This is a genomic window from Pseudomonas sp. GG8 (genome assembly GCF_052976945.1).
Map to the genome: position 1 here is coordinate 1,416,178 of NZ_JBRIIP010000001.1, position 57,671 is coordinate 1,473,848.

A 57,671-nucleotide genomic window follows, 5' to 3' on the forward strand; every position below is an offset into this window, starting at 1 on the left:
AGGTCGTTTGAGGTTGCAAGCCGCGCGGCGGTTTCGGCACCAAGGCCTTCAAGATTCAGCCGCAGTGTGCGGATTTCCAGATAGGCCGCACTGTCGAGCACCGGTACTCGGATGTCTTTGGGGGTCTTGAGCACCAGAGCTTTCTCTTTCGCCAGTTGCAGAATGGCGTCTCGCACGGGTGTGACGCTTGTTCCCAACTGACTGGCCAGCTCCCGGATGCGTAGTCGATCGTCAGGCTTGAGGCCGCCTGTGATCAGCGCGTTGCGCAGTTTGGAGTAAACGTTGCTGCCCAGATAAGTGTGAGTGATAGCGTCGAAGGGGTAAGACATGAATCACCGAATGCATGGAGCTGTTTGGCCAAAGACTATACAACATGATGCATTAAGCCTTTTGCGGAAATTGGCGTAGCGATAACGGTGCGCAACTGGCTGGGTAACATCGACTCGATTTCGTCCTTGGTCACCCACGCGATCGATTCAGACCCACAGAACGCGAAGCCCCCTGAACCGTCCGAAAAGATACTGTGGGCTATTTCTTTTGGCGCGCGACGTCTCTGTAGGTTTTGGGCAACTCCCCGGTCCATTGCCGAAACGCTCGGGTGAACGCGGACGGCTCAGAAAAACCCAGCATTTGGGAGATGAGGCTGATCGACATCGACGTCTGGCTCAAGTAGTGGATCGCCATGTCGCGACGCACTCCGTCCTTGAGTCGTTGAAATTGGCTGCCTTCGGCTGCGAGTTTTCGCCTCAGCGTTCTCTCCGTGAGGTGCAACTCAAGGGCGGCACTCTGAGTGGTTGCCTCAGCCAGGTCTTCGGAACGCTCCAGATGATCCAACACCCGCCGTGTATAAACCGGGTAGTAGGCCGGGCGAGTGAACCAGTCGACCGGTGCCCGTTTCAAGTGATGGCCGAGGGTCTCGGGCGTTTGCACCAACGGTGCCGTGAGTATCGCGGCATCGAATACCAGGCAGGTCACGGCCTGGTCGAACATTGCCGGACAAGGAAACATCAAGCGGTATTCGGTCAGGTGTTTGGGCGCAGGATGGTCAAACGCGACATATTTCAGGGGAATCCGCTGGCCAACCAACCAGCTGGGAAACCGATGCCACAGCAGCAACAGGAAACCTCTCAACAAGTAATCCGGGTCTTTAGCCGGGTCCTTGAGCGCCATCGAAAAAATCGCCTCATCGCCGACGATGTCGAGCGACAGATGCAGGGAGTCATTGACCACGTTGTAGAAGTGGCTGAGCTTGTAATACACCGAATGCAGGTTGTGCGAATGAACGACCTGCTTGGCCATGATGGCAAAGACACCCTGTGGACAGCGTTGCGAGCCCATGCCAAGAAACTCGTCGTCGGCCAGGCGCCAGACGGCCCGCATCAGGCGGCTGAATTGGTCAGGCGTGATCCGCAGATGGGCATTTTCCAGCATGCGCCGGTTAAGGCCCGCCTCCTTGAGCAGCACCGCTTCGTCGAGGTGAAGACGGTGGCCGGCATTCATCAACATTCGGGCGAAATGGATAGAGATTGAATAGCGTTCGATGCCCATCGGAGGCAGATTCCTGCAGCATGTGCGGTCAGTTTATCGCCTAAGCGCTGTCCGTTAATGTCTATTTTTAGACTGGTTTCGTTATTGTCGCCAAGGGGCCTCCCGATAGAAGCTAGCCGCCACCTGCAGACGCTTGTCTGACCCGGCCAGAACGCTGTTATTGCCTGACTCTCCAAGGAAGCCCGTCCGTGCACGTGCAAGTAGCAGACGCGGTTACCGTCCACCAGAACGTGACGGCACCCGGAACAGGCGCATCCCGCCTGAAAAACCGCACGCTAAACGAATGGGCGCGCCACCGTTGTAGGGCGTACGTACGCCCGCACGACGCACAGCCTTCCCGATACGCGCCAACCGCCGCACCGGTTCCCGGGCAAGTCCGGCACCGATGAGCGCAATTGCACCTGCGACGCAGTGGTCATTGCCAGCGCCACCTAGTGCGTAACGGTTGAAGCAAGAGGTCCGCGAATATGGCCAATTTAGTCGATTACCGGGTGCTGTTAGCCAAGGCCTGACGTGACTCAGGCCGATACCGAACATCGCCCGTTATGCCCCCCTGTGGCTGACACAGGCGGCCTGCCTAACGCATCGTTTTAGAGAGGAAACATAATGAGTGATTACGCCCACCCCTACCGCGACACCACGTTCGTCCTCAAAGAACTGGTCGAATTTGAAGCCTTGTGCGCGTCGGCTCATCTGGACGATATCAACGATGAGCTGGTGTCCGCGATTCTGGCCGAAGCCGGTCGTCTGGGCTCCGGGGTATTGGCACCACTCAATCGGATTGGCGACACCCAAGGCGCGCGCCTGAATGAGCAAGGCGTGCAGGAAGCTCCAGGGTTCGCCGACGCCTACCGCCAATTCCAGGCTGGCGGCTGGCCTTCATTGACTGCAGCCGAAGCCTGGGGCGGCCAAAACCTCCCCAACGTGATAGGCACCGCCGTCAGTGAAATCTGGCACTCGGCCAATATGGCCTTCGCCCTCTGTCCGATGCTGACCCAAGGCTCGATTGAAGCGATCGCGCACCATGGCTCGCCCGCCCTACGCGAGGCTTACCTGTCCAAACTGGTCAGCGGCGAATGGACCGGCACCATGAACCTCACCGAACCCGATGCAGGTTCGGATTTGGCCGCCATCAAGAGCCGAGCCATCCCTCAGGGTGATCACTACCTCATCAGCGGGCAAAAAATCTTTATCACCTGGGGCGACCACCAGATGACGGACAACGTTGTCCATCTGGTACTGGCCCGGCTGCCGGATGCACCGGCCGGTGTCAAAGGGATTTCCCTGTTCGTGGTGCCTAAATTCCTGCTGGATGCTCAAGGCAAGCCCGGCGCACGCAACGATGCCCGCTGCATTTCCCTGGAACATAAACTGGGCATCCACGGCAGCCCGACCTGCGTCATGAGCTTTGGCGACAACGGCGGGGCCATCGGTTATCTGGTGGGCGAACCGCACCAAGGGCTGGCCTGCATGTTCACCATGATGAACCACGCCCGGCAAAGCGTTGGCCTGCAAGGGCTGGCCATCTCGGAACGGGCTTACCAGCAGGCGCGTCAGTACGCAAAAGATCGCCTGCAAGGGACGCGTAAGGACGGCAGCCGCTTCTCGATCATCCATTTTCCCGATGTCCGTCGCATGTTGCTTCAGATGAAATCGTCCATCGAGGCGATGCGGGCCCTGGCGTTGGTGGCCGCTGCCGAAGTGGACCGCACTGCCCACGCGCATGACGCCGACGCCGCGCAGGTTCATCAAGGTCGCGTCGACCTGCTCACACCCATCGTTAAGGGGTGGCTGACAGAAATGGCGCAAGAGGTGACCTCGCTCGGTGTGCAAATTCACGGCGGCATGGGGTTTATCGAAGAAACCGGCGCAGCCCAGCACTACCGTGACGCCCGTATCCTGACCATTTATGAAGGCACCACTGGCATCCAGGCACTGGACCTGGTTGGGCGCAAAACTCTGCTCAATCAGGGCGAACTGCTCACCCGTTTGCTGGACGAAATCGGTGAAACCGTCGCCCTGCTGCAAGGCTCGGCCACTCTGGCCCACCAGGCCGAGGCACTGGACGATGCCTTGTGCGCTGGCCGCGCCGCTCTGCGCGTGCTCCTCGACAATGCCAAAAACGACGCCCACCTGGCGGGCAGCATCAGCGTCAATTTCATGATGCTGTTCGGCTACCTATGCGGGGGCTGGTTGATGGCCCGCTCGGCACTCAGAGCCCAAGCCCTGCTGGACTCGGGCAACGGCGACCCGCAGTTCCTGGACGCCAAGCGGATCACTGCCGACTTCTATGCCGAGCAACTGCTGCCTCGCGTGCACGCCCTGCTGGCGGCGATTAGCAGTGGCAGCAAAAGCATCATGGCGCTGGACGATGAGCAGTTTTGAGCCTGCGCGGGCCTGATTGACCCACGTGATGGCCCGCACCATGAGCCGTGGCGACAACGTTTAAACGTCGTCGTCCGCCTTGATCGTCTCGGCCTCTGCTTGTGCCCAGACTAACGAACAATCCGACGAGCAGTGCTTCTCAGAGGCCCTGCCCGGTATGGGCGCGAGTACCGGTTGAACGGCAGATGTCCGGTGCCCCGCCTGCTATTCCCTACATTCGAGGTTTTTTCCATGCACGCTGCGCGTATCCGGCTGGCTTCCTTGCACGACAAAATCATGAGTGCAACACAGGCCGCCCTGCTCATTAAAGACGGCATGACCATCGGCATCAGTGGTTTTGGCGGTGCCGGAGACGCCAAGGCAGTCCCCCTGGCCTTGATCGAGCAGGCCAGGCACGACCCGCTGAAAATCAACCTGATCACCGGCGCCAGCCTTGGCCGTGGTCTGGACGGGATGATGGCCGAAGCGGGTCTGTTGGCCCGACGCATGCCGTTTCAGGGCGACGCTGTGCTGCGCAAGGCCATCAACGAAGGCAAGGTGATGTTTATCGACCAGCACCTCTCGGAAGTGGTCGAGCAGTTGCGCGATGGCTACCTGCCGACCCCGGATATCGCAGTTATCGAGGCGGTGTGCATCACCGAACAGGGGCATATCGTGCCCACCTCGTCAGTGGGCAACTCGGCCACCCTGGCACTGGCCGCCAAACAGATCATCATCGAACTCAACCTGGCGAGCAGCCCTCATTTCGAAGGGCTGCATGATATCTACCAACCCCAGAATCGCCCTCACCGTGGCCCGATCCCCGTCCTCCAATCAAACAACCGCATTGGCAGCCATGCCATCGAGATCGACCCGTCACGCATCGCCGCCATCGTCATCTGCAACACACCCGAGGCGGCCGTTCCCATGTTGCCGCCTGACAACGACACACAGGCCATTGCCAATCATTTGGTGCGGTTTTTCGAGATCGAGGTGGAAATGGGGCGTCTGACGAGAAACCTGGCACCGCTGCAAGTGGGGGTGGGTTCCATCGCCAACGCGGTGATGTGCGGCTTGATCGACGCCCCGTTCAACGACCTGGTGCAGTACTCCGAGGTGTTGCAGGATTCCACCTTTGACCTGCTGGATGCCGGCAAGCTGAAATTCGCCTCGGGGTGCTCCATCACCCTCTCTGGCGCCTGTGGCGAGCGGGTCTTCAAGAACCTGGAAAAATACGCCGAGCGCCTGGTCTTGCGCCCACAGGAAATCACCAACCACCCGGAAGTAATCCGGCGCCTGGGGATCATTGCAATCAACACCGCGCTGGAGTTCGACCTGTATGGCAACGTCAACTCCACCCACGTCGGCGGTACACACATGATGAACGGTATTGGCGGCTCGGGGGATTTTGCCCGCAACGCCCACCTATCGATATTCGTGACTAAATCAATTGCCAAGGACGGGAACATCTCGCGCGTAGTGCCCATGGTCAGCCACGTCGACCACACAGAGCATGACATCGACATTCTTGTAACCGAACAAGGGCTAGCTGACTTACGGGGCCTTGCGCCTCGGGAGCGAGCGCGAATCATCATCGATCACTGTGTACACCCGGACTACCGCGAGGCACTCAATGATTACTTCACCGCCGCCTGTCGTCTAGGCGGGCATACCCCTCACGACCTCAATCAAGCATTGAGCTGGCATATCCGCTTGAACGAAACGGGCAGCATGCTGGCGGCCCACTAGCGAGCCGAAGTCTGCGTCTCGAACAACCACCCGCTCAAGGTCCTCGCCGGCCCCTGAGCGAGTGGTTTTTGAGCATGGTTTGGATCTGCTGAGCCGACTCCCAAGTGCGCATCGCCAGGTTGCGCACTTCGTCGGTCACCACGGAAAATTCATGTCCCTGCTCGCCGCGCACGTCTTCGGGTGGATAGGCATTGGCGCCGTCCACGCAACACGAACCTGCCCTGGACACCAAATCTTTCAGGCACTCAAGCCTTCAGGCCGTGCATCTCGCAATACTCCGCCCACTCCATGCCCGCCATCTCGGCAACTTCCTTGTGCACCTCAATCCGTTGCGCCTCAAATTCCTCAGGGGACGCCGCCGTCAATTGCAGGGTCAGTTCCCAGGCAAAGAAGCCCAAGCGCTCAGCCTCGGCCTCAAACGCCTGGTGCAGTCGCTCATCGCGGTATTGTGCCAACGGCACGCCGGAGGCCTGGGCCTCGAGCGGATTCAGGTTGTCCAACTCTTCGCGGAGGGCAGGGTGCTCCGCAAGAAATTTATCCAGTGCTATTTGGTGCGGCTGTTCAGTTTGGATCATGCAAAGTCCTTAAACGGCTGTGGGTATCGTTGTGGTCGATCAACTCATCCTCTATGCCGCCCTGGTCTGGTCGGGCGGCATGTCTTGCGTTGCCGTGTTGAATGCCATGAAGACCTTTAATCGTCCGATCTTCGTCCGAGCCTTCCGGTTTTTAAACTGTCCGTGTACCTGCGAAGCATGCATTCATCTTCTTGAAGCGACAGAATTACTTTCCCGATCAACTGAGAGGCTTGTTCATTGCCGCCTTCGATCAGCTGCGTTGAACAATCTGAAAGCTGACTCATCGTCTGCTTTAGATTGTCAGCTACATCACCAAGATCGCTTTCCATCGAGCTATTTTTTTGTAGTTTTCTCATAAAGCCGCCTTGGCAAAAAAGTGTGTTGTAACCATTGGCCATCATCTGTTTTGAAGTGCTCGGCCCCCTTGATTTTAGTCGCTGCTTTTCCTTGCCGTGGTTTTCCGTTATCAAATCAGTGCGCTAGCCGGCTGCATGAAGAGCGTAAGGGCCGCTGGCTATTTGTTCGAGAGCAGCACCCGGATGGGGAGGAGTACTGGCAGGCCATGGTCGATGGTTGTTTGCGTACGCTGAACTTCAGGGGCCCGTCTTCCTGCGCGGATGCTGGTAGCACTGCAGTCGTGTCAGGCACTCGCGCGCATCGAGTCACCTTCGAAACAAGCGACTTGGTTGCGTCCACGCGCTTTTGCTTCGTACAGTGCCAAATCCGCTTGTTTGAACCATTCATTGAACAACATTGGATTGTCGAATGCGGTTAGACCGATGCTTAAGGTCGCAATGGCCGTCTGTTTTTGACCGAACACAGCGTCAGCGATCTCTACCCTCACCCTGTCAAGCACCTGAAAGGCGGTCGCCCTGTCGGTATCAGGCAGGAACACACAAAACTCATCCCCACCGAATCTCGCGACAATATCAGTTGAACGCAGGTTAGACCTGAGCGCGGAAGCTACGTGTCGCAGGACTTCATCCCCAACAAGGTGGCCATGCGTGTCGTTAATCTGCTTGAAATGATCCAGGTCTACGAGTGCTAGACAGCCATTCGAGACGCCATATCCGCAGCGTTTATATTCGTTTTCGAGCAGCGCGTTCCAGTAACGACGGTTATAGAGACCTGTCAGGCTGTCGGTCTCACTCAGCTCACGCAACACTTTACGGTTCTGCCCTAGCCGAAGCGCCAGCCGGTATAACGTCCAACCGATGACCAGTGGCTGGATGATGATCATCGGCATCGACGAATAGACCACTAAGGGACTGCTATAAAGTGAAAAACTTAAGCCGAACATTGCGACGGAGACAGCGATTCCCGCCATTTTGGCCAGCCAGCCGCGTAATACAAAGGCCATTCCGCCTGTAGCGACGTTGTTCATTGCCAGCATCGAGAGCATCACCACGCTGGGGAGCAAGTTGAACCCTATGGCGGCGACCCAAAACGCGGAAAAAGCTGAGTCAAGCAGGACACTGCGCCGTTCGATATCCGCGGGATGCTCGGCGGATCGTGCCAGTACGAAGGCTATCCACGGCCAAACGAAGCAAAAAGTGATGAGCAGTGCCCATATGAAAGGCGGACGACCTTGCTCCCAAAAGACCCCGGCGACGCAGAAAAAACCAGCGGCCAGCCCTATCGCACGAGGCATCAATGCGCGTTTTGCGAAGGCCTGGCTCCTGTTCCTTGCTCCGAATGAACTCGTCATTACTGTATCCATACATCGAGATTATGCAGCTACGACCTCGCTCAAGCGCTGGCCAAATCGAGCATGAAAATTTATGCACGTTCGATAACTTAACAGACTTGTCGAGTTGTATATCAAAATGCCATTGTTTGCGGCGGGAATGCTTCTGGTGGCCCATAAGCTGTACGGATTACAGCCTACGGGTTGTAAACTCCAAAACAGGCCCGAAACAGCACCTCAAGCACTGACAGGTTGCCCTTGACGCTGCTGATCTTTGTCGGTACTTCGCCTTTTGGATAGCGCCTGACGGTCGGTAGCTCGACACAGCGATAACCCAGTTTCGGTGCGCGGTAGGAGAGGTAAGCGAGTAGTTCGTAGGTCATGAACACATCGCGGAATATCGCCACCTTCGGGTCCAACAGCAGTTTGCGGCTGTAGGCACGGAAACCCTGGGTGGTGTCTGTCCATTTAAAACCGGAAGACAGACTCAGCATTGGCGCATGGATAAAGCGGATCGCGAAGTCTCGCGATTTAGGGGTGTTCTCTGCGACGCCTCCCGAGACAAAACGGGACGCCTGGACGAAGTCCACGCCTTGCTTGAGCGCGTCGATGAAGCGAGGTATGGCTTCAGGATCGTCCTTGTCGTTACCGTCAATCGTGACGATGCCCTCATAGCCCTGATCGAGTGCAAAGGCGTAAGCGCAACGCAGTTGAGCGCTTAACTTTCCCGGAGCGGTTTTGAGCAGCAGCCCTCGCACCCCTACCTGCTGTAGCGCGTGCAGCTCAAGCGAGCCATCTGTGGTTCCGCCATCAACGATTATGATGTCGGCAGTGTCTTGAATGTTGAGGGCCGCCATCCTGGCCAACAGGCTCTTGATCCGTTCACCTTCATTGATGACCGGAATCACCACGCACCAAGGGTGCTGGCGGCCGAGCCATAGCGGGGTTTGAAAGGAGGGCACTTGCCAGGTCTTACGCCCGTCAGGCGTTATATCGGTTGGCATCATTGTGTTTACCATCAAGCAACGCGCGCTGTAATCAGCGCTACGCCAGCAATTACCAGTACGATCCCAGCCCCTGTCGTCCAGTGGAAGGGTTCACGAAAAATCAGCACCGAAGACAACGCCACGGTCGCTACTGCCCCAGCGGTCAGCACCGGGTGCGCCACATTTAAAGGGAGGCGGGCCAACGCTGCGGCATACAGTAAAAAGGCGCCGCCATACAGCCCGAGACCTAGCCAGAATGGCCAATTACTCAGCGCGCCCAGAGGGTCGCCGAGGGACGGAAACTTGCGCGGCGGCATCATGGCCATCTTCACCAGAACACTGGCGGAAGCATTGGAGAGAATCCCGACAAGCAGGATGAGCCACTTCATACGCGGCCCTCCACGCGATGTTTGCGGTAATGCTGGATCGCCACGTTCAGTGCTCGCTCAATCGACACAGCATGCGGTTCATCCTTGGTCGCGAGCATCTCGATGGTCACAACAGGGTTGGGCAGATAGCGCTCCAGGGCCCTCACCATCAGCCCATGATCAGTGCTGCCATCCCCCAGAGGTAGCAGATCGGGCTCGCTGGCATGCACATGCCCGATAAGAGATGCGCAGTTTTGCAGCACCAGACAAGGATCTTCGCCATTGATGGCCAGCGCGCCGGTGTCCAGTTGCATCTTGATGGTGGGATGATCGACCTGCGTCACCACCAAGGCCGTTTCAGCGCTGGTGGTCATGAAGTTGGCGCCATAACAGGTGGGATTGGGTTCAAGGCAGATTGTTACACCATAGGCCTGAGCGATGTCCCCCAGTTGTCTGAAGAACGGCACCGCCACATCCAGTGTTTCCTGGTCATCGAGCCCGGTGCGATCACGATTCTTTGGTGAGCCAAAAACCAGCCGTGTGGCGCCCAGACCCGAGCCGATGCGGCACACGGCGGCCAAGTGTTTCAACAGTGCGGACTGGCTTTGGGCTGACCCAAATACATTGAGCCCCGTAGTACCGAACAACAGCGCCTGCATCCCGGTGATGTCGATGCCACGCTCGGCCCACCAGCCTTTGACCTGAGTAATCTGCTCATCCGTAGCGTTGGCGGGAACAGGAAAATACTTGCCGGGTGCAACATCGATCGCATCAATAGCAAAGCGCTGAAGGAGCGTGGCGATGGCTTCATCTTCCGCGGCATCCCAAGCAATATTGGAAATAGCCAACCTCATATTTTCGCTCCCTCATCGATTTTTATAGTGAGCGGCTCGGACTGAGCGTAGGCCCTGACCGCCTGTACCGTTTCACGGGCGCTGTACTGATAGCGCCCGGCTGCTCCAAATACATGAGCGTGTTTGGTCTGCATGTCGTAGGCCGCTGCCGGGTTAGCCAAGGCATTCGAGAACGACCTGCCGAAACCCAGTTGCGAAACATCCGCTACGCTGATCGGCTCTGCAGTGAGGTGAACCAACCTCAAGCGGGCGTTCAGTGCGGTTTGGATGTCATACCAGAGGTTGACCATTGGGTAAAACTGGAAGACACCGCGACTATCGATGGCCTGAAGATTGTTGTCATTCAAAAAATCGAAGATGACATTCTTGCGTAAGCCGGGTCCAACTAGCCCAGGCAGACGGACGATTAAATGATTGGGGAAGTGGCTTTCGACAAACGTCTCCAGCAGCCGGCGATGCAGGCCATAGGCGTGCAGGCCTGACTCATCGACAGGGGTATCCTCATCGACACCCATGACGGTACTGAAGACATCGACCGTGCTGATCAAAATGAAGGTGTTGCACTGAATGGTTTTCAGGTGGGCGATCAGCCCCTCGATTTTCTGCCGATCCGCTTCAGGTTCACGGTTGGCAATCCACTTTTGAGCGGGGGCGCCTGCGCAGACAACGGTATTAAACGAGTGGCCTTCAATGTGACCTATAGTGGTTGATCGATAAACTGACTCAAAGGCAGTCTGCTTTGCAATCGTAGACCCTACAAACCCACTAAACCCAATCAAACAATTATTCATGTTATTCATGATCCACCCGGCAATGCATACGGAGCAACTCGGCATTGTGAACATGCAGAACTGAGGTGTACTGACAGTCAAATTTTTTGATTTCAGTTTCAATCACTGCGGTAATTCCCTTGTCGTCGTCCTGGCGATCAAGGTGCGACAGTAATAAGTAAAACTCACCGGCGGGCCTGAGTTCAAATAACGTCCGGATCATTGAGAAGAACGTTGGCATTTCCATGGCCGGGTCTCGGGTCTGAGTCGTTTCATCCAGTACACGGGTATAGTGGTGTTTTTTTAGCCGGTCATTCAACTGTAAATAATATTCAAGAGACGGTTGAGCATCCGGGTAAACTAGAATATTGCTGGGCTCCATTTTCGCAAGGTACTCGTACAGGCTATTGTTGGCCGTGTATTCATAATTCTCCCCTGTGAGATTCTTGTAACACGCTTTGCCTGCCTGGAGTGCCAGGACAACGAACAGAATCCAACCCAATACTTTGAAAGTTTTGGCTTGGCTTGATGTGAACTCAAGAATCGCGCAGCTGGAAATAACCAGACTAAAGGGGACCAGCCAAATCACATGTCGGGGGTAGGTGGCGGGATAAAAACCAAAAACTCTGCCTGCCACGACAACACACACCAGCGCAAAAAAAAATAAATTCAACCTGAAAATAAACCCTCTGTTATTGAAGGCGAACAGTGCGATGCTCGACAGGCAGGACGTGATTAACAGGGCTTTTCCGTAGGCCCCCAGTATCGCGCCACCCAACGATTTCATTGACACTAAAAGAGATTTACCTCCCCCGTACTCAGCGTAGTTACTCAACTGATAGATGGTAAGGTGTTTCATGTAGAGGTATGAGAAAGCCACGCACGCGGCCGCGCACAAAAAGGCAACTATTGTTGCGCTGCGTCGGGGGAATTCTCTGTTCGCCAGGCACCAGAGAAACGCATAGCCTAGCAGTCCCCCTGAAACGATAAGCGTGGAAAACCCGATGAGGCTGATGATTGCCGCAATTAAGAGAGTCCAAAAAATATTTTTATTTTCTTCAGCCTCCCATATCGCAAAGATGGCCAGAAAACTCCCGCTGACTTCAAGGAAGTAATATTTTAGCTCTGTCACGTGAAAGCCGGAAGAAAACGTATTTCCGATGATCGCCACCAGGAAAACAAAAAGACCCCACTTATATTTCTTGAACAGGAGACAGACGGGCAAGATCATTAATACCGACGCGGCCAGTACCGACAGCCTGAGGGGTTTGATGTCATAGTGGAAAATTGCCATCGCCGCCTTAAAGAAAAATGAAGCCGGTACCGGTTCTGCTTGATCGTAATAGGGCAGTGGTGTAATAAAGCCACTCAGTGTATTGACCTCTATGATGTTCTTCAGAAGCATGGCTTCATCAATCCATACCGAGCGGGACGCTAACGATAAAAATATGCTCACCAAAAAAAGTAAGGCAATGCCCGTGCACAGTGTGGGTAGATCAAAATACTTCTTCATTCATCTTCTCCAGCACATCATAAATATTGTCAATCTTTCCCCCCAGCACGGAATAACAGCCGGGCAACGCGGCGTGCTTCTCAAAAAGAATGGGTCTCCCGTCATCGCCTTCATTTTTCACAAGCACCGTTTTGACTTCGAACAATGAGTCGACATGCTTAGCCTTGAGTACAGCTGGGACATACCGGCCCACGTCCCTGACCATACGATCCACACGAGTTGCACGTTCGTGGTGCTCGAGTTTTTTGTAGGGATCGATCCCTTGCTGATCGGTCCAGTGCAGGTGCGGGGTGAAGCGGACGTGGGAGAGCGTATGCAGCCCGCGGGCGGGAAATGGCATCATCGAAAAGAAAGGGCCGTCCATCACGGTAATCCCCAAACCATCGAGAGGTGCAGGCATCTGCATCAGGGCCATTTCGGTGATCTCTTGTTTCAGACCCGTTTGCACTCCTGGGAAATCACCCCTGAATTGATTGGTGCCGCTGTAGGTGCAATTGAATACATAACGGCAGGAGATTGAAGCTTGGGCGCTGTCCTCGGTTTCTGTGATGACTTGCAGTGTTGCATCTGGTCCTTTCGAAATCTCCGTTGCTCGGGTCTTGTAGCAGATCTGCACACCGCACTCTGCTAGCTCGCGTTCAGCCCAACGTGCCAGTTTGGTGGAGTTGAAAGCGTACTCTTCGACCAGGAACACATTTTCAATGAGGCGTGGTTCAAACAAGGCTCGCAACGCAGGGGCTGCCGGCTGAACCTTGGCTCCAATGTCACGGCAAAATCGCTCAAACTGTTTTGCCGTGACCTTCGAGTTGTGGCGGGCAATGGCGTAGAGTTTGGTGAAATCCTGTGTTACCGCTTCGGGCCAGTCGCGTACGAACTTGGGCAGGTTTATCCGGCTGCGATACGCTGTCGTGAAACAGCGAGGGTAGTGATAGCCATTGTGCACGCGGGCCTGATTGTTATACGAGGCGCGCATCATTAGCGCGGGCTCACGCTCTATCAGCATGATGCGCTTGAGGCCTCGCTGCTTCGCTAGGTAGACCGCGATGGCCGAGCCATAAAACCCACCGCCAATAATAACCGCATCGTAGTTAGGGTCGACACTTGGCATCAGGACATTTCCCCCCGGGCCAAGTTTGTCGTATTGGCGGGGGGTGACGACACCTCTTCGATATTCAGTTTGTCGAGTCGCGTCATGCGAGCGCTGGTGAACTCTTGGGCCACATGGTAGAGCGGACCTTCATTCGAGAAGCTGGCCATGTTCAGGATGTATTCGCCGAGCACCAGAAGCACGAGTGATATCAGAAAGAACATGCCCGACTGTTGCAGCGAAAGGCTGATCCAGCCAGGCGCGACGTCGGTTTTAAAAAAACCGATGCCGACCACATAGCCGCAGTAAATAAGGTTGACGATAGCGCCAAACAAGGAGAGTGCTGTCACAAGGCGCATCGGCGCGCGCGTGGTCGACACCAGCAGGCGTATGCCACGGTCGATACTGTCTCCCAGACGTTTGCGGCGCTGGAATGTGGGTGACGCGCTATAGCTGTAGCTGAGGTGTGCGCGCGCAAACCCACCCGTAGCGGGCAGATGGCGATAGGTCATCGCTGGCTTGGGATGCTGAAGAATGAAGTTGATCACTCTTTTGCTAAGGATGCGGTACTGCGGCGCTTCTTTGGCGAGATGGATGCCATTGAACCAGTGGTAGAGCATGTGGAATACGGCAAAAGCAACCCGATAGGCAAGGCTTTGCACAGGCTTTTGCTCGTTACTGACAAAAACCACATCAGCGCCGCCAATGGCTTTTTTGAGCATTTGCGGTAAAAAATTGATGTCGTCTATCATCGGATCAATGACGGCTACAAAGTCACCCAGTGCATTCTCCAGCCCGACCCATGAAGCGGTGTCGACATCCACCTCCTTGGTCAGTGCATAGACCTGCAGATTGGCAAATCCATCTTCGCCCGTCAGGCGCTTCATGACGGAAATGCTGTCATCGTTCGACGCATTGTCAACAATGATCAACTCATAATCACTGACGATGGAGGCAATCACCGAGGTTGCCTCAAACAGAATGCTTTCAATGCGCTCAGACTCGTTGCGGACAACGAAAACCACCGACAAAAAACAGGGGAAAAATGCCATTTTAAATCCCCTTTAAAACGTCAAGAACCCTTGAGCGCTGCTTGAAACGACGTACGCAGCACTTAAACGGGATCGAATCAATGTCGTTGGGCGGGGCACTCTCTATGCCGGCACATTGGCCAGTCTTGAAAGTTAGAGTTACCGCAAGGGCTGACGGCAGACGAAGGTTATGCCAGATGTCTGGAATGAGTCGAAGCACAGCAGGAGATTGTCGAGATGAAGTGCTTAATATGAAGGGGGGCCGGAAGGTCAAAATAGTCATAAAAAAGTACCCCTGACTGCTTGCTAGATGTTGTCCAATCCAGAAAACAAAAAGGTACCAACGCGTGAGCGCTGCACTTTTTCATGGCGTTATGCTACTGAGGCAGGCTAGACCAGAGACCGGCACTTCGCTAGGCGAACGCTGAAAAAAGGCTTGAAATGTTGAAACCAGGCTCGCGTGGCGGTGGGTAGGCGGCAATGGCACAATTACCCTCTCGCTGAGCCGCGACTGACGGTTTTTTGTGTATACATTTTGCCAGTTTTACCTCCGGGCTCTCTGTCCGGGGCCGCAGCCAAACCCGCATAATGTCCCTTCAGTTTGGGCCCGACCTGCCGATAATCAGGTCAGTCCAGGATTCAGGAGCGGAAACCGTGAATTTGTATATCAACCAGCTTCAGAAGAAGAATGATTTCAGGAACGCGATCTATGCAGGCGATATTTTCCTGAATACTGATCTGAATGCTCCTAAGGACCTCTGCGCGTTTGCCCGGGAAAGTATCACTGCGGCGTTCGACGGCGAGACCCGTCACCAAGCGTTGCACACGATGATGCCGGTGCAAGAGTTCATCGGGTTGGTGACGAAGCTCAAGGGCCAGTTCACTAACTGTATTGAAGTTAAAGAAATGATCCGCAATTTCGTCCTGGAAATTGGTGCAAACCCTGGTGAGTTTCTTTTTGACGTTCCGCGAATTCGGGTCGTCCCTCACTATGACTATCTGCATGCTGGCGTCAGTTATGCCTACAAACCGCATCGTGATAAGTGGTATGGCAGTGTCGACTGTCAGATCAATACCTGGATGCCGGTTTACACGATTCAACCGGACCAGACGATGATGATCAATCCAGCCTATTTTTCAGTGCCGGTGAAAAACTCCTCTGCGGACTGGAGTCTGTCTGACTGGATCAACGTGCAGCGTCCTTTGGCTCAGGAAAACGTGATTGAAGAGTTACGCGTTCACCCCGTTCCGCTTGAAGATATTTCAACGGCTTCGGAAATCCGGATTGCCGCCAATGCTGGCGAGATTCTGACTTTTTCGGGATCGCACCTGCACGGCACGGTGCCTAACTATACTGAACAGACCCGTTTCAGCATTGATTTTCGCCTGGTGCACATCGCTGATCTTCTTAGTCAGCGTGGTGCTGTCAACGTCGACAGCGGTGTCGCAGACACAGAAGCCGGGTATAAAGATTTTTTCCATGTCAGCGACTTTTCGCATTTCCAAGGAACCAACCAATGACCAAGCGTCGCCTTACCGCAGCTGAAACCGAGTACAACGAAAAACGCGCGGGCGTACTCAACCGTGTTGACGCCAAATACGTCGCTGATGCGCCATTCGTGTTTGCTGATCGGATTACGGTCACGGCAGCGTTGTCACGCATCGAGTTGTTCAAAATGGTTCAGGATGTGCCCGGCGCCATTATCGAATGCGGTGTCTACAAGGGTAATTCCTTGATGCTGTACATGCAGTTGTCGATGATTCTCGAACCTTATGCGATCAACCGCTCGATCATCGGCTTCGATACGTTCTCTGGCTTCACCGGTATCGACGCTAAAGAAGATCCCACTGATATCAACGATGCTATGTTCTCGGATACTGACGAGACCCTGATTCAGGACATGATCGATGCCAACGATCTGGTGCGTCCGGTCAATCGGATTCCGCGTTGCGAGATTGTCAAAGGTGACATCCTTGACACCGTGCCCGCTTTCGTCAAAACACGCCCGGATCTGGTGGTGGCGATGCTGATTCTTGATACCGATCTCTATTCGTCGACCAAAGTCGCGCTGCAAACCTTTTTGCCTTACATGCCTAAAGGCGCGATCGTCGTTCTGGATGAAGTTGCATACCGCAACTTCCCTGGTGAAACCAGCGCGTTGCGTGAGTGCGTGGACCTGAACAAAATTGAACTCAAGCGCTTGCCGTTCGATTCGACGGTAGGTTATTTCCGCGTCTGACCGGCGTCAACACTGCGAGTGAACTCGCGTCATCGGTGATTCTGTACGTTATAGGGGCATGATGAAACTACGAACCATGGCGTTAGCCACCCAATACTGTGTAGGCACTGGCGTCGAGTTGGGGGCAGCATCACATAACCCTTTCGATCTGCCAGACTGCCTGAAGGTGGCTCCCTGCGATGGCAGGTTGTTTTTGTATCCTCAGGATATGGACGATTTCAATGCCTATCATCACGAGCAGATGCGTACATCCGGCGAAGTGGAGAGCGTTGATCTATTGGGCGATTTTCAGTCGATAGCCGCTGGTGATGGGACCTTTGACTACCTCATCAGTTCTCATGTCATTGAGCATGTTCCTAACGTCTTTGCGGCTTATATAGAGTCCTCGCGGGTTTTAAAGAACGGCGGTGTTTTTTTCTGCATTTTTCCTAAGCGTACGGCAACCCTTTACGACTCAACGAGGCCATTGATAACGGTCGAGCAGATGGTCGATGACTACGAGAAGGGGCTCGACATGGCGATCATGCCAAAGGAGAACTGGCGAGGGCATTACCAGGTTTTTTCCTTGCAGAGCATGATTCGGGCGATCAATTTCCTGAACAGGAATGAATTAGGAAGCTGGCTCATCGAATGTGTCGAGGAGACAGACTCGAAGGTCGGTAACGGGCACACGGTTGTGCTGAGAAAGTTCGACGGACTTATCGGTGCGGTGTGGCAAGACGGCGCAGCCTTCAGTGAGTCATTTAATCAGTTGGTGAATGAAGGCAAACTGGCCGATGCACTCCGCGCGATCAAGGTTTCGTTGTCCTTCAATTTTTTTGATTCGGAAAAGCTCTATCTGGCTTCGCTTCTAAGCTGCGAGTTGGGTTACACCCATGAGGGCATCGAGTTTTTGCGTCAGGCCCTGACGTTGGATCCGGAAAACGAGGGTTACAGGAAAGACTTCCTGTCGCTGACCAAAGCGCCGTACGTCAATACGGTGCTCTGATTGCGTCTGCACGCGCTGCGGTTTCTAACGATTTTGATGGGAAAAGGATTTTTGTCGTCGCGCTTGAAATTTTGAACGGGTGATGCGTATTTTGTACAGGTTGCCGGTGGACGGCTTGTACAACAATAAAGGATTTAGAATCATGACAATTAATGACCACCGTTCCCTTGCGGAGCGATTGACGGGCATTGATGAGATTGAGTGCGTAACGCCGGATTTGAAAGGTGTGTCACGTGGCAGGGTGATGACCGCTGAGGGTTTCCTCGAAGGGCGGCGTTTGCAGCTTGCGCGTGGCGTGTTGTTGCAATGCATCATAGGCGGCTATCCGCCGGCGCGATTCTACGGTAGCGATGACGGCGATCTGGCGCTGATTGCCGATCCGACCCAGATTCACCGTTTGCCCTGAAGTGAGCACCCGCGTGCGCTGACAATTTGCGATGCGGATGAGCTGGCGGGGGAGGGTTTTCGTCTCTCGATGCGTGGTTAGCTCAAGGCGATCATCGCCCAATAATGCCTGCTGGTCTTACGACAACCGCGCTGCTGGCTTGCGTATTCCGGCGAGTGCGCCGGTCGCCAGAAGGGTGGAGAATCGGCTGCCTGGTGCGGACGCCAACCCTTATCTTGCCATCGCCGCGAGCCTTGCCACCGGTCTTTATGGTATTGAACATGAGTTGGAGCCACCGGCGCCGATTCAGGGTGAGATTCAAGTGCCGGATGAATTGTCATTGCCGTGTACCTTGCATGCCGCTCTGGAGCGTCTGAGGCGTAGCCAATTGGCGAAGGAGCTGTTTGGTAAAGAGTTCATCGAAGGCTACATCGCTTCGAAGAGTATGGAACTGACCAGCTTTTTTTGATGAAATTACTCCCTGGGAAAGGCGCGTGCTGGCTGCTCAGGCTTAGAAACGTTGGTTTTGGACTCTTCCGTCTGGATGACTCCATTCTTTTGCTCTTCTTCTTTTATGTGGAAAGCCTGGAACGTCGATGCGTCAAATCTGGAAGTCCTTTCGAGCGCTTTATTTTGCCTCGCTGATGATGCTCATCGGCTCGGGTCTGTTAAGTACCTATCTTGCTTTGCGCCTGGCGGCCGACCAAGTCGATAGTCTGTGGGTCGGCGCTTTAATGGCGGCCAACTACTTCGGTCTGGTACTGGGCGGCAAGATCGGTCACCGGCTGATTAGCAGGGTCGGGCACATTCGCGCCTACGCCACGTGCGCAGGTATTGTTGGTGCTGCGGTGTTGGGGCACGGTCTGGTCGACTGGTTGCCTGCGTGGCTGTTCCTGCGGGTCATCGTGGGCCTGGGGATGATGTGTCAGTACATGGTCATCGAAAGCTGGCTGAACGAGCAGGCACACGCCAAGCAACGCGGCATTGTGTTTAGCGGTTACATGATCGCGTCTTACCTTGGCTTGGTGCTGGGTCAGCTGATTCTGGTTATTCACCCGTCTTTGGGCCCCGAGTTGCTGATGCTGGTCGCGCTGTGCTTTGCCCTTTGCCTTGTGCCGGTGGCGATGACCCGCAGTATTCACCCGGCGCCCATGCACCCGGCGCCGCTGGAACCCCGTTTTTTCCTTAAGCGGGTGCCGCAATCGTTGAGCACCGTATTGGGGGCAGGGCTGATCATCGGCTCGTTCTATGGTCTGGCGCCGCTGTATGCCTCCCAGCAGGGTTTGTCTACCGAGGCGGTGGGTTTGTTCATGGGTAGCTGCATTCTTGCGGGGCTGTTAGTGCAATGGCCGCTCGGCGCCTTATCGGATCGCTATGACCGTGCCTTGTTGATTCGGATTTTTGCCGGCGCGCTGGCCTTGTTGGCTTTTCCCTTGGCGGTCATGCCGCAGGTGCCTGTGGAAGTGTTGTTCGGGGTCGGCTTCTTCGCATCTTTGATGCAGTTTTGTCTTTATCCGTTGGCCGTGGCCTTTTCCAATGACCACGTTGAAGGTGAGCGCCGTGTGTCGCTGACCGCCATGTTGCTGATGACCTACGGTATTGGTGCCAGCATCGGCCCGTTGGCTGCGGGCATACTGATGAAGATGTTCGGCAGCAACATGCTCTACGCTTTCGTCTGTTTTGCTGCCGTGATTCTGGTCTGGCGCATCCGGCCTAAGGCGGTGACCAATCTGCACCAGGTCGAGGACGCGCCGTTGCAACACGTTGCGATGCCGGACAGCATGTCCAGCTCACCGTTGGTGGTCGCGTTGGACCCACGTGTCGATGAACAGGTGGTTCAGGAGCAGATGCAGACAGCAGTCGAACCGCAAGAAGGGGCTGAAACCGAAGGCGAGCGGCAAGCGGAATCGCAGTCGACGGCTTCTACAGAAGAGAGCGCTGACAAGCCTGTTTGATAGCGGAGATTGCGCAATTGAGTGATTGAGCTGCGGGGGGAGAAGCGGTATTCGGATAGCGCGATTGCGGCGGTTATTCACCGCAATCGCTGATACTGCAAATACTGATCAGAAGTCGTCGTCTTTATCGAAGCGCCGCGCTTCTCGCTGCAGCTGGTAAACGAATCGCTCAACCTGGCGCTGTACCAGGCCGCTCATGTTGTGGAAGCGCACACCGGCGAACGTGATGTTGATTCTTTCTTCGAAATGCAGGTAACGCAACTCGACAGGCGTGCTCATGTTGCCAAAAGGCAGGCCTGCAACAAAGCGTTCGTACACTTGGCCCAGTTGCAGTTGCTCGGAAATATCACCTTCAAACCGCAATTTGCAGCCCGTGGCAGAGATATCCAGGAGCTTGCCGTTCAGCGCCGACTTGATTTTGTCGCCATTGATTTCAACGTTGACCAGTTGAGCCAATTTCAGTGCTGCGCGAAAGGCGTTGCGGCGCTGGTGATAAACCACTTCCGTCGGCATGGAGCCACGATAGCAGCGATGACCGTCATGATCGTCAATGGTCAGCGTCTCTTCGCATTCCCACGCAATCCGAACACCGTCATGAAAGCCTTCGATGCGAAACGGTTCGCCGCTGGTCAAGAAACGCTCGCCGTCGCGAGGGATCATTTCGTCGAGGGCAATCCCATTGCCGTCGCGATTGACCTCGATCAGGTAGCTTTGAAAGCGCTGACTGCGCTCATGAAAGGTAATGATCAGGGGGTCATGGCTGTCTAGCAGTAACCGCAGATTTGCGGCAATTTCCAAAGGTGTGGTGAGTACCTTTGGTGGCTGCGGATCATCTTCCGCGCTTAAGGCATTGAACACGGTTCATCCATCTCCAGGCAAAATACGACAGCACGTAATCGAGGGGCATTTTGCCAGCATGTTGGGTGCCTTGATACAGTAAAATTACGCTTGGCTCAGCGGGCGTGGCTTATGGACGCTGGATGTCGACCCACGGCTGTCATATAACATTGGCGTTTCACCGCCGGTAATAATTCTCATCTGATGGGCCGTGGAGGCCTGCTGAAGCTTGATCGAGTGACCATTGAGCTCGTTGCTGGCCCGACAGTCGCTCATCAGGGCGCTGAGTACGTCACCTTGGCTGAGCAACTCTTCACCGATCGATGAATGACTCGCCAGTTCCTCAAGGCCTTGACGATCGGGCCTCAGATTCAGGCTGGCAAGAATCTGGCTGCGTTTGCGGCCATGCTGCTCAAGCATGATTACCAGCGACTGTTTCTGCGCAAGAATATTTTCGAGTAAGAACATATCCCGACCATGCAGCGCCAAGGATTCGGCTTGCAATAGTTCCAACAGCTGTTGGGCCGGTGCAATATCGTCGGTAATCAGTTGCAATAGAGTCGTATCGTGCATTGCATGCTCTGGGTTTTAGGCGTCCAAAAGCCCTGGCGCAGGCCTTCGGCTAGCGCTGGGCTTCGAAATTAAGCAGCTTGCTGGCTACGCGACCGCTGTCGACCGTATAGCTGCCATCGGCAACGGCCTGTTTCAACTCGGCCACACGGGCACTGTTGACAACGGGCTGACCGCGCAGCTTGTCGCTAATAGTCTGCAACTGTTGAGCCTCGTTACTAAGATGCACGGCTTCCCCACTCGACGTGGTGACCGCTTCGGTGGTGGCTTTCGCGCTGGCGGAGGTTGCGGCATTGCCGGTCTCCTTGACATTGCCGGTACGCGAACTCGTCGACACGGAGGGGGAGCTGTTTAAACGACTAAAGTCGATGACCATGGTTGAGAACCTCTAGGTGTTTGGACGCTTGCCATGTTTTCGGCCAAACACAAGAAAACTTTAGGTGCGTTATTGAAGTCGATAAAAACGCTCACTGACACAGACTGTCAGTTTAGGAAACTCCGCGCCATCCCGCCAGCGATCACAAGGTCACTTCAACTTGCCCAGGTGCTGTTACACGCGCTTTGATCACCCGTTTCGAGTTCAGGTTCCGTACCCTGATCTGTTCACCCAAGCCTCCATCGGACAATGCCTCGCCAGGCATGCGGACCAGCAGTGTACCGCTCTTGGCAATGATCACAACTTGATCGCCCTTGCGTATCACTTCTGCCTGTTCCATCTGCAGCGGGGTAATGATCTGCCCATTGACCATTTGTCGGGTCATTTTCTGCCCGATCGCCTCGTCAAGCGACGTGATATATCCCTGAGGCATCTGGCTGATATCGCGCTCGCTCAGGGATACGTCGTCTTCGCCTATGATGCCGCCACGCTTGAGCGGGCGTTTGACGATCACGACTTGACGAAATAAATGTACCTGGGCCGGTACGTATACCGTCCAGGGTAATGATCCTTCGCAACGAACCTTGACGGTCACACGTCCTAGAGGCTGAGCAGGACTTTCGAGGCTCGCTGTCAATTCCTTGTCGCACTGTGTCAGTGTCATGCGCGGATCGAGCTGGTTGACCTGAATTTGGTAGCGGCCTTCGGTTTGGGTCGTTGCCAGATAATCCTCTATGGAGAATTCAAGAAACCCTTGGGTCACGCCGATAAGTTGATCAGAAAGGCTCAAAGGCTCGCTCTGTGCGAATTGGCCGCCACTAAAAAGCCACAAAACGGCCACAGTGCAGCGTAAGCTGCCGTAGCCAGATGCCATGCGTCGGGAAAATGTCGTTTTTGCATTCATAACAGTTAAAAAGCAAGGCCCGTGCCGCTTAGTCATTTTGGCAATTATGGGTTCGAAGCTTTGATTCAGGAGTAAGGGCATGGCTGGAGTAATGGATTCGGTGAACCAGCGCACGCAGCTGGTGGGGCAGAACCGTCTTGAGTTGTTGTTGTTCCGTCTCAACGGCCAGCAGCTCTACGGGATTAATGTGTTCAAGGTCAGGGAGGTGCTGCAATGCCCTAAACTGACCGTGATGCCCAAGTCCAACCCAGTGGTGCGTGGCGTTGCAAATATTCGTGGGGCGACCATTCCGATCATCGATCTGGGGATGGCAACAGGCGCGAAGGCATTGGAGCGGGGTGTGAATGACACCTTCGTTATCATTACCGAGTACAACACCAAAATTCAGGGTTTTCTGGTGCATTCGGTGGAGCGCATCGTCAACATGAACTGGGAGGAGATCCATCCGCCGCCCAAGGGAACGGGACGCGATCATTATCTGACCGCAGTGACCCGAGTCGATAACCAGTTGGTCGAAATCATTGATGTGGAGAAAATCCTCGCGGAAGTAGCGCCGACTTCGGAAAGTATTTCGGTCGGTGTTGTCGATGAAGAAACACAGGCCAAAGCGCTGACCCTTCGAGTGCTGACCGTCGACGATTCGTCGGTTGCGCGTAAGCAGGTGACACGCTGTCTGCAGACAGTCGGGGTCGAGGTGGTAGCCTTGAATGACGGTCGTCAGGCGCTGGATTACCTGCTACGCATGGTCGAAGAGGGCAAGAAGCCTGAAGAGGAATTTTTGATGATGATTTCAGACATCGAAATGCCCGAGATGGATGGGTATACCTTGACTTCGGCAATCCGCAACGATCCGCGCATGCAAAAAATACACATCATCCTGCATACTTCCTTGTCGGGAGTGTTCAACCAGGCGATGGTCAAGAAAGTCGGTGCCGATGATTTTCTTGCCAAGTTCCGGCCTGATGAGCTTGCCGCTCGGGTAGTTGATCGGATCAACGCGGTGAAATAATCGCCAAAGGGCGCCGCCCTTTGGCTGGACGCAAGATTGTAAGAGGCGGTTTCTTTGTCTACAGGTAATTTGGATTTCGAACAGTTCCGGGTCTTCCTGGAAAAAGCCTGTGGCATTTTGCTCGGAGAGAATAAACAGTATCTGGTCTCAAGCCGTCTCAACAAACTCATGGACCAGCAAGGCATCAAGTCGCTGGGGGAGTTGATTCAGCGAATCCAGGCTCAGCCTCGCAGTGGTCTGCGCGAGCAGGTCGTGGATGCAATGACCACCAACGAAACGCTCTGGTTTCGCGACACCTATCCGTTCGAAGTCATGAAGAACAAAGTGCTTCCAGAGGCGATCAAGGCCAGCCCGAACCAGCGCCTGCGTATCTGGTCGGCGGCGTGTTCTTCAGGCCAGGAACCGTACTCGTTATCGATGACGATCGACGAGTTCGAGCGTAGCAACCTCGGTCAGCTAAAACAGGGCGTGCAGATCATCGCTACCGATCTTTCGGGGTTGATGTTGAACAACTGCAAGACGGGCGAATACGACAGTCTGGCGTTGGGTCGAGGGCTATCCCAAGAGCGTCTGCAGCGTTTTTTCGATCCCAAAGAAGCGGGGCGTTGGGCAATCAAGGCGCCCATCAAGAGCCGGGTCGAGTTTCGCTCTTTCAACCTGCTCGACAGTTATGCAAGCCTGGGGAAATTCGACATCGTTTTTTGCCGCAACGTGCTGATCTATTTCTCGGCGGAGGTGAAGAAGGACATTCTGTTGCGTATCCACAGTACGCTTAAGCCCGGTGGCTACCTGTTTCTCGGGGCATCGGAAGCGCTGAATGGTTTGCCTGAGCATTATCAGATGGTTCAGTGCAGTCCTGGGATCATTTACCAGGCGAAGTGATCGCTGCGCTAAAAAAGAGACCTTAGGGTCTCTTTTTTTACATCAGCTAAACCGTTGCGGCTCTTCTGGGAGGAAGCGGCAATGGCAAGAAAACGGCGCTGTGCTTGCCGCTTTATCCCTTTATAGCGGAAATGCCTTGCCGCTTTTCTGTCGTTGCCGCCCCAGGATAGCTCGCAAACCCTTGATTTATGGCGCTGGCGAAGCTGGCACGCTGATTGCTTTGTGACTGATACGAAATTCAGGTCAGCCGCTAAAGGTTTCCCGACATGAGCATCAGCTTCGATAAAGCGCTAGGCATCCATGAGCAAGCCCTTGGCTTTCGCGCTCAGCGTGCAGAGGTCTTGGCCAACAACATCGCCAACGCCGACACGCCGAACTATAAGGCGCGAGATCTTGAGTTCTCGGCCGTGCTCGCAGCGCAAAGCGATAAAACCAAGAATGGCGCGTTTGGCCTTAAAACGACCAACAGTCGGCACATCGACGCCGAGGGTCTGAGCGGTGGCGACGGCGCGCTGCTGTATCGCACACCTAGCCAACCTTCGCTTGACCAGAATACCGTCGATACGCAGGTTGAACAGGCCAGCTACGCACAGAACGCCGTAGGCTTCCAGGCCAGTTTCACCCTGCTCAACAGCAAATTCAAAGGGCTGGTGTCAGCCCTTCGTGGAGAGTAATTCATGTCCCTTGCAAGTGTTTTTAACATTGCCGGCAGTGGCATGAGTGCTCAGACCACGCGCCTGAACACCGTGGCCAGTAACATTGCCAACGCCGAAACAGTCTCGTCGAGCATGGATCAAACCTACCGCACCCGTCACCCCGTGTTTGCGACCGTGCTTCAGGGGCAGGGCAGCGGCGACAGTGGTTCGCTGTTCGGCAGTCAGGACGAAGCGGGTCAGGGTGTTCAGGTCAGCGGGATCATCGAAGATCCGAGCAACCTCGAGGCACGTTATGAGCCAACGCATCCGTCGGCTGACAAGAACGGTTATGTCTACTACCCCAACGTCAATGTTGTTTCGGAGATGGCCGACATGATCTCGGCCAGCCGCTCGTTTCAGACCAATGCGGACATTATGAATACCGCCAAAACCATGATGCAGAAGGTCCTGACCCTGGGTCAGTGATAAGAGGCGCAGTCGATGACAACTACTAGCAGCGTCGGTCAGTCGGTTCTGGATCAGCTTCAGAAAACGGCAAGCTCAAGCAACACAGGCACCACCAACAAAACGGGGACTGCCTCACTGGGCAAAGATGCATTCCTGCAACTGCTGGTTACGCAGATGAAGAACCAAGACCCTCTCAGTCCGCAGGACAACACGCAGTTCGTTTCTCAGTTGGCTCAGTTCAGCAGCCTTGAGAGCATGCAGAACCTGAGCAGTACGGTTGATACGATTGCCAGTACTTATCAGTCGTCCCAAGCCTTGCAGGCGTCCTCTCTGGTTGGGCGTTCGGTGATCGTCAGCAGCGGTTCGGCAGTGGTCGATACCACGAAGGGCCTGACCGGTTCAGTGGTCGTCCCGGCGTCGAACTCGTCGACCACGGTCAAAATCTCCGACGCGAGTGGGAACCTGGTCGACACCATCGATCTTGGTGCGCAGGCGGCGGGTACTACCAGCTTTACCTGGAACGGTCAGAACAGCGATGGCACGACTGCGGCGTCAGGTACTTACAGCGTCGTCGCCACAGGTACTGCCAATGGTACGGCCACTGCCTTGAGCACCTATCTGCCAGCCACCGTCAACAGTGTGACGATGGGTGTCAGTGGTGCGGAAATGACGCTCAACCTGGCAGGCGGCAGCAGTGTTGGTTTGTCCAAAGTGCAAACAATCGGAATATAGAGCCGACTAGACGGCAAAGGAGTTGAGCATGTCATTCAATATCGGCCTCAGTGGGCTCTATGCGGCAAACAAAAGTCTCGACGTTACCGGCAACAACATTGCCAACGTTGCGACCACGGGTTTTAAATCGTCCCGTACCGAGTTCCAGGACCAGTACGCTGCTTCGATTCGCGGTACTTCCGGTGGTACCACTGCGGGTAGCGGTGTCACCACGGCCGCCGTGTCCCAGCAATTCACGCAAGGTACTTTGACCACCGGCACCGGCCGCAGCCTTGATTTGGCTATTAACGGCAACGGCTTCTTCATGGTCAGCAATCACGGCGAAAAACTCTATACCCGTGCCGGTGCGTTCTACCCGGACAAGAGTGGTAATGTCGTCGACGCTTCCGGCAACAAGCTGCAGGGCTACGGTGTTAATGCGGCAGGCAATGTCGTGAACGGTGTATTGACCGATCTTAAAATCGACTCGTCGAATCTGGCACCTAGCCCGACAGGTACCGTCACCATTGCGTCCAATCTGAATTCTTCATCGAAACTTCCGACTGTCACGCCGTTCGACCCAAATGACGTGAACAGCTACACCAACACGTTCAGTACGCCGCTCTACGACAGTCAGGGCAACGAGCACTCCATGAGTCAGTACTTCGCCAAGACGGGTACCAATGCCTGGACGATGTACACGCTGGTCGACGGTCGCAATGCATCGAGCCCGGCGACCACGCCGGTAGTGGCTGACTCGATGAACCTGACCTTCAAATCTGACGGCTCGCTGGATACTACTGCGCTGGCTACAACGGGTAACCTGGCTGTCAATGCTGACGGCACTTTTACCCTGAACAACTGGGTGCCGGCTGCGCAAGTGGGTACCACAGGCGTCTGGGCAGGCAACGGCGCTTCGGCCAAGACTGGCGGTGTCAAGCTGGACATGCTCGCGACCACTCAGACCAACTCGGTCTCGGGCGCGATCACCAAGACTCAGGACGGCTATGCAACCGGTCAGTTGTCGGCCATGTCGGTAGACCCTACCGGCAACCTGTTCGCCACCTACACCAACGGTCAGTCCAAGGTCATTGGACAAGTGTCGTTGACCAACTTCGCCAACGTTCAGGGTTTGTCTCCGGCAGGCGGTACTAGCTGGCGTGAAACCTATGCGTCTGGGGTTCCGGTCACGGGAGTGCCGGAGTCAGGCACACTTGGCAGTCTCACGGGTGAAGCGCTGGAAGACTCTAACGTCAATCTGACCAGTGAATTGGTCGACTTGATCAAGGCGCAAAGCAACTATCAGGCAAACGCGAAAACCATTTCGACTCAAAGCACCATCATGCAGACCATCATCCAGATGGCGTGATAAATATGCAGTGATGCAGTGTCGAACGAAGCCCCTTCTTGAAGGGGCTTTTTGTTGGGCGCGATTTGGTATTTCTGTCATTGGTTATCCAGAAGATATAGAAGTTTGCCGTCACGCCTTGAGCGCGATTCAAGTAGATAGTTGCGCCAAGGTTAAGAAGTAAAAGTTATAGCTGATTCCTACTGCATATGTAGAAAATTCCTACTTTCGATAATGCGAGAATAAAAACGCAGAAAGAAACGGGTGGTACTGAAGTTTAAGTGTTGCAAAGTTTTACTGCGAAAAAATGCATTAACGAGAGCGTCGTTCAATACGGCACAGGAGTGTTTATGTCATTCAATGTTTCCCTGAGTGGGCTGCACGCTGCCCATAAAAGACTTGAGGTCGCCGGCAACAACATCGCTAACGTTGGGACTCATGGTTTCAAATCATTCCGTGCGGAATTTGCGGCACTGTATTTGAGCGCGCAACTGGGTAATGGTCACAACGCAGTCGGTGACGGTGTTCGTCTGGCTAATGTCTCGCAAAATTTCAGTCAGGGTGGTGTTGATGCCAGTTCGGGCGGGGTTCTGGACATGCGTATACAGGGTAAAGGCTTTTTCGTGGTAAGCGATAACGGAGCGCTGAGCTATACCCGCGCTGGCGCGTTCAAAATGGACAAGAACGATTATATCGTTGATAACGAAGGCAGCCGCTTGCAAGGCTATGGTGTAAACGCTAAAGGTGATGCCGTTAATGGGGGGCGGACCGACCTGAAGATCGATACCTCTAATATGGTGCCCAAGGCCACCACTGAAGTTCTCGAAACAATGAACCTGGACTCATCTCAATCCGCACTCTCGGCACTTCCGGTTTTTAATCCGGATGATCCAGGTACCTATTCGAAAGTGATCAGCAGAATGGTTAAGGATAAAGGGGTAGACGCGGTTGCGGAGGTCAGGGTCAAGGATGCGCAGGGGAATGAGACAGTGCTTATTCAGGCCCGGCCAGCCATTCCTCCAGTGGAGCATGAACTTAAGCAATACTTCGTTAAAACCGATGCGGATCAATGGGCTATGTACACGCTAATAGATGGGCGTAATCCGGTGGATCACACAGCGACCACACCGCTGAAGGTAATGATTACAAAAAAACCGGATGGCAGCCTGTCATCGGCGGGCGAGGGTGAGCATATCAAAAAAACATCCGACACAGAGTTCACCCTGAACGGCTGGAAGCCCGCTCAGCAACTCAATGGTATTTGGGCTGCCAGTCCAGCCTCTAACGACGGATCGATTGTGCTTTCGTTAGACGACGGTGCAATCAATGGAATTGACGAGGGCGACGTCGTGATGGCGCGGCGTGTTCCAATGTTCGACCCTAACGATGTCACGACGTTTAACAAGTCGTTTGCGACCTCGGTTTACGACAGCCTGGGTAACAAGCATGAGATGACTCAATACTTCGTCAAGGATGATACGAACAGCTGGAAAATGCATGTTCTCGTCAACGGTCGAAACCCGGCGAACCCGGAGAAAGCCGATCCAGTCTCGGCACAGATAATCTTCGATTCCTACGGGTCGGTTCAGTCAATGACCGGCAGTCAAGGTCTTGCGGTGGCAAACCGGACATTGACCCTTGAGGGGTGGGTGCCTGCCAAGGTGATTGATGGGGGAACCCGTAACGAAAAATGGGTATCCAACGGTGCCCGGAGCAGTTCGGGTGGCATTGCCATTGACTTGAACAGACTCAGCCAGCATAACGCAGAGTCTGCGCGCGTTTCAGCTCAGCAGGACGGGCATGCTGCAGGCAATATCAACAACATCAGCATCGATATGAATGGCGTTCTGAGTGCGGGCTTCACGAACGGGCTGCATAAGAAAATCGGCCAGGTCACGCTCGCCAGCTTTGCCAATGAGCAAGGTTTGCAGCCGGACAGTCACACCCACTGGCGGGAAACGAACGCCTCAGGCATTGCTAATCTCGATGCGCCAAAAGCCGGTACGTTGGGCAGCATTGTCTCGGGTGCGCTTGAGGGCTCCAACGTCGAATTGACCAACGAGCTTGTGGAACTGATCCAGGCGCAGGTTGCCTATCAGGCCAATTCAAAAGCCTTGTCTACAGAAGCGACGCTGATGCAAACGCTGATTCAGGCGACATGATTCCAGGCATGTCTGCTAGCGCGGTGTCCCTTGGTGCCTTTAGCCAGGGCGTCCTGGATATCGGCAACTCGCATCTCTGTAGGGGCCGCCAATCAGCTTGAATGCCGATTTGGGATTGACCCACTGCTTGCAAATAATCCGTGTCGCGCCTTGCCATTTGTACCAGGGCGCGGTGGCGGCTTGGGCCTGGATCGGGATGAGGATCAGGCTGGTCACAAGTAAAAGAATCAAGCGGGTTTGAAGGGGCATATAAACCTCGTTGGGTACCAATCAAATGGTATCGCGACGAACACATTTTTTATCCCGCTTTTGTTGTTTTCTCCTTCGGTGAGGGTTTTCTGACGGCAATATCCCCATCATTTGGCCAAATGCGGCAGTCCGCCGCCGCGTATGCCCGAGCGGCGCTCTCTGTTTTCGAGTTTTCCCCCGTTAACGCTGGAAAATCAAGATGTTGTGTGGTGAAAGATTAGTTGGTTCGAATATTGCTACAACGTTTTTAGAACAGCTACAGGCGGCAAACGTCTGTCAGGGGAGGAAAGACTGTGGACAAGTTGCTTTACGTGGCAATGAGCGGTGCGTCCGAGAACGCTATCGCACAGAAGGCTCATGCGAACAACCTGGCGAACGTCTCGACCAACGGTTTTCAGCGTGACCTTGAACAGGCGCGCTCAATCCCCGTGTTTGGGGAGGTCATGCCTTCGCGTGCCTATGCCATGAGTGAGCGTCCGGGGACTGATTTTTCGGGCGGTGCCATGGTCGACACGGGGCGGGATCTGGATGTTGCCGTGAAAGGGGATGGCTGGATCGCTGTACAGACCGCAGACGGTGGTGAGGCTTACACGCGCTCCGCCAGTCTGAATGTCGATGCTCTTGGTATTTTGCGGGCTGGCAATGGTTTGCCGGTCATGGGCAATGGTGGGCCGATTGCCGTGCCACCCCAGCAACAAATTGAGGTCGGTGCCGATGGCACCATCAGCGTTCGTTCAATGGGTGAAGGTCCAAAGGTGATGGCGCAGGTGGACCGAATCAAACTGGTTAAACCTGACATGAAAAACATGGAGAAAGGTGCCGATGGCCTGATCCACACCAAGGACGGCAAGGCTGCCGGTGCTGACGGCACCGTCCAGGTCGAGTCGGGATTTCTGCAAGCGAGCAACGTCAATGCCGTTGAGGAAATGACATCGGTGCTGACGCTGTCCCGTCAATTTGAATTACACATCAAAATGATGAAGACCGCTGAAACAAACGACGAGTCGATGGCTCGGGTCTTGCAGATTAGCTAAACATTGACAGCTTGCGCCGATAATCAGGCGCTCGAGGAGAGAAAGAATGCTTCCGGCACTTTATGTAAGCAAGACCGGTCTGGCCGCTCAGGACATAAACCTGACGACGATCTCCAACAACCTGGCGAACGTATCGACCACAGGTTTCAAGCGTGATCGTGCCGAGTTCCAGGACTTGCTCTATCAGATCAAACGTCAACCAGGCGCTCAGTCGACCCAGGACAGCGAACTGCCATCTGGTCTGCAGTTGGGTACCGGTGTGCGTATTGTCGGGACGCAGAAAAACTTTTCGGCTGGTAGCTTGCAAACGACTGATCAGCCGCTCGATCTGGCAGTTAATGGTCGCGGCTTTTTCCAGATCATGCAGCCCGATGGCACGGTGGCCTACAGCCGTGATGGTACGTTCCACCTGAACAGCAACGGCCAGATCGTGACCGCCAATGGTTACGCCCTGGAGCCAGCGATTGTCGTCCCGGCCCAGGCCCAGACGTTCACCGTGGGCCAGGACGGCACGGTGTCTGTGACCCTGGCAGGCGCCAATGCCACCTCCCAGGTGATTGGTAACTTGCAAACCGCTGACTTCGTCAACCCGTCAGGTCTGCAATCAGTGGGTAGCAACCTGTTCCTGGAAACGGCTTCAAGCGGCGCTCCACAGGTGGGTACGCCGGGGCTGAACGGTTTTGGTACGACACAGCAGAACACCCTGGAAGCCTCCAACGTGAGCACCGTCGAGGAAATGGTCAACATGATCACCACTCAGCGCGCTTACGAGATGAACTCCAAAGTGATCTCCACCGCTGACCAGATGCTGCAGTACGTGACGCAAAATCTGTAAGGCTCTGATAGGCCTGTTCGACCTGTCGATACACCTGATCAATTGGACGGGGTGCCCGGTCGGCACCTGCTACACCGCGAGGTTTTAAGTGTCATGAAACGGCTTCTTGTTCTGCGGCTTTCCGCGCTGATCGCTTCGCTCTGCGGAATCGCTCTTCTGGCGGGCTGCGTCGCGCCCGTGGCCAAGCCCAATGACCCTTATTACGCGCCGGTGTTGCCGCGCACGCCGCTGGCTGCTGCCGCGAACAACGGTTCGATTTATCAGGCTGGGTTTGAGCAAAACCTGTATGACGATCGCAAGGCTTATCGGGTCGGCGACATCATCACCATCACGCTTTCCGAGAAAACTGCAGCGAGCAAGGCGGCCAGTTCCGGGCTGACCAAAAACAGCACTAACAGCATTGGTCTGACGTCGTTGTTCGGTGGCGGGATGACCACCAATAACCCGATGGGCAGCGGCGATCTGAGCATCAACGCTGGCTATAACGGCGCACGCACCACCAAGGGTGATGGCAAGGCAGCCCAAAGCAATAGCCTGACCGGTTCGGTGACGGTGACGGTGGCTGACGTCCTGCCCAACGGTATCCTCGCGGTTCGCGGCGAGAAATGGTTGACCCTTAACACGGGCGATGAACTGGTGCGCATCGCTGGCTTGATTCGTGCTGACGATATCGCCACCGATAACACGGTGTCGTCGACTCGAGTGGCCGATGCACGCATTACATATTCGGGTACCGGTTCGTTCGCCGATACCAGTCAACCGGGGTGGTTCGATCGGTTCTTCCTCAGCCCGTTGTTCCCTTTCTGATCGCGGGATAGACATGCATACGTTCAAGCAACTGATGGCTGCGGTACTGCTGTTATCCACGACACTCGGTGTTCATGCCGAGCGTTTGAAGGACATTGCCAGCATTTCCGGCGTTCGGACCAACCAATTGATTGGCTACGGCCTGGTGGTCGGTCTCAACGGTACCGGCGACCAGACCACGCAGACCCCGTTCACGCTGCAGACGTTCAACAACATGCTGGCCCAGTTCGGTATCAAGGTGCCGAGTGGCTCGGGCACCGTACAGCTGAAAAACGTCGCAGCAGTGGCGATATATGCTGATCTGCCGCCATTCGCCAAGCCAGGTCAGATGGTCGATATCACCGTATCGTCCATCGGTAACTCGAAAAGCTTGCGCGGCGGCAGCCTGTTGATGACCCCCATGAAAGGTATCGATGGCAACGTCTACGCTATCGCCCAAGGCAATTTGGTGGTCGGCGGTTTCGACGCCGAGGGCCGCGACGGCTCGAAGATTACGGTCAATGTTCCTTCGTCCGGGCGTATTCCGGGCGGTGCTTCAGTCGAGCGTTCGGTGCCGAGTGGATTCAACCAGGGCAACAGCCTGACCTTGAACCTCAACCGATCCGACTTCACTACTGCCAAGCGCGTAGTCGACAAAATCAACGACATGCTCGGCCCTGGCGTGGCTAAAGCGCTGGATGGTGGATCGGTGCGGGTGACTGCGCCACTGGATCCGAGTCAGCGGGTCGACTACTTGTCGATTCTCGAGAACCTGGAGATTGATCCGGGTCAGGCAGCGGCCAAGGTCATCATCAACTCGCGTACTGGCACCATCGTGATTGGCCAGAACGTCAAGGTTTCACCGGCAGCCGTGACTCACGGCAGCCTGACCGTGACTATCACCGAAGACCCGATTGTCAGCCAGCCGGGTGCGTTGTCTGGCGGGCAAACGGCTGTGGTCCCGCGTTCGCGGATCAACGCGGCGCAAGAGCTGCACCCGATGTTCAAGTTCGGCCCAGGCACCACGCTGGATGAGATCGTGCGAGCGGTCAATCAGGTCGGCGCAGCGCCAGGTGACTTGATGGCGATTCTCGAAGCCCTGAAGCAGGCCGGCGCGCTGCAAGCCGACCTGATCGTCATCTGAGGAGCTGAGTATGGACATGCCGAAAAGCGGAGTGTCGTCGGCTAGCGACTCAGGCGCTTATACCGACCTGAATCGTCTGAACGCCCTGAAAACGGGGGACAAGAATAGCGACACGAACCTGAAAAAGGTTGCCCAGGAGTTCGAGTCGCTGTTCGTCAGTCAGATGCTCAAGTCCATGCGCTCGGCCAACGAGGTGATGGCCAAGGACAACCCGATGAATACGGCGGCGACTCGGCATTACCAGGACATGTATGACCAGCAGTTGTCAGTGAGCTTGTCCAAGCAGGGTCGCGGTATCGGCTTGCAGGATGTGTTGATGCGACAGCTGTCTAAAACCAAGGGCGCTCATCCTTCTGAACCTGCGGCTGGCAATCTGACAGCGACTACATCGCTCAATAGGAGCCCGGCTTCGACGGAGTCGGATAAGAACAGTACCGCCTTGGCGACCAATATCGCTCAGCGACCGCTGTGGGCCACGCGGTCGGTTGCGGTGGATCGGTCACATGCGGCGACTGCCGCTGCTGCTTCGGTCAGCGGTGTCGAGCGCAATGATGTGGCAAAGCTCAACCAGCGCCGACTGTCGTTGCCAAGCAAGCTCGCTGACCGTTTACTCGCTGGCATTGTCCCGGCCACCACGGCTGCAAGCGAAAGCAGTGTGAAAAATCGAATTACGGCACCGGGTGCTGCTGGCGACAGCGCTACATTCGCCGGGAACGGCGATTGGACTCAGGACCCGAACCTTTCCCTGGCGGCCCGCGCGCAGGGTCGCACAATAGCTCAGCCACCGCTGGCGCCGGGGGGTAAAGCGTTCAGTAACGCTGACGACTTTGTTGCGACCATGTTGCCGCTGGCCAAGGATGCTGCTGCGCGCATTGGTGTCGACCCAACTGTGTTGGTGGCTCAGGCGGCCCTGGAAACCGGTTGGGGCAAATCGGTCATGCGTCAGCAGGACGGCAGCAGCAGTCACAACCTGTTTGGCATCAAAGCGCAAGGTAACTGGCAGGGCCCGGAAGCGCGGGCCATCACCAGTGAGTTTCGTGATGGGCAGATGGTCAAGGAGACGGCGGACTTCCGTTCTTACGACTCCTACTCCGACAGCTTCCATGACTTGGTCACCCTGCTGCAGAGCAACAATCGCTATCAAGGTGTGCTGAAGTCTGCCGATAACCCGGAACAGTTTGTGAAAGAGCTGCAAAAGGCCGGTTACGCCACGGACCCGGACTACGCCAGCAAGATTTCGCAAATTGCCAAGCAGATGAAGAGCTACCAAAACTACGCGGTAGTGAGCTCTTCCACGACTTTATAAGGCTTGAATCATGTCACTGATTTCAATTGGGCTCTCAGGGCTGACTGCTAGTAGTGCGGCGATCAACACGATCGGTAACAACACTGCCAACGTCGATACCGCAGGTTATTCTCGTCAGCAGACGATGACCGTTGCTTCGGCCTCGCAGAACGTCGGTGTTGGTTTTATCGGTACCGGGACGACGCTGTCCGATGTGCGCCGCATCTACAACAGTTACCTCGACAGCCAGTTGCAATCCAGTACCGCGCTCAACTCAGACGCTACGGCTTTCCTGGGGCAGGCCAGTTCGACTGATACGTTGCTGTCTGACAGTAGCACCGGGATCTCGACCGTGCTGTCCACTTTTTTCACTCAGTTGCAGGGCGTCTCGACGACCGCAACCGACTCCAGTGCACGAGCACAGTTTTTAACTACAGCCACCGCGCTCAGTGCCCGGTTCAATTCGATTTCTACGCAATTGGCCGCACAAAACTCATCGATCAATAGCCAGCTGACCAGTCTGGCGGGTCAGGTCAATACGCTTTCGTCGTCGATTGCGCACTTGAACCAGCAGATCACTCAGGCCTCAGCCAGCGGGGCAACACCCAATAGCCTGCTTGATGCTCGCAACGAGTCAGTACGTCAGCTGAACGTGCTGGTTGGCGCGAAAGTGGTGAGTAATAACGGCAGTTACGATGTGTACATTGGTACTGGCCAGTCGCTGGTCAGTGGCACGACCGCCAATACCTTGTCTGCAGGGCCCGGCACGAGCGACGCTACGCAATACACGTTGAAAGTGAACTACTCACAGACCAGTTCTGATGTGACGTCGGTCGTGACCGGCGGCACCATCGGTGGTCTGCTGCGTTACCGTAGCGATGTGCTGACACCGGCGGCCAACGAGTTGGGGCGTGTGGCGTTGGTCGTTTCAGACCAGGTCAACAGTCAGCTGAACCAGGGTATCGACAGCAACGGCGAGTTTGGTTCCAATCTGTTCAACAGCATCAATGGTGCTGATCAGATCAATCAGCGCAGCCTTGCCTCGTCAGGCAACAGCGCCGGGTCGGGCAACCTCGACGTGACCATTGCCAATACTGGCAAACTGACGGCGAACGACTACCAAGTCACCTTCACCAGCAGCACCGGCTACAACGTCAAGCGCCTGCCTGATGGTTCAAGTGTGGGGTCCTATGACCTCAGCACTACTCCGCCTCCGGTCATCGACGGCTTTTCGCTGTCGCTCAATGGCGGTGGCGTGAGCGCGGGTGATAGCTTCAAACTTACCCCGACTCGTAATGCGGCGGCAGGTATCGCGACTGTGATGAGTGATGCCAAGACCATTGCCGCTGCTGCGCCGCTGACCGCGACAGCCAGCGCCAGCAATCTGGGTTCAGGCACGATCACCCAACCCGTGCTGACGACTAGCCTGGATATCTATAATTCGACCACCAGCACGGACCTGCGCACGGCCTTGAAAGACTCGACGCCGGTCAAACTGGTTTTCGGGGCAGTCAGCGGCGGCGCTCAAAGCTATCGATTACTCGACGCCAAGGGGCAGCCGGTGCTCGATGCCTCGGGGACTGCGGTTACTGGCTCCATCGTACCGGGACAGAGCAATGCGCTGAGTTTGTCAGTGGGGTATACCGATTCCTCCGGCGCAGCTCAGGCCTACAAATTCGAGATGACAGTGGCGGGCTCGCCGAGCTCGAACGATGCTTATAGCATCAGCCTTACAGGTGCTGGTTCTGCGGATAACCGCAACGCCCTGGCAGCGTTAGCGTTGCAGACCAAGCAGACGGTGGATGTTTCTTCGGCCAATAACGGAATGAGCCTGTCCGGGGCCTATGGCAAGCTCATTGAGAATGTTGGGGCGCAAGCCAGCCAGGCCAAAAGCGATAGCTCTGCGACCACGGCAATCCTGACTCAGGCCAAAAGCGCACGAGATGGGGTTTCTGGGGTGAACCTCGATGAAGAGGCTGCCAACTTGGTCAAGTATCAGCAGTACTACACCGCCTCTTCGCAGATTATCAAAGCTGCGCAGACCATTTTCAGCACGCTGATCAACAGTCTTTAAGGAGTCGTAATCCATGCGTATTTCCACTGCCCAGTTTTACGAAGCCAGCGCTACGAACTACCAGCGTACTTACAACAACGTGATCACGACCGGTAATGAGGTTTCCAGTCAGGTCAAGCTCAATACCGCTGGCGATGATCCTGTCGGTGCGGCACGTGTGCTTCAGCTCGCGCAACAAAGCTCGATGCTCGACCAGTACAAGACCAACATTAGCACCGTAAACTCCAACATGACCCAGGCCGAAACGGCACTGAGCAGCATCACTGATGCATTGCAGACTGCCAAGGAATTGGTGATCAAGGCGGGTAACGGGACGTTTACAGATGCCGACCGTAAAGCCAACGCTGCTGAGCTGACTCAGCTCAAGGCTCAGATAGTGGGGTTGATGGGCAGTCAGGACGCCAACGGCCAGTATCTGTTCTCCGGCTCCAAGTCCACGACGCCACCGTATGCGTTGAACAGTGACGGTACCTACAGCTATAGCGGTGATCAGACCTCGGTAAACCTGGCCATCGGCGACGGGCTCTCTATGGCGAGCAATACCACGGGCTGGGATGCTTTCGAGCAGGCGATCAATACCACGCGCACGTCAAGCAGTCTGACGTCGCCTGCTGTGAACGATGGCAAGGTTGCTTTGTCGGGTGGCATTGTGGGGTCCAATACAACCTACAATTCCAAGTTTGTGGGTGGTCAGCCCTACACCGTGGCTTTCCTCAGCAGCTCGCAGTTGAAGATCACAGATGCGGCGGGTGCCGATGTAACAGCTGAAGCCAGTCAGGCGGGTGCATTCAGTTCGGTAAATGCTTCGGATCAGACTGTCAGTTTTCGCGGCGTCAATTTGAATTTGAACATCAACCTGACGGATGCCGAACGGGCAACCACCGCCACCGCAGATGCTGCTGTTGCGGGGCACAGCTTCCAGTTGGCTTCTACGCCGAGCAGTATCAGTACGTCGCGTAGCGCTGGTAATCCTTCTGCCGCAACAATTACTGCTGCATCAGTGGGTACTACAGCCTCGGACATGACCGCGTATAACAACAGTTTTCCAGCGGGCGGGGCGATTCTCAAGTTCAGCAGCGCTACTAACTATGATCTCTATGCATCACCCATTACCGCCAGCAGTACGCCGGTTTCCAGCGGTAGTTTGAGCGGCTCTACTGCAAATGCGTCCGGCGTCAACTTCACGCTGAGTGGCACGCCAGCGGCAGGCGATCAATTCGTGGTCCAGGCCAATACCCATCAGACTCAGAATATTCTGAACACGCTGACGTCAGTGATTACCGCGCTGAACACGCCAGCCGACGGCAACCCGGCTGCCATGCAGAAATTGAGCGGTGCACTGGATTCTGCGTTGGGCAACCTGACCAGTGGCACCGAGCAGATAAGTACGGCGATTAGCTCCGGTGGCGCGCGTCAAAACGCGGCGACTAGTCAAGGCGTCACGAATGACAGCCTGCAGGCATCCAATTCCACGAATCAGTCGGCGATCACTGCTTCCGACCCGGTAGACGCTATCGCCCGTCTGACGATGCAGAAAACCATGTTGCAGGCTTTGCAATTGGTCTTTACCCAGGTCTCCCAATTGAACCTGTTCAGCAAAATTTAAACGTCTGCCCGGAAGGTAGCGAATCCGTCGCTACAACCACCGAGCGATAACCGTTCTTTAGCGGTTCATGGGGCTCACTCGACTGAGTGGGCGCCCGCCGCTCGTGAGTCTGCGCCGTGAATCCAGTTCCTCTCGTCAGTATTGTCATCCCTGCTTTCAACCCGCGTTTTTTTAAAAAAGCATTAGTCAGCGCTTTGAACCAAAGCTACGGCAACCTGGAAATCATTGTCTGTGACGACAGCTGCGGTGATGAGATCGAGGGTATCGTCGAGTCATTGGAGGGAAGCCCTACCGTCTCTTTGCGCTACGTGCGAAATCCGCAGCATTTGGGGTTTGTCGGCAACCTACAGGCTGGCCTGGGAGAGGCGCGCGGCGAGTTCATCAAGTTTCTGTGTGACGATGATCAGCTGTTTCCAGCGAGCATTGAACGTCAGGCGCAAGTGTTCATCGAACACGCGGATGTCAACTTGGTGTTGGCCCAGCGGTTGTTCTGGGATGCCGACGATATTCAACTGCCTCCACGCCTGGAGAACTCACCGCTGGCGCCCACCGATGGGTTGTTCAAGGGGGAGGATTTACTGTCGATTTTCGAGACATTCCCCCTCAACTTTCTGGGTGGCTTCAGCAGTGCCCTTCTGCGTCGTCTTGATGTTTTGGAGTTTTTGCCGGCCTTGACTCAGTCCGGCCATGGTTTTGCCGCTATGCTCGATTTCGCGTTGTACATTTGCCTGTTGCGTCGCGGAAACATGGTTTCGCTGAACCTGATTTTGAGTGTCGAGCGCCTATACCCGGGCCGTCTGAGTCGGCAGCAGCCGATGAGAGATGCGGCTGCGACCGAAATGCAGTGGCTGGTACAAATGCTTGAGGCGCGTAGCGGTGAGCCAGCACCGGCCAAGGGTTGGGTTCGTTATGTGCCGTTGAAGCAAGCGGGCGACTTGTCGCGAGACTGGGAAGAATTGGCGCTGAACCGGATGTTGGGCAGCAAACAATCCACCTTGTCGTGGAAGGTGGGCGTCGCCAGCGAGAGCTTTGCCGAGCTTTACGCGCAATGGCTGGTGTGCCGTACGCTTTCTGAACCACAGCGCAAATTACTGCCGGACACCCTTGCCGCCTGGCCGCAGCAGCCGAAAATTGTTGCGGTTGTTATCGATGAGCAGGCCAGCAGTGCCGGCCTTGATGTCACCCTGGAGAGCCTTGCCGGGCAGCTCTATCCTCCGGAGCTGGTGTTGGTGTTGTCCAGCGCTCGTACTGAGGCCTCGCTTGATGAACGGGTCTTCAGTTTGCCACTGCAGGACAACTGGCAGCAGCAACTCAATGAGCTCCTGTCGCAACTCGAAGGCGCGCACTGGTTCTATTTGCTGCGTGCCGGGGATCGTCTGGTAGAGCCGGCGTTGCTGGTGCTGGCCGAACGCATTGCCATGTCCCCAGGCGCGCTGTGCGTCTATAGCGACGAGGGTGCCTTGCGTGAGGGCGAGTCAGCCGAGCCGGTGTTCAAACCTGATTTCAACCTGGACTTGCTGCGCAGCTACCCCTACGTGGGGCGGAATTTAGCCTTCCAGCGCCAGCGCTTTCTCGAGTTGGGTGGCTTCAATCCGCTCTATGGCGAACTTGGTGTACACGATCTGCTCTGGCGTCTGATTGAGAATGACGGTCCTCAGGCCATAGAGCATATCGCCGAAATTATGCTGGAATCGCCGTTCGCCCTTTCCCAGTGGCTGTCTTTGCCTGAAGTGGTCGAGCAAAACCCTCTGGTGCTGGCGGCGCATCTGCAGCGTATGGGCATTGCTCACGAAGTTCGGCCCGGCAGTCTGCCATTGCTCAATCGGGTCGATTACCTTCACGCCAGACGGCCGCTGGTGTCGATTATCATCTCTAGCAAGGATCAGCTGGCGGTGCTGCAGCGCTGTGTGGAAAGTCTGCTGGAAAAAACGGCCTACAGCGAATATGAGCTGTTGATCGTTGATAATGCCAGTGACGGTGCCGAGGCCCGCGCCTGGCTGGCTAGCATGGCGCAGTTGGGCAGCGACAGGTTGCGTGTCTTGGACTATCCGCTGGAGGCCAACGTAGCGGCGATCCGTAACTTTGCAGCGCAGCAGGCACGCGGTGAATACCTGCTGATGCTCAGCCCTTATGCGGTGATCACTAATGCGGACTGGCTGGATGCTTTGCTCAACCATGCGCAGCGTCCGGAAGTCGGGGTGGTGGGTGCCAAGCTATTCAATCCTGATGGCTGTGTGGTGCATGCGGGTCTGATTCTCGGCCTTCAAGGTCCGGCCGGGGTCCCGTTCTTCGGGGAGCCCCTGCATGCTGCTGGCTACATGCAACGCTTGCAAGTCGCTCACGATTTGAGCGCTGTCGATGGCGATTGTCTGATGGTGCGTAAGCAGGTATTCGACGCCGTGGGCGGGCTGGATGAGGTGAGCTTCGCGCAAACTTTCAGTGCGGTGGATCTGTGCTTGCGGGTGCGCCAAAAGGACTATTTAGTCGTTTGGACGCCCCATGCCCAGCTGGCGTTGGGCGCGCGTCCTGTTGCGGCGGGGGATGTCACTATCGAGGAGCGACGGGCCAAGGAACAGGAGAAGTTCTACCTGCGCTGGCTACCGATTATTGCCAAGGATCCGGCGTATAACCCGAACCTGGCCCTCAATAATTCAAGCTTTAGCCTGGAGCCCGGTTTGAATACGGGGTGGAACCCTTTTTCCAATCGCCAGTTACCCAATGTCCTTGCCTTGCCAATCAATGCTTCGGCAATTGGGCATTATCGTGTGACCCAGCCACTTATCGAGTTGCAGGCGGCGGGCAGGGCGGTCGGGCGGATCAGCTATGACATGCCATCAATCGTAGAGGTAGAACGCCAGTCGCCTGACGTTATCATTTTGCAAGGGCGCTACAGCGAAGGGCCGATCAGCGAAATCATCAGCCTTAAAACTTACTCCCGTGCGCTACGTATTTTCGAACTGGATGACTATGTCATCAGCGTTCCGCATAAAAATTCGCACATTCGTAATATGCCTGGCGGTGCGGATATGGAGCGTCTGGTTCGGCGCGGTATCGGCCTGTGTGATCGGGTCGTGGTCTCGACCCAGCCTCTGGCCAATGCCCTGTCGGACATGCACCACGACATTCGGGTCGTGCCGAATATGCTGGCGCCGGATTTGTGGGCCGGGTTGTCCAGCCAGCGCCGGACGTCAAAAAAACCTCGGGTAGGCTGGGGGGGTGGCACCAGTCACTCGGGGGATCTGGAGATCATTGCCGAGGTTGTTCGCGAGCTGGCCAATGAAGTGGATTGGGTGTTTTTCGGTATGTGCCCGGAAGCGTTGCGGCCTTATCTGCACGAATTCCATGGGGTGATCGATATGCGTGTCTACCCGGCCAAGCTGGCCAGCCTGAATCTGGACCTGGCCCTGGCGCCTCTGGAATTCCATATTTTCAACGACTGCAAAAGCAACCTGCGCTTGCTGGAGTATGGCGCTTGCGGTTATCCGGTGGTGTGCACCGACACCGCCGCCTATCGAGGTTACCTGCCGTGTACTCGGGTCATCGGCAACAGCACAGAGGAATGGCTGCAGGCCATTCGCATGCACCTGGCCGACCCTGATGCCAGCTACCGTATGGGTGATGAGCTGCGTGAGACGGTACTGCGCGATTACATGCTGCGCGGGGACAACTTGCGGTATTGGGAAAATGGTTGGTTGGCGGATTAAACTCCAGGGATTTAAGTGCTGTTTTGAGTCAGTAAACTGCCAGCTCGGGCAATCCGAGCTGGCGCGTTTCCTGCAGGTCCCCCGTATATCGTCATAAAACATGCATTTCCGGCGTTGCCAGAAGAGCCATGAGCGGCGTTGAAGGTTTTATACAGAAGGCCTGCAAAGCCCGTAAAAGCTTGGCTGAGCCCTGTGACGAATAAAAGGGGACAAGATGAAGGCAGTTATTTTGGCGGGTGGCCTGGGCACGCGCATTAGCGAAGAGTCGCACCTGAAGCCCAAACCGATGATTGAGATCGGCGGCAAGCCAATTCTCTGGCACATCATGAAGCAGTATTCCGCTCACGGAATTCACGACTTCGTGATCTGTCTCGGCTACAAGGGCTACGCGATCAAGGACTTTTTCGCCAACTACTTCCTGCATACTTCCGACGTTACCTTCGACATGTGTAACAACCGCATGGACGTTCATCAGAACTATAGCGAACCCTGGCGGGTGACACTGATCGACACCGGTGAGGACACCATGACCGGCGGCCGTTTGCTGCGGGCCAGCCGTTACGTGGAAAATGAAGAGGCGTTCTGCTTCACCTATGGCGATGGTGTTTCCGATCTGAATATTGGCGAACTGGTGGACTTCCATCTTTCCCACGGCAAATTGGCCACCGTCACGGCAGTGCAGCCGCCGGGTCGTTATGGCGCGCTGGAGCGCGAGGGCAATCTGGTCAGCGGGTTCACCGAAAAACCCCGTGGCGACGGTGGTTGGATCAATGGCGGCTTCTTTGTGTTGTCGCCCAAGGTTTTATCCCTGATTAACAGCGATGAGACGGTCTGGGAATCAGAGCCCTTGATCGGTCTGGCCGAGCGAGGGCAATTGACGGCGTTCCAGCACGATGGTTTCTGGCACCCGATGGATACCCTGCGCGACAAGAATTATCTTGAAAGTCTGTGGCAAAGTGGGGAGGCCCCATGGAAGCAATGGGACTGAATCTGGAATTCTGGCGCGGCAAGCGGGTTCTGCTGACGGGTCACACCGGTTTCAAGGGCAGTTGGTTGACGCTGTGGTTGAAAAGCCTCGGTGCCGAGGTCAGTGGTTTTGCCCTTGATCCTTCGACCGAGCCGAGCTTGTTCGAACTGGCTCGGGTCACTGAAGGCATCAATGATCAGCGCGGTGACTTGCGCGATCTCGGCGCCTTACTTGAACTGATCGCAGAGGTCCAGCCCGAGATTGTCCTGCATCTTGCGGCGCAACCGCTGGTGCGTGAAGGCTATCGCGACCCGCTTGGCACCTATTCAAGCAATGTCATGGGCACCCTCAACCTGCTGGAAGCGATTCGCCAGATCGGTGGGGTGCGTGCTTGCGTACTGGTGACGACCGACAAGGTCTACGCCAACCAGGAATGGCTGTGGCCGTATCGTGAAAACGAGCCCCTCGGCGGACATGATCCCTACAGCAGCAGCAAGGCCTGCTGCGAGTTGCTCGCACAATCGTATGTGGCCTCATTCTTTCCGGCCGAACGTTATGCCGAACACGGTTTGGCACTGGCCACGGCGCGCGCCGGTAACGTACTCGGTGGTGGCGATTTTGCTCCCGAGCGTTTGATCCCTGATGTGCTCAAGGCCTGGTCGGCTGGTGAACCGGTGACTCTGCGCTATCCACAGGCTGTTCGCCCCTGGCAGCATGCGCTGGAGCCATTGGCGGGCTACCTGCAATTGGCCGCTGGCCTGTACGAACAAGGCCCGCAGTTCTCCGGTGCATGGAACTTCGGACCCGGTGAAAGCGATATGTGCAGTGTCGGCGAGGTGGTTGAGCTGCTTGCCAAGCGCTGGCCGCAAGCGCCGGGGCTGCGTATTGAACCAAGCGATTTTCACGAGGCCGGCTTGTTACGTCTGGACAGCAGCCGCGCCCGTCAGTTGTTGGCGTGGCAGCCGCGCTGGTCATTGCAGCAATGCCTGGAGCAGACGCTGGATTGGCACTTGGCCTGGAAGAATGGCGAGGACATGCGTGAAGTAACGCTCGCTCAGCTGAACCTGTATCGGGGGCAGTTGTGAGTGAGTTTTTGTTAACCCCGCTACCGTTGACCGGACTGTTCAACGTGCAGCACAAGCGCCATGAGGATCAGCGTGGGCACTTCGCCCGGCTGTTCTGTGAAGGTGGTTTGAGTGCCTTCGGTCAGTCGTTTCATATTCGTCAAATCAACCATTCTTGCACCCGCGAGCGGGGCAGTGTGCGCGGCCTGCATTATCAAAAAGCCGAACAGCCGGAAGCCAAACTGATTACCTGCCTGCGGGGCGAAGTCTGGGATGTAGCGGTGGATCTGCGGCCGGATTCCGAGACGTTCCTGAACTGGCATGCCGAGCATTTGTGCGCAGGGGATGGTCGTAGCCTGCTGATTCCGGCAGGTTTTGCCCATGGTTTTCAGACCCTGACCGACGATGCCGAGCTGCTCTATCTGCACAGTGCCGACTATGCCCCGGATCACGAGGGCGGTCTTTCAGTACTAGACCCCCGGCTGGCGATAGCCTGGCCGTTGGTTGTCAAAAATCTGTCAGCACGGGATGCCTCGCATCCCTTGCTCGATCCTCAGTTCGTTGGAGTGCGTCTATGAACTGCCGAGGTTGCGGCACCCCATTGACCTTGTCGCTGATTGATCTCGGCACGTCGCCGCCCTCCAATGCGTACTTGCGGGCCGAGCAACTGGAGCAGTCCGAGCAATGGGTGCCGTTGAAGGTGCAGGTGTGTCAGGAGTGCTGGCTGGTCCAGACCGAGGACTACACCCGCGCCGACAGCCTGTTCGACGCCGACTATGCCTACTTCAGTTCCTATTCCAGCACCTGGCTGGCTCATGCCGAGCGCTATGTCGCGGAGATGGTCGAGCGCTTTGGCCTGACGACTGACAGTCGGGTGGTGGAAATCGCCGCCAACGACGGTTACCTGCTGCAATACGTGGCCAAACGCGGCATCGCCTGCCTCGGCGTCGAGCCGACCCACAGCACGGCTCAGGCAGCGCGGGAAAAGGGGCTGGAGATTCGCGAGCTGTTCTTTGGTCGAGAGACCGCCTTGCATTTGCTTGAAGAGGGCTGGGCGGCGGACCTGATGGCGGCCAACAATGTGTTGGCGCATGTCCCGGACATCAATGACTTCCTGAGCGGCTTTGCTACGTTGTTGAAGTCCACCGGTGTCGCAACCTTCGAGTTCCCGCACCTGCTGACGCTGATGGCGGGGGCTCAGTTCTATACCCTCTACCACGAGCATTATTCTTATCTGTCGCTGACGGCCGTGCAGCGTTTGTGCGAACGCAATGGCCTGGAAGTCTTCGATGTCAGCGAACTGCCGACCCATGGCGGCTCGCTGCGGGTCTTCGTCCAGCGCGCTGATGGCGTGCGCCGTGCGCTGCAACCGGCCGTGCAGCATGTGCTGGATGTCGAGCTGATCGCCGGGGTGAAAACCCCCGGGTTCTACGCAACGCTGGCTCCGGCCGCCGAACGCATCAAGCATGAACTGCTGCGCTTCCTGTTGCAGGCCAAAGCCGAAGGCAAGCGCGTGGTCGGCTATGGTGCCGCTGCCAAAGGCAATACCTTGCTCAACTATGCCGGGGTCAAACCTGATCTGCTGGCCTGGGTCGCGGATGCCAACCCGCATAAGCAGGGCAAGTTCTTGCCGGGCAGTCGCATTCCTGTGGTCTCTCCCGATCATATCGAGAAAGAAAAACCGGATTACGTATTGGTGTTGCCATGGAATCTGCTGGATGAAATCACTCAGCAGTACGCCTGCGTGAGCACGTGGGGTGGTCGTTTTGTCGTTGCGGTTCCGGAGTTGAGCTACCGATGAGCAGAATTCATTACACCAAACCGAGTGTGGGTGAGCTGGAAGCATCCTATGTACTGGATGCAGTACAGAACGGCTGGGGCGAGCGCTGCTATGAATACATCACCCGTTTCGAGAAGGCCTTTGCCGAGCATATGGGCGTGCCTTACGCCATAGCAACTTCAAGCTGCACCGGTGCCTTGCACATGGGGATGGCGGCACTCGAGATCGGGTCGGGCGATGAAGTGATTCTGGGCAACACCAACTGGATCGCTTCTGCGGCGCCGATTACCTACCTTGGCGCTACCCCAGTGTTTGTCGACGTATCGCCGGACAGTTGGTGCCTGGATCCGGAAAAAGTCCGGCAAGCCATCACCCCTCGTACCAAAGCCATTGTCGCGGTGCATCTCTACGGCAATCTGTGCGACATGGACGCGTTACTGGCGATCGGCCGCGAGTTCGGCATTGCAGTGATCGAAGATGCCGCCGAAGCTATCGGTTCCCAGTGGCGCGCCAAGCCTGCCGGTTCGCTGGGGACTTTTGGGGCGTTCTCCTTTCACGGCACCAAGACCCTCACCACCGGTGAAGGCGGTATGTTTGTGACGTCGGACAGATCCGTGTACGAGCGGGTTCTGACCTTGTCCAATCATGGTCGGGTGAACGGCAGTACGCGTCAGTTCTGGCCAGATTTCATTGGATTTAAATACAAGATGAGCAACCTGCAGGCCGCCATCGGCTGTGCTCAGATTGAACGGGTCAACGATCTGATTGAGCGCAAGCGCGCCATATTCGCCAACTACGCCAGTGCTCTGCTGGAGATTCCGGGTATTTCAATGAACCCGCAGCCGGATCACTCACGCAACGGCTACTGGATGCCGACGTTGGTGTTTGAAGAGAGCACCGGGATTACTCGCGACACCTTGATCGAGGCTTTCAAAACCGCTGATATCGACGCGCGAGTGTTCTTCTGGCCATTGTCGTCGCTGCCGATGTTCAGCGCGATGGATGTCGATACGCCGGTGGCTTTTTCACTGTCGGAGCGTGCGATCAATCTGCCGAGCTATCACGATATGACTGACTCGGATCAGCAGCGGGTCATTGCGGTGGTTCGCGCTGTCTGCGCAAGCAGGGGGCTGGGGCTGCTGTGAATATTTACTTGTTGGGTGCGGCGAATCCTGAGGCCGTACGCATGATTCGTTCGGTGCAGCGCGCGAACCCGAACGTCGAGTTTTTGTTTCTGGACAATAATCCGGCCAAACAGGGCGCTGATTTTTTTGGTGTTCCAGTGGTTGGTGGTACTGATCGTGTGGCCGATCTGAAGGGGCCGGACACCCTGTTCGTCAACCTGATTACCGGCTCTACCGAGCTTCGCTACGAGACAACCTGCCAGATCGTCGAGGCCGGCGGAACATTGGGTAACTTTGTGCATCCTGGCATTGATCTGACGATGGTCCGAATGGGCGTTGGCTGTTATCTGCAGGAGGGCGTGATCATGCAGGCCGACGTCGCGTTGGGTGACAACACCAGTATCAGTGCAGGAAGCGTGATTGGGCATGAAGGCCGGATTGGTCATTCAGTGTTCATGGCGCCTGGGGTCTGTATCGCCGGCTGTGTCGAGATCGGAGACGGTGCCTTCATCGGTATCAATGCGACCATTTTGCCCCGTTTGCGCATTGGTCGTTGGGTCACTATTGGCGCCGGGGCGGTCGTCACCCAAGACGTTCCTGACTATGCAGTGGTGGTGGGTAATCCCGCCAGAATCATCAGGTCGAATGCTGTTTCCTATCAGGATGGCCGGGTTTTCAAGTAAAGCCGCCCCTATTTTTCGGAGAGTTTCCTATGAATCCTCATGAGTTGTTTCGTGAAGAAGTAAAACAAAATATCGAAGGACTGGAGCAGGACAAAGAGCTTCAAGCCACTTCTCTGGGCTGGGTAGGTACGACGGCAAAACACAAGTACACCTACAACTTCAGCTGGATGGGGCGGCCGATCATTCAATTTCCCCAGGATATGATCGCCATGCAGGAAATCATTTGGTCGCAGCGGCCTGATGTAATTATTGAAACCGGAATCGCCCACGGCGGCTCCCTGGTGTTTTATGCATCGATGCTTGAATTGATCGGACACGGTGAAGTGGTGGGTGTCGATATCGATATCCGCCAGCACAACCGTGAGGCGATTGAAGCGCATCCGATGAGCCATCGGATTCATATGATCCAGGGGTCTAGTATCGATCCGACGATTGTCGATCAAGTGCGGGCGCGCATCGCCGGTAAGAAAGTCTTGGTAGTGCTCGACTCCAACCACACCCACGAACATGTTCTTGAGGAACTGCGTCTATACGCGCCGCTGGTTTCGGTCGGCAGCTATTGCGTGGTCATGGACACTGTGGTCGAAGATATGCCCGAAGACGCCTTTCCAGATCGTCCGTGGGGCAAAGGCGATAACCCGAAAACTGCAGTCTGGGCTTATTTGAAAGAAAATCGCGATTTCGAGATCGATTCCGCGATCCACAGCAAATTGCTGATCACCGTCGCGCCGGATGGTTATCTGCGACGGGTTGGTTAAGCCGCAACATCATCGTTGAGTATTTTTTTGCGATTCGCCGGGTGTGGGGAAAGTTATGCAAGGCAAGTATGGTTCTGAACACGCGTTACCTCTGAGTGAGCTGCTGACAGTGGTGCTGATTACCCACAACCGGCCGGCCTTTTTGCGCAGAGCTGTGCAGTTTTACAGCTCGCTGCCTTGCAAGATTCTGGTACTGGACTCGTCAATCCAGCCATCCGAGGGGATAGCAGGGCATTTAGCGTCGGTCGACTATCGGCATCTTCCACAGTTCGGCTACTGGGGGATTCAGACCAAACTGGCCTACGGCGTCGAGCAAGTGACCACGCCTTACATGGTGTTCGCTGCGGACGATGATTTCATCGTGCATGACGCGCTCTGCGATTCGGTAGCGTTTCTGGAGGCGAACCAGGACTATGGGATGTGTCACGGCTATTGCCTGATGTACCTGACCCTGGCCAATAGCGTGAGCTATTACCGACGTGACAAAAAGGTCTGTGAAGACTACTCGTCCGAACGCGCTCAGGACCGTGTGCTTGACTACATGGGCCAGTACATCCCGCCTTTCTATGCCGTTCACCGCACTGCACTGTTGCGCGACTGGTATGCCGTCATGCCGGAAGGCACTATCTTTCAGTGGCAGGAAGTCGGCCACGTGTACTACATGCTGGCACGCGCCAAGGCGCGGATTCTGCCGATTCCGTATGTTGTGCGTGAGATCAATTACATTCATTCCGACCATAACACTGAGGTGTATACCTCACTCTGTTATACCGACTCCAAATCAGTGGCCGAGCGCGAGGCGTTTGCTGAATTCCTGGCATCGCTGCCCACGGGCATCAAAGACCTCGACCATGAGCAGGCGAAGCAGTTTGCGCTCGAGAGTTTTGCGGCGATGACCGCCAGTTTGCGTACGGGCAATGCGTTGGCGGCCGAGCTGATTTTCGAGTCCACATGGACAGCCGCTCATGCGGAGCCGGTGCGACGTTTCGGGCCCAAGCAATATGTGGAAATGCCGTTCTACAACCAGGCGTTTTTCGATCAGTTGACCCGGTTCGAGTTTTTGCTCCACGCCATGCCGGCTGGCCGTGTACAGCTTCAGGCGCTTGAAGGCGTATGGACTCGGCAAGAAGATTTGCTGCGACCTCACAACAATGATATCGCCGAGAGCATTGTCGATCGTCTGTGGCAGGCGCAGGACTGCAATCCGTTCAATATGCGAGTGGTCAAGCAGCTGGCGCAACAGCTTGAAAATATTGGTGAGCAGGATGAGGCCCAACTGATGCTCGACTGGGCTCAGCGCCTGGATGCAGTATCGCCTTCTGACTACCGTCAAACATTCGACAATATGCTCTCGGGTCGCTTGCTCAAGTGGTTGGAAGCGCGACGTCCGAATGCCGAAGAACTGGAGTCGATTACAGGGCATCTGGCGGTCCATGAAGGAGGTCCGCAGTTCGGTATTTTGTTACTGGACCTCGATAATAACGTCGAAAAACTGCAAGTTACCCTCGACAGTCTGTTAGAGGGATACTGCAAAAAATTCAAGATTGTGGTGTTCACCACCGGTGAGCCGCAGTCTGCTACCACTGCGCAAAACGTCCTGCACTTTGTCAAGGTCACCGCAGGCAACTACATAGACAAGCTGAATCAAGTGGCTCGCCAATCGTCCTGCGACTGGATGCTTCTGGCTGAGGCAGGAGACCAGTTCACTGCCAGCGGTTTGTTGCGCGCCAGCCTGGAACTGCTGGCGGCCCCCGAATGCCGCGCGGTGGCTGCGGATGAAATTCACCGACAGCCCAACGGCGCACTGATCGATGTGTTCCGCCCAGGCTTCAACCTCGACTTGTTGCAAAGCCTGCCGACGCTGATGGCACGACACTGGCTGATCCGTCGCGATGTACTGGTGGAAGCGGGTGGTTACTCAGCGGACTTCAGTAAGGCACTTGAATTTGATTTGCTGCTGCGGATGATTGAGCAAGGCGGTATGGCCTGGCTGGCTCATCTGGATGAGCCGTTACTCATCTGCCAGGCGCCGGTTCTAGAGGAAAATCCCCATGAGCGCCTGGCGTTGATTCGGCATCTTGCGAACCGTGGTTATAAGGCGCAAATCAGTTCGGCGACGCCCGGTACCTGGCAGATTGATTATCGCCACACTGAGCGTCCGCTGGTGTCGATCATCGTGCCGAGTCAGGACAACCTCCCACTGCTGGAACGTTGTCTGGACAGCGTCCTGCAAAGAACACGCTACCTGCGCTATGAAGTGCTGATCGCCGACAACCACAGTCAATCCTCGGCGGTCTCGGCCTGGCTTGACGCCCAGGAGCAAAAAACCGGCAAGGTGCGGGTGTTGCGATCCAAGCAAAGCCTCAGTACGTCCGCGCTTTACAATGCAGCCTGTCAGCAGGCGCAGGGTGAATACCTGATCTTGCTGGCGGTCGACAGCGAGGTGGTCAACCCGAACTGGATCGAGACGTTGCTCAATCAGGCGCAGCGTCCGGAAGTCGGCGTGGTAGGGCCAAAGCTGGTTGATCGTGAGGGTAATGTGACTCAGGCCGGGCTTATTCTTGGCATGCATGACGCGGCCGGCTCGGCGTTTGTCGGCGAACCTGTGAAAGCCAATGGTTATTTGCATCGTCTGGTGCTTGAGCAAAACTACTCGGCGGTCTCCGCTGCGTGCCTGATGGTCCGTAAAGAACTGTATGAAACCGTTGGCGGTCTGGACGAAGAGCGCTTCTCCGAGGCCTTCAGTGATGTCGATCTGTGCTTGAAAATCGCCCAGGCCGGCTACCTGACGGTCTGGACGCCGCAGGTGCAAGTAATTCACCCAGGCACCCTGCCAACGTTGCCAGTCGCCCTTGAGGCTCTGCGCGACAAGTGGGCAGGACCGTTCCAGCACGATTTGGCGTACAACAAGAACCTCGCTTTGACCGGCAAGGGCTTTACCCTTGGCAGCCCGACCAGTGTGAACTGGGCGCAGTTGCTTGCTTAAGTCTGGTCGACAGGAAAAGGACTCACGGCATGTTTAACGGCAAATCAATTTTTATCTCGGGTGGCACCGGCTCGTTCGGTCGCAACTTTATCCGCCGTTTGCTTGAGCAGTATCAGCCCAAGCGTGTCGTGGTGTTCTCCCGCGACGAGCTCAAGCAATACGAGATGCAACAGACGTTCAACGCGCCGTGTATGCGTTATTTTCTGGGGGATGTGCGCGATGCCGAGCGGCTGCGTCTGGCCATGCGCGGGATCGATTATGTGGTGCATGCGGCAGCCTTGAAGCAGGTGCCGGCCGCCGAGTACAACCCGACCGAATGCATCCGCACCAACGTCAACGGCGCGGAAAATATTATTGCTGCGGCCATCGACAATGGGGTGAAAAAGGTTATCGCCTTGTCCACCGACAAGGCGGCCAGCCCGATCAACTTGTATGGCGCAACCAAGCTGCTGTCGGACAAGTTGTTCGTTGCGGCGAATAACATTGCCGGTGACCAGCCAACGCGTTTCGCTGTGGTGCGGTATGGCAATGTGGCGGGTTCTCGAGGTTCGGTAGTGCCGTTCTTCAGTAAATTGATTAGCGACGGTGCGCGGGAGTTGCCGATCACTGACGTGCGCATGACGCGGTTCTGGATCACCCTGGATCATGGTGTGCAGTTCGTGCTCGACAGCTTTGCGCGCATGCACGGCGGCGAGGTGTTTGTGCCGAAGATTCCGTCGATCCGGATTATCGATCTGGCCGTGGGCATGGCCGAGCATCTACCGCACAAAAATGTCGGGATTCGTCCCGGTGAAAAACTCCATGAGTTGATGGTGCCGCTCGACGATGCGCGAATGACCCTGGAGTTCTCCGATCACTACACCATCCAGCCCTCGATCCGGTTTACCAACGTCGACGTCGACTATGCCGTCAATGGCCTCGGTGAGTGTGGTGCTCAAGTAGACGAAACCTTTGAGTATCGTTCCGATACCAATCCAGAGTTTTTGAGCGTGGGTCAGATCGCGGATCTGCACGCTGAGCTGCATTCATGATTCCATACTCGATTCCATACGGGCGACAGAGCATCGACCAGGCGGATATCGACGCGGTGGTTGAGGTTCTCAAGTCCCCGTGGCTGACCCAGGGCCCAACCATCGAGCGCTTTGAATCGGCAATGGCTGAGCGCTGTCAGGCGGATTTCGCGGTTGCGGTGTGCAATGCCACGGCAGCGTTGCATATCGCCTGTCTGGCGGCAGGATTGGGCCCCGGTGATCGGCTGTGGACCACGCCTAATACTTTCGTTGCCTCCGCCAACTGCGGACGCTACTGCGGCGCCGATGTGGACTTCGTTGACATCGATCCGCATACCTGGAACCTCGACGCCGGCTTGCTGGCGCAAAAACTCGAAGCCGCCGAGCGCGTCGGAAAACTGCCGAAGGTGGTGGTGGCGGTGGCATTCTCTGGTCAGAGCTGCGACATGCAAGCCATTGCCGGGCTCGCCGAACGTTACGCATTCACCTTGATCGAAGACGCGGCGCACGCGGTAGGGGCGTCCTATGACGGACGCCCAGTGGGTTGTGGCGCGTATGCAACGATGACGGTCTTCAGTTTTCATCCAGTGAAAATTATTACCTCGGGTGAAGGCGGTATGGTCCTGACCAATCGGCCAGAGCTTGCCGAACGTTTGCGTCGGTTGCGCAGCCATGGCATTACCAGCGATCCGTCGCAGATGTCGGTACCCAGCCAAGGGCTTTGGTACTACCAGCAACTGGAGTTGGGCTTCAATTATCGAATGACCGACCTGCACGCTGCATTGGGCCTTTCGCAGTTGGCCAGGCTCGACGGTTTTATCGCGAGGCGGCGCCAATTGGCCGCGCGTTATGAGCGACTGTTGGCTGAACTTCCGTTGGTGTTACCCACTGCACAGGCAGGCGCCGAATCGGCTTGGCATCTGTATGTGGTGCGTGTGCGGTTTGATCAAGTAAAACTTAGCCAACGAGACCTTTTCGATGCTTTGAGAGCTGCAGGGATCGGTGTGAACCTGCACTATATTCCGGTGCATCTACAGCCTTACTACCGCGAGTCAGGATTCACAGATGGCGATTATCCAGAGGCCGAGCGTTATTTCGACGAGGCGGTCACCTTGCCGCTGTTCCCGGACCTGACAGACGAGCAACAAGACTATGTGATCGAGCAGTTGCGTAGCCTGCTTGGCTAAGTGCCTTCTTGCCGCGATCCGTTGATGAGAGTAGTGCATGCGTGAATTAAGTGAGCAAGAGCAGTTCTGGCGGGGCGAGTTCGGTGACCAATACGCGGGACGCAATCAGGGGCAGCCGCTGATCGCAGCCAACCTGGCGTTGTTTGCCAAAGCGCTGGCGCGAACCTCACGGCTAGAGAGTCTGTTGGAGTTGGGCACCAACACGGGCAATAACCTGCAAGCTTTGCATCAGCTATTGCCAACATGTGTGCTTCAGGGGGTCGAGATCAATGCTCAGGCTCAGGCCTATGCGCAAGCGCTGGGGGTTGCGGACGTCTGGCATGGTTCGTTGTTCGACTATCCACATGATCGGACTTTCCAGTTGACCCTGAGCAAAGGCGTACTGATTCACCTCGCGCCTGAACTGCTGCCTGCGGCTTACGCTCAGCTGTACCAACTGAGTCAACGCTATATCCTGATTTGCGAGTACTACAACCCGGTGCCGGTAGAGGTGTCCTATCGCGGTAACAGCGGCAAGTTGTTCAAGCGTGATTTTGCCGGGGAAATGCTCGATCGCTACAGTGATCTGCACCTGCTCGACTATGGGTTCAGCTATCACCGCGATCCGCAGTTCCCGACCGACGATATCAACTGGTTTCTATTGGAAAAGCGCCTGTGACAGCGGTAGCAATCATCCCGGCGCGGGGTGGCAGTAAACGGATCCCGCGCAAGAATCTCAAGCTGTTCAACGGCCAGCCGATGATTGTCTGGTCGATTCTGGCTGCGCTACGGAGCGGCCTGTTCGATCAGGTTGTGGTCAGTACCGACGATGAAGAAATCGCTGCGATCGCCAGGGCCCACGGTGCATGGGTACCCTTCATGCGCCCGGCGCAACTGGCCGATGACTTCACCGGTACGGCGGCGGTGATCATGCATGGGCTGGCGACACTGCAGGAGCAGGGGCACTGCTTCGATTACGCTTGTTGTATCTATGCCACAGCACCTTTGCTGCAAGGGCGCTACCTGCGCGAAGGCTTGACGGCCCTCGAGCAGAACCCGGGGAAATCCTTTGCCTTTTCCGTGTGCGGTTTTGGCTTTGCCGTGCAGCGTGCGCTGAGTCTGAATGAGCAGGGCGCCCTGCAACCGCTGTATCCGCAGTACCGGGAAACCCGATCCCAGGACCTGCCCGTGGCCTATCAGGACGCCGGACAGTTCTATTGGGGGCGCACCGAGGCATGGTTGCGGGGTGATGTATTGTTTTCGGATCAGAGTTTGCCGGTGATCTTGCCCCGGCATCTGGTCCAGGATATCGACAGCGAAGAGGACTGGACCCGCGCCGAGTACCTCTACGCAGCGTTGCTGGCGGGTGGAGAGCTGGAGTCGTGAGAGTGCTGATCCGGGCGGATGCCTCGCACGCTATAGGCAGCGGCCATATTGCGCGGTGCCTGACCTTGGCCAAGGTATTGCGCGACGGCGGACATGACGTGGCTTTTGCCTGTCGCTTATTGCCTGGGCATTTGCTCGAGCATCTCGCGACTCAGGGATGGCGCGCTTATGGGTTACCTGCGACGTACGCTGAGCAAGCCAATGCAGGGCAAGACATCGAAGCTGCGTTGCCTTGGCAGGCGGACATTGCGGCACTGCAGCAGTTGCTGACGGTAGAGGATGCGTTCGACTGGATCATCGTCGATCACTATGGCCTCGATCATCATTGGCAGACCGCCGCCCGACAATGGGCACCACGGATCGCAGCAATCGATGATCTGGCCAACCGCCGTCACGCTGTTGATCTGTTGCTCGACCAGAACTTCAGCGGCACGCCGAGCGCTTATGCACCGTGGGTGGGACCCGAGTGCCGAACGTTGTTCGGCCCACGTTTTGCCATGATTCGGGATGAGTTCAAGCGCGACCCGGTGCCGATTCAGGCCCTGGCGCGTCGGGTTCTGGTGAATTTCGGCGGCTTCGATGCCGCCGGGGAAACCTGGAAGGCGATGTTGGCGTTGAGTGAACTAGACGGGTTGGAAGTCGACTTTATCGCGGGCACCGGTAACCCCGAGTGGACGCGGATGCAGGCACTGGCCTCAGGGCGTTCCACCTGGCGATTGCAAACCCACACGGACCAGTTCGCTGAGCTGATGGCGCATGCCGATCTGTTTGTCGGCGCGGGCGGCGGCACCAGTTGGGAGCGTGCAGCCTTGGGACTGCCAACGATCTGTATCGCGGTGGCGGCCAATCAACAGGCCAACGCTGAACGTTTGGCTGAAGTCGGTGCGCACCTGTACCTGGGGCCGCGTGACCAGGTTTCTGTTGAGTCATTGCGTCAATCGATCAGTGTGTTGTTGGCCAATCAGGGGTTGCGTCGGAGTTTTGCCAAGCGCTCTCGCCTGCTGGTCGATGGCTGTGGCGCACGCCGTGTGGCAGCGGCCCTGGCCGGTGAGGTGCTGCAATTGCGCCCGGCGACGATAGACGACGCACGTCTGCTGTTCGATGGGCGCAACGCTGAAGAGGTCCGGCGCTGGTCGGTGGAATCGCACGCCATTGATTGGGCCGGTCATCTGACCTGGTTGGCTGCCACCCTCGTGAATGACCAACGCCTGCTGTTGGTTGCAGAAACGGTCGACGGCCCGGTGGGCGTGCTGCGCTATGACAGGCTGGATACAAGGGCTGAAGTATCGATTTACCTGTTCGAAGGGCGATTCGGTCTGGGCTGGGGCAGGGCGCTACTGGCCGGAGGGGAGCGATTCATCAAGCGTCACTGGCCGCAACTACGAGTGATCGATGCGCAGGTGCTGCCGGCCAATCAGGCGTCGATCAACCTGTTTCGCGATGCGGGCTACCAGCAGAGTGCCTGCCGTTTCGAGCGCGTTTTAAAGGATCATGCCAATGACTAGTTTCAAGATAGGCTCGCGTTCGATTGGTGCCGATACCGCGCCGTTCATCATCGCCGAAATGAGCGGCAACCATAACCAGTCGCTTGAGGTCGCGCTACAGATTGTCGAGGCGGCGGCCAAGGCCGGTGCTCACGCCTTGAAACTGCAAACCTACACCGCCGATACCATGACCCTGGACCTTGAGCACGGCGAGTTTTTTATCAAGGACCCCAATAGTCTGTGGGCGGGGTCGTCCCTCTACGCGTTGTACGAGAAAGCCCACACACCCTGGGAGTGGCACGCGCCGATTTTTGCCCGGGCCAAAGCGCTGGGGATGCTGGCATTTTCGACGCCATTCGATGACAGTTCGGTGGATTTTCTTGAAAGCCTGGATGTGCCGGCTTACAAAATCGCCAGTTTCGAAAATACCGATTTACCGTTGATTCGCCGGGTCGCGTCGACCGGCAAGCCGTTGATTATCTCGACCGGCATGGCGAGTATCGCCGAACTGGACGAGACGGTTCGCGCTGCTCGTGCTGCCGGG

At 56.0% G+C, this 57,671-nt stretch carries 52 protein-coding genes and 2 pseudogenes (2 of these 54 only partly in view); 36 read left to right on the plus strand and 18 right to left on the minus strand.

Features of this window, described 5'->3' with window-relative positions; translation table 11 throughout:
• Together ACVBEG_RS06950 and ACVBEG_RS06955 are read right to left on the minus strand one after the other, a co-directional pair.
• A protein-coding gene (locus ACVBEG_RS06950; RefSeq protein ID WP_322180156.1) for a GntR family transcriptional regulator crosses the window boundary here: on the minus strand, window positions 1–329 show its start. It extends 349 nt beyond the left edge of the window; 329 of the gene's 678 nt are visible here — the first part of the coding sequence; its start codon is at window positions 327–329; the stop codon falls past the left edge of the window.
• A gap of 199 nt (window positions 330–528) precedes the next feature.
• Window positions 529–1,548, minus strand: coding sequence for an AraC family transcriptional regulator (locus tag ACVBEG_RS06955; protein ID WP_322180154.1), 1,020 nt, complete (start codon window positions 1,546–1,548; stop codon window positions 529–531).
• Between the two features lie 606 nt (window positions 1,549–2,154).
• Between ACVBEG_RS06955 and ACVBEG_RS06960 the strand changes: the two genes are divergently transcribed.
• Window positions 2,155–3,933 (plus strand): acyl-CoA dehydrogenase, encoded by a 1,779-nt coding sequence (locus ACVBEG_RS06960; protein WP_322180151.1) that lies wholly within the window; start codon window positions 2,155–2,157, stop codon window positions 3,931–3,933.
• Between the two features lie 231 nt (window positions 3,934–4,164).
• The gene (locus tag ACVBEG_RS06965; RefSeq protein WP_322180149.1) at window positions 4,165–5,661 is read left to right on the plus strand and encodes a succinate CoA transferase; all 1,497 of its coding nucleotides are present in this window, start codon (window positions 4,165–4,167) and stop codon (window positions 5,659–5,661) included.
• A 46-nt stretch (window positions 5,662–5,707) separates the two neighbouring features.
• On the opposite strand, the pseudogene ACVBEG_RS06970 reads toward ACVBEG_RS06965, so the two are convergent.
• The 11 genes and pseudogenes from ACVBEG_RS06970 to ACVBEG_RS07020 all read right to left on the minus strand — a co-directional run.
• Window positions 5,708–5,827 (minus strand): annotated as a pseudogene (locus tag ACVBEG_RS06970) (methyl-accepting chemotaxis protein); the annotation flags it as partial.
• Window positions 5,828–5,906: 79 nt separating this feature from the next.
• Window positions 5,907–6,236, minus strand: coding sequence for a DUF6388 family protein (locus tag ACVBEG_RS06975; protein WP_322180147.1), 330 nt, complete (start codon window positions 6,234–6,236; stop codon window positions 5,907–5,909).
• A 116-nt stretch (window positions 6,237–6,352) separates the two neighbouring features.
• Window positions 6,353–6,706, minus strand: coding sequence for a hypothetical protein (locus ACVBEG_RS06980; protein WP_322180145.1), 354 nt, complete (start codon window positions 6,704–6,706; stop codon window positions 6,353–6,355).
• Window positions 6,707–6,876: 170 nt separating this feature from the next.
• A complete protein-coding gene (locus tag ACVBEG_RS06985) occupies window positions 6,877–7,944 on the minus strand; it encodes a diguanylate cyclase (RefSeq protein WP_447107522.1) in 1,068 nt (355 codons plus the stop codon).
• Window positions 7,945–8,120: 176 nt separating this feature from the next.
• Entirely contained in the window at window positions 8,121–8,927 is an 807-nt protein-coding gene (locus ACVBEG_RS06990) for a glycosyltransferase family 2 protein (RefSeq protein WP_322180141.1), read from the minus strand.
• A 14-nt stretch (window positions 8,928–8,941) separates the two neighbouring features.
• Window positions 8,942–9,298 carry an EamA family transporter gene (locus ACVBEG_RS06995; protein WP_322180139.1) on the minus strand — a complete coding sequence of 119 codons (357 nt, stop codon included), beginning with the start codon at window positions 9,296–9,298 and terminating at the stop codon, window positions 8,942–8,944.
• On the minus strand, window positions 9,295–10,131 hold the full coding sequence (locus tag ACVBEG_RS07000; RefSeq protein WP_322180137.1) for a sugar phosphate isomerase/epimerase family protein: 837 nt from the start codon (window positions 10,129–10,131) through the stop codon (window positions 9,295–9,297). The genes ACVBEG_RS06995 and ACVBEG_RS07000 overlap by 4 nt, the downstream gene beginning before the upstream one ends.
• A complete protein-coding gene (locus ACVBEG_RS07005; RefSeq protein ID WP_322215431.1) occupies window positions 10,128–10,931 on the minus strand; it encodes a pyridine nucleotide transhydrogenase in 804 nt (267 codons plus the stop codon). The genes ACVBEG_RS07000 and ACVBEG_RS07005 overlap by 4 nt, the downstream gene beginning before the upstream one ends.
• Window positions 10,924–12,414 (minus strand): hypothetical protein, encoded by a 1,491-nt coding sequence (locus tag ACVBEG_RS07010; protein ID WP_447107523.1) that lies wholly within the window; start codon window positions 12,412–12,414, stop codon window positions 10,924–10,926. The genes ACVBEG_RS07005 and ACVBEG_RS07010 overlap by 8 nt, the downstream gene beginning before the upstream one ends.
• The gene (locus ACVBEG_RS07015) at window positions 12,398–13,522 is read right to left on the minus strand and encodes an NAD(P)/FAD-dependent oxidoreductase (protein WP_322180131.1); all 1,125 of its coding nucleotides are present in this window, start codon (window positions 13,520–13,522) and stop codon (window positions 12,398–12,400) included. The genes ACVBEG_RS07010 and ACVBEG_RS07015 overlap by 17 nt, the downstream gene beginning before the upstream one ends.
• Window positions 13,522–14,553 (minus strand): glycosyltransferase, encoded by a 1,032-nt coding sequence (locus ACVBEG_RS07020; RefSeq protein WP_322180129.1) that lies wholly within the window; start codon window positions 14,551–14,553, stop codon window positions 13,522–13,524. The genes ACVBEG_RS07015 and ACVBEG_RS07020 overlap by 1 nt, the downstream gene beginning before the upstream one ends.
• 633 nt (window positions 14,554–15,186) lie before the next feature.
• Between ACVBEG_RS07020 and ACVBEG_RS07025 the strand changes: the two genes are divergently transcribed.
• The 5 genes and pseudogenes from ACVBEG_RS07025 to ACVBEG_RS07045 all read left to right on the plus strand — a co-directional run bounded on the left by ACVBEG_RS07025 (window position 15,187) and on the right by ACVBEG_RS07045 (window position 20,100).
• The gene (locus ACVBEG_RS07025; RefSeq protein ID WP_322180126.1) at window positions 15,187–16,053 is read left to right on the plus strand and encodes a hypothetical protein; all 867 of its coding nucleotides are present in this window, start codon (window positions 15,187–15,189) and stop codon (window positions 16,051–16,053) included.
• Window positions 16,050–16,772, plus strand: a complete 723-nt coding sequence (locus ACVBEG_RS07030) for a TylF/MycF/NovP-related O-methyltransferase (protein ID WP_322180124.1) — start codon at window positions 16,050–16,052, stop codon at window positions 16,770–16,772. Before ACVBEG_RS07025 ends, ACVBEG_RS07030 begins: the two co-directional genes overlap by 4 nt.
• A gap of 76 nt (window positions 16,773–16,848) precedes the next feature.
• A complete protein-coding gene (locus tag ACVBEG_RS07035; protein WP_322180122.1) occupies window positions 16,849–17,760 on the plus strand; it encodes a class I SAM-dependent methyltransferase in 912 nt (303 codons plus the stop codon).
• 244 nt (window positions 17,761–18,004) lie between these two features.
• A pseudogene (locus tag ACVBEG_RS07040) lies at window positions 18,005–18,660 on the plus strand (hypothetical protein).
• An 81-nt stretch (window positions 18,661–18,741) separates the two neighbouring features.
• The gene (locus ACVBEG_RS07045; RefSeq protein WP_447107524.1) at window positions 18,742–20,100 is read left to right on the plus strand and encodes an MFS transporter; all 1,359 of its coding nucleotides are present in this window, start codon (window positions 18,742–18,744) and stop codon (window positions 20,098–20,100) included.
• A 108-nt stretch (window positions 20,101–20,208) separates the two neighbouring features.
• Here ACVBEG_RS07045 and ACVBEG_RS07050 read toward each other — a convergent pair whose 3' ends face one another.
• The 4 genes from ACVBEG_RS07050 to flgA all read right to left on the minus strand — a co-directional run bounded on the left by ACVBEG_RS07050 (window position 20,209) and on the right by flgA (window position 22,787).
• Window positions 20,209–20,958, minus strand: coding sequence for a flagellar brake protein (locus tag ACVBEG_RS07050; RefSeq protein ID WP_322180116.1), 750 nt, complete (start codon window positions 20,956–20,958; stop codon window positions 20,209–20,211).
• 84 nt (window positions 20,959–21,042) lie between these two features.
• Window positions 21,043–21,510 (minus strand): flagella synthesis protein FlgN, encoded by a 468-nt coding sequence (locus ACVBEG_RS07055; protein WP_322180114.1) that lies wholly within the window; start codon window positions 21,508–21,510, stop codon window positions 21,043–21,045.
• A gap of 49 nt (window positions 21,511–21,559) precedes the next feature.
• The gene (flgM, locus tag ACVBEG_RS07060) at window positions 21,560–21,883 is read right to left on the minus strand and encodes a flagellar biosynthesis anti-sigma factor FlgM (protein WP_322180112.1); all 324 of its coding nucleotides are present in this window, start codon (window positions 21,881–21,883) and stop codon (window positions 21,560–21,562) included.
• A 142-nt stretch (window positions 21,884–22,025) separates the two neighbouring features.
• Entirely contained in the window at window positions 22,026–22,787 is a 762-nt protein-coding gene (gene flgA, locus ACVBEG_RS07065) for a flagellar basal body P-ring formation chaperone FlgA (protein WP_322182756.1), read from the minus strand.
• Between the two features lie 79 nt (window positions 22,788–22,866).
• On the opposite strand from flgA, the gene ACVBEG_RS07070 reads away from it, so the two are divergent.
• The 7 genes from ACVBEG_RS07070 to ACVBEG_RS07100 all read left to right on the plus strand — a co-directional run bounded on the left by ACVBEG_RS07070 (window position 22,867) and on the right by ACVBEG_RS07100 (window position 30,002).
• Complete coding sequence (locus ACVBEG_RS07070) at window positions 22,867–23,796, plus strand: chemotaxis protein CheV (protein WP_322180110.1); 930 nt, start codon at window positions 22,867–22,869, stop codon at window positions 23,794–23,796.
• A gap of 54 nt (window positions 23,797–23,850) precedes the next feature.
• Window positions 23,851–24,678, plus strand: a complete 828-nt coding sequence (gene cheR, locus ACVBEG_RS07075) for a protein-glutamate O-methyltransferase CheR (protein WP_322180108.1) — start codon at window positions 23,851–23,853, stop codon at window positions 24,676–24,678.
• A gap of 266 nt (window positions 24,679–24,944) precedes the next feature.
• The gene (flgB, locus tag ACVBEG_RS07080) at window positions 24,945–25,352 is read left to right on the plus strand and encodes a flagellar basal body rod protein FlgB (RefSeq protein WP_322180106.1); all 408 of its coding nucleotides are present in this window, start codon (window positions 24,945–24,947) and stop codon (window positions 25,350–25,352) included.
• Between the two features lie 3 nt (window positions 25,353–25,355).
• The gene (flgC, locus tag ACVBEG_RS07085; protein ID WP_322180104.1) at window positions 25,356–25,799 is read left to right on the plus strand and encodes a flagellar basal body rod protein FlgC; all 444 of its coding nucleotides are present in this window, start codon (window positions 25,356–25,358) and stop codon (window positions 25,797–25,799) included.
• Between the two features lie 15 nt (window positions 25,800–25,814).
• The gene (locus ACVBEG_RS07090; RefSeq protein ID WP_322180102.1) at window positions 25,815–26,513 is read left to right on the plus strand and encodes a flagellar hook assembly protein FlgD; all 699 of its coding nucleotides are present in this window, start codon (window positions 25,815–25,817) and stop codon (window positions 26,511–26,513) included.
• Window positions 26,514–26,541: 28 nt separating this feature from the next.
• A complete protein-coding gene (gene flgE / locus ACVBEG_RS07095) occupies window positions 26,542–27,861 on the plus strand; it encodes a flagellar hook protein FlgE (RefSeq protein WP_322180100.1) in 1,320 nt (439 codons plus the stop codon).
• A gap of 329 nt (window positions 27,862–28,190) precedes the next feature.
• On the plus strand, window positions 28,191–30,002 hold the full coding sequence (locus ACVBEG_RS07100; RefSeq protein ID WP_447107525.1) for a flagellar hook-basal body complex protein: 1,812 nt from the start codon (window positions 28,191–28,193) through the stop codon (window positions 30,000–30,002).
• 39 nt (window positions 30,003–30,041) lie between these two features.
• Here ACVBEG_RS07100 and ACVBEG_RS07105 read toward each other — a convergent pair whose 3' ends face one another.
• The gene (locus tag ACVBEG_RS07105; protein WP_322180098.1) at window positions 30,042–30,251 is read right to left on the minus strand and encodes a hypothetical protein; all 210 of its coding nucleotides are present in this window, start codon (window positions 30,249–30,251) and stop codon (window positions 30,042–30,044) included.
• A gap of 293 nt (window positions 30,252–30,544) precedes the next feature.
• On the opposite strand from ACVBEG_RS07105, the gene ACVBEG_RS07110 reads away from it, so the two are divergent.
• The 22 genes from ACVBEG_RS07110 to pseI all read left to right on the plus strand — a co-directional run.
• The gene (locus ACVBEG_RS07110) at window positions 30,545–31,285 is read left to right on the plus strand and encodes a flagellar basal body rod protein FlgF (RefSeq protein ID WP_322180096.1); all 741 of its coding nucleotides are present in this window, start codon (window positions 30,545–30,547) and stop codon (window positions 31,283–31,285) included.
• 46 nt (window positions 31,286–31,331) lie between these two features.
• The gene (gene flgG, locus ACVBEG_RS07115; protein ID WP_219060413.1) at window positions 31,332–32,120 is read left to right on the plus strand and encodes a flagellar basal-body rod protein FlgG; all 789 of its coding nucleotides are present in this window, start codon (window positions 31,332–31,334) and stop codon (window positions 32,118–32,120) included.
• A gap of 93 nt (window positions 32,121–32,213) precedes the next feature.
• A complete protein-coding gene (gene flgH / locus ACVBEG_RS07120) occupies window positions 32,214–32,927 on the plus strand; it encodes a flagellar basal body L-ring protein FlgH (RefSeq protein WP_322180094.1) in 714 nt (237 codons plus the stop codon).
• 13 nt (window positions 32,928–32,940) lie between these two features.
• Entirely contained in the window at window positions 32,941–34,050 is a 1,110-nt protein-coding gene (locus ACVBEG_RS07125; protein WP_219060415.1) for a flagellar basal body P-ring protein FlgI, read from the plus strand.
• A 10-nt stretch (window positions 34,051–34,060) separates the two neighbouring features.
• The gene (flgJ, locus tag ACVBEG_RS07130) at window positions 34,061–35,356 is read left to right on the plus strand and encodes a flagellar assembly peptidoglycan hydrolase FlgJ (RefSeq protein ID WP_322180091.1); all 1,296 of its coding nucleotides are present in this window, start codon (window positions 34,061–34,063) and stop codon (window positions 35,354–35,356) included.
• A 10-nt stretch (window positions 35,357–35,366) separates the two neighbouring features.
• Window positions 35,367–37,409 carry a flagellar hook-associated protein FlgK gene (flgK, locus tag ACVBEG_RS07135; protein WP_322180089.1) on the plus strand — a complete coding sequence of 681 codons (2,043 nt, stop codon included), beginning with the start codon at window positions 35,367–35,369 and terminating at the stop codon, window positions 37,407–37,409.
• A gap of 13 nt (window positions 37,410–37,422) precedes the next feature.
• Window positions 37,423–39,015: a flagellar hook-associated protein 3 gene (locus tag ACVBEG_RS07140; RefSeq protein WP_322180087.1), complete on the plus strand. Its 1,593-nt coding sequence runs from the start codon at window positions 37,423–37,425 to the stop codon at window positions 39,013–39,015.
• A gap of 116 nt (window positions 39,016–39,131) precedes the next feature.
• Window positions 39,132–42,719 carry a glycosyltransferase gene (locus tag ACVBEG_RS07145; RefSeq protein ID WP_447107526.1) on the plus strand — a complete coding sequence of 1,196 codons (3,588 nt, stop codon included), beginning with the start codon at window positions 39,132–39,134 and terminating at the stop codon, window positions 42,717–42,719.
• A 214-nt stretch (window positions 42,720–42,933) separates the two neighbouring features.
• Complete coding sequence (rfbF, locus tag ACVBEG_RS07150) at window positions 42,934–43,707, plus strand: glucose-1-phosphate cytidylyltransferase (RefSeq protein ID WP_322180083.1); 774 nt, start codon at window positions 42,934–42,936, stop codon at window positions 43,705–43,707.
• The gene (rfbG, locus tag ACVBEG_RS07155; protein ID WP_322180081.1) at window positions 43,689–44,771 is read left to right on the plus strand and encodes a CDP-glucose 4,6-dehydratase; all 1,083 of its coding nucleotides are present in this window, start codon (window positions 43,689–43,691) and stop codon (window positions 44,769–44,771) included. The genes rfbF and rfbG overlap by 19 nt, the downstream gene beginning before the upstream one ends.
• A complete protein-coding gene (locus ACVBEG_RS07160; protein WP_322180078.1) occupies window positions 44,768–45,328 on the plus strand; it encodes a dTDP-4-dehydrorhamnose 3,5-epimerase family protein in 561 nt (186 codons plus the stop codon). Before rfbG ends, ACVBEG_RS07160 begins: the two co-directional genes overlap by 4 nt.
• Window positions 45,325–46,551 (plus strand): methyltransferase domain-containing protein, encoded by a 1,227-nt coding sequence (locus ACVBEG_RS07165; RefSeq protein ID WP_447107527.1) that lies wholly within the window; start codon window positions 45,325–45,327, stop codon window positions 46,549–46,551. Before ACVBEG_RS07160 ends, ACVBEG_RS07165 begins: the two co-directional genes overlap by 4 nt.
• Window positions 46,548–47,675: a DegT/DnrJ/EryC1/StrS family aminotransferase gene (locus ACVBEG_RS07170; RefSeq protein WP_322180074.1), complete on the plus strand. Its 1,128-nt coding sequence runs from the start codon at window positions 46,548–46,550 to the stop codon at window positions 47,673–47,675. The genes ACVBEG_RS07165 and ACVBEG_RS07170 overlap by 4 nt, the downstream gene beginning before the upstream one ends.
• Complete coding sequence (locus ACVBEG_RS07175; protein ID WP_322180072.1) at window positions 47,672–48,337, plus strand: acetyltransferase; 666 nt, start codon at window positions 47,672–47,674, stop codon at window positions 48,335–48,337. Before ACVBEG_RS07170 ends, ACVBEG_RS07175 begins: the two co-directional genes overlap by 4 nt.
• A gap of 29 nt (window positions 48,338–48,366) precedes the next feature.
• Entirely contained in the window at window positions 48,367–49,095 is a 729-nt protein-coding gene (locus tag ACVBEG_RS07180; protein WP_322180070.1) for a cephalosporin hydroxylase family protein, read from the plus strand.
• 55 nt (window positions 49,096–49,150) lie between these two features.
• Window positions 49,151–52,081: a TIGR00180 family glycosyltransferase gene (locus ACVBEG_RS07185; protein ID WP_330200541.1), complete on the plus strand. Its 2,931-nt coding sequence runs from the start codon at window positions 49,151–49,153 to the stop codon at window positions 52,079–52,081.
• Between the two features lie 29 nt (window positions 52,082–52,110).
• Window positions 52,111–53,112, plus strand: a complete 1,002-nt coding sequence (gene pseB, locus ACVBEG_RS07190) for a UDP-N-acetylglucosamine 4,6-dehydratase (inverting) (protein WP_322180066.1) — start codon at window positions 52,111–52,113, stop codon at window positions 53,110–53,112.
• Window positions 53,109–54,278, plus strand: coding sequence for a UDP-4-amino-4,6-dideoxy-N-acetyl-beta-L-altrosamine transaminase (pseC, locus tag ACVBEG_RS07195; protein ID WP_322180063.1), 1,170 nt, complete (start codon window positions 53,109–53,111; stop codon window positions 54,276–54,278). The genes pseB and pseC overlap by 4 nt, the downstream gene beginning before the upstream one ends.
• Before the next feature lie 37 nt (window positions 54,279–54,315).
• A complete protein-coding gene (locus tag ACVBEG_RS07200) occupies window positions 54,316–54,936 on the plus strand; it encodes a pseudaminic acid biosynthesis-associated methylase (protein ID WP_322180061.1) in 621 nt (206 codons plus the stop codon).
• Window positions 54,933–55,643, plus strand: a complete 711-nt coding sequence (gene pseF / locus ACVBEG_RS07205) for a pseudaminic acid cytidylyltransferase (protein WP_322180059.1) — start codon at window positions 54,933–54,935, stop codon at window positions 55,641–55,643. The genes ACVBEG_RS07200 and pseF overlap by 4 nt, the downstream gene beginning before the upstream one ends.
• The gene (gene pseG, locus ACVBEG_RS07210) at window positions 55,640–57,148 is read left to right on the plus strand and encodes a UDP-2,4-diacetamido-2,4,6-trideoxy-beta-L-altropyranose hydrolase (RefSeq protein WP_322180056.1); all 1,509 of its coding nucleotides are present in this window, start codon (window positions 55,640–55,642) and stop codon (window positions 57,146–57,148) included. The genes pseF and pseG overlap by 4 nt, the downstream gene beginning before the upstream one ends.
• Window positions 57,141–57,671, plus strand: the 5' portion of a protein-coding gene (pseI, locus tag ACVBEG_RS07215; protein WP_322180054.1) for a pseudaminic acid synthase. Its footprint extends 522 nt past the window's final position; the window shows 531 of its 1,053 coding nt (coding positions 1–531); it begins with the start codon at window positions 57,141–57,143; its stop codon lies beyond the right edge, outside the window. Before pseG ends, pseI begins: the two co-directional genes overlap by 8 nt.

Coding starts and splice junctions, on each gene's coding strand:
- ACVBEG_RS06975 (WP_322180147.1), bottom strand. CDS start 6,236: ATGATCCAAACTGAACAGCCGCACCAAATAGCACTGGATAAATTTCTT.
- flgK (WP_322180089.1), top strand. CDS start 35,367: ATGTCACTGATTTCAATTGGGCTCTCAGGGCTGACTGCTAGTAGTGCG.
- ACVBEG_RS06955 (WP_322180154.1), bottom strand. CDS start 1,548: ATGGGCATCGAACGCTATTCAATCTCTATCCATTTCGCCCGAATGTTG.
- flgG (WP_219060413.1), top strand. CDS start 31,332: ATGCTTCCGGCACTTTATGTAAGCAAGACCGGTCTGGCCGCTCAGGAC.
- ACVBEG_RS07030 (WP_322180124.1), top strand. CDS start 16,050: ATGACCAAGCGTCGCCTTACCGCAGCTGAAACCGAGTACAACGAAAAA.
- ACVBEG_RS07010 (WP_447107523.1), bottom strand. CDS start 12,414: ATGAAGAAGTATTTTGATCTACCCACACTGTGCACGGGCATTGCCTTA.
- flgH (WP_322180094.1), top strand. CDS start 32,214: ATGAAACGGCTTCTTGTTCTGCGGCTTTCCGCGCTGATCGCTTCGCTC.
- ACVBEG_RS07090 (WP_322180102.1), top strand. CDS start 25,815: ATGACAACTACTAGCAGCGTCGGTCAGTCGGTTCTGGATCAGCTTCAG.
- ACVBEG_RS06965 (WP_322180149.1), top strand. CDS start 4,165: ATGCACGCTGCGCGTATCCGGCTGGCTTCCTTGCACGACAAAATCATG.
- ACVBEG_RS07140 (WP_322180087.1), top strand. CDS start 37,423: ATGCGTATTTCCACTGCCCAGTTTTACGAAGCCAGCGCTACGAACTAC.
- ACVBEG_RS07005 (WP_322215431.1), bottom strand. CDS start 10,931: ATGAATAACATGAATAATTGTTTGATTGGGTTTAGTGGGTTTGTAGGG.
- ACVBEG_RS07105 (WP_322180098.1), bottom strand. CDS start 30,251: ATGCCCCTTCAAACCCGCTTGATTCTTTTACTTGTGACCAGCCTGATC.
- pseB (WP_322180066.1), top strand. CDS start 52,111: ATGTTTAACGGCAAATCAATTTTTATCTCGGGTGGCACCGGCTCGTTC.
- ACVBEG_RS06985 (WP_447107522.1), bottom strand. CDS start 7,944: ATGACGAGTTCATTCGGAGCAAGGAACAGGAGCCAGGCCTTCGCAAAA.
- ACVBEG_RS07055 (WP_322180114.1), bottom strand. CDS start 21,510: ATGCACGATACGACTCTATTGCAACTGATTACCGACGATATTGCACCG.
- ACVBEG_RS07165 (WP_447107527.1), top strand. CDS start 45,325: ATGAACTGCCGAGGTTGCGGCACCCCATTGACCTTGTCGCTGATTGAT.
- ACVBEG_RS06990 (WP_322180141.1), bottom strand. CDS start 8,927: ATGCCAACCGATATAACGCCTGACGGGCGTAAGACCTGGCAAGTGCCC.
- pseC (WP_322180063.1), top strand. CDS start 53,109: ATGATTCCATACTCGATTCCATACGGGCGACAGAGCATCGACCAGGCG.
- flgM (WP_322180112.1), bottom strand. CDS start 21,883: ATGGTCATCGACTTTAGTCGTTTAAACAGCTCCCCCTCCGTGTCGACG.
- ACVBEG_RS07020 (WP_322180129.1), bottom strand. CDS start 14,553: ATGGCATTTTTCCCCTGTTTTTTGTCGGTGGTTTTCGTTGTCCGCAAC.
- ACVBEG_RS07070 (WP_322180110.1), top strand. CDS start 22,867: ATGGCTGGAGTAATGGATTCGGTGAACCAGCGCACGCAGCTGGTGGGG.
- ACVBEG_RS07180 (WP_322180070.1), top strand. CDS start 48,367: ATGAATCCTCATGAGTTGTTTCGTGAAGAAGTAAAACAAAATATCGAA.
- rfbG (WP_322180081.1), top strand. CDS start 43,689: ATGGAAGCAATGGGACTGAATCTGGAATTCTGGCGCGGCAAGCGGGTT.
- ACVBEG_RS07035 (WP_322180122.1), top strand. CDS start 16,849: ATGGCGTTAGCCACCCAATACTGTGTAGGCACTGGCGTCGAGTTGGGG.
- flgE (WP_322180100.1), top strand. CDS start 26,542: ATGTCATTCAATATCGGCCTCAGTGGGCTCTATGCGGCAAACAAAAGT.
- ACVBEG_RS07015 (WP_322180131.1), bottom strand. CDS start 13,522: ATGCCAAGTGTCGACCCTAACTACGATGCGGTTATTATTGGCGGTGGG.
- ACVBEG_RS07100 (WP_447107525.1), top strand. CDS start 28,191: ATGTCATTCAATGTTTCCCTGAGTGGGCTGCACGCTGCCCATAAAAGA.
- flgA (WP_322182756.1), bottom strand. CDS start 22,787: ATGAATGCAAAAACGACATTTTCCCGACGCATGGCATCTGGCTACGGC.
- ACVBEG_RS07000 (WP_322180137.1), bottom strand. CDS start 10,131: ATGAGGTTGGCTATTTCCAATATTGCTTGGGATGCCGCGGAAGATGAA.
- ACVBEG_RS07200 (WP_322180061.1), top strand. CDS start 54,316: ATGCGTGAATTAAGTGAGCAAGAGCAGTTCTGGCGGGGCGAGTTCGGT.
- ACVBEG_RS06960 (WP_322180151.1), top strand. CDS start 2,155: ATGAGTGATTACGCCCACCCCTACCGCGACACCACGTTCGTCCTCAAA.
- ACVBEG_RS06995 (WP_322180139.1), bottom strand. CDS start 9,298: ATGAAGTGGCTCATCCTGCTTGTCGGGATTCTCTCCAATGCTTCCGCC.
- flgC (WP_322180104.1), top strand. CDS start 25,356: ATGTCCCTTGCAAGTGTTTTTAACATTGCCGGCAGTGGCATGAGTGCT.
- ACVBEG_RS07045 (WP_447107524.1), top strand. CDS start 18,742: ATGCGTCAAATCTGGAAGTCCTTTCGAGCGCTTTATTTTGCCTCGCTG.
- ACVBEG_RS07170 (WP_322180074.1), top strand. CDS start 46,548: ATGAGCAGAATTCATTACACCAAACCGAGTGTGGGTGAGCTGGAAGCA.
- flgJ (WP_322180091.1), top strand. CDS start 34,061: ATGGACATGCCGAAAAGCGGAGTGTCGTCGGCTAGCGACTCAGGCGCT.
- ACVBEG_RS07185 (WP_330200541.1), top strand. CDS start 49,151: ATGCAAGGCAAGTATGGTTCTGAACACGCGTTACCTCTGAGTGAGCTG.
- rfbF (WP_322180083.1), top strand. CDS start 42,934: ATGAAGGCAGTTATTTTGGCGGGTGGCCTGGGCACGCGCATTAGCGAA.
- ACVBEG_RS07125 (WP_219060415.1), top strand. CDS start 32,941: ATGCATACGTTCAAGCAACTGATGGCTGCGGTACTGCTGTTATCCACG.
- flgB (WP_322180106.1), top strand. CDS start 24,945: ATGAGCATCAGCTTCGATAAAGCGCTAGGCATCCATGAGCAAGCCCTT.